The sequence below is a fragment of the Pseudomonas sp. SWRI154 genome (assembly GCF_014268645.1).
Taxonomy (GTDB): Bacteria; Pseudomonadota; Gammaproteobacteria; order Pseudomonadales; family Pseudomonadaceae; genus Aquipseudomonas; species Aquipseudomonas marvdashtae.
Genome location: NZ_JABWQW010000023.1, coordinates 57,672 through 100,763, shown reverse-complemented (window position 1 = coordinate 100,763; position 43,092 = coordinate 57,672). Strand labels below are relative to the sequence as shown.

45 protein-coding genes and 2 pseudogenes (1 of these 47 cut by a window edge) are annotated in these 43,092 nt (G+C 60.7%); 19 read left to right on the top strand and 28 right to left on the bottom strand.

Annotated features, from left to right (window positions below; genetic code table 11):
• Nucleotides 1-75: 75 nt before the first annotated feature.
• Both HU806_RS19595 and HU806_RS19590 read right to left on the bottom strand, forming a co-directional pair.
• Nucleotides 76-411, bottom strand: coding sequence for an AAA family ATPase (locus HU806_RS19595; RefSeq protein WP_186613464.1), 336 nt, complete (start codon nucleotides 409-411; stop codon nucleotides 76-78).
• A gap of 16 nt (nucleotides 412-427) precedes the next feature.
• Nucleotides 428-802 (bottom strand): annotated as a pseudogene (locus HU806_RS19590) (IS66 family transposase); the annotation flags it as partial.
• 385 nt (nucleotides 803-1,187) lie between these two features.
• On the opposite strand from HU806_RS19590, the pseudogene HU806_RS19585 reads away from it, so the two are divergent.
• Together HU806_RS19585 and HU806_RS19580 are read left to right on the top strand one after the other, a co-directional pair.
• Nucleotides 1,188-1,442 (top strand): annotated as a pseudogene (locus HU806_RS19585) (EI24 domain-containing protein); the annotation flags it as partial.
• A 40-nt stretch (nucleotides 1,443-1,482) separates the two neighbouring features.
• A complete protein-coding gene (locus HU806_RS19580) occupies nucleotides 1,483-2,682 on the top strand; it encodes a glycosyltransferase family 4 protein (protein WP_186613462.1) in 1,200 nt (399 codons plus the stop codon).
• A gap of 28 nt (nucleotides 2,683-2,710) precedes the next feature.
• Here HU806_RS19580 and HU806_RS19575 read toward each other — a convergent pair whose 3' ends face one another.
• The 3 genes from HU806_RS19575 to HU806_RS19565 form a co-directional block, all read right to left on the bottom strand.
• The gene (locus HU806_RS19575; RefSeq protein WP_186613460.1) at nucleotides 2,711-3,814 is read right to left on the bottom strand and encodes an NADH:flavin oxidoreductase; all 1,104 of its coding nucleotides are present in this window, start codon (nucleotides 3,812-3,814) and stop codon (nucleotides 2,711-2,713) included.
• 154 nt (nucleotides 3,815-3,968) lie between these two features.
• Nucleotides 3,969-4,451 carry a glutathione peroxidase gene (locus HU806_RS19570; RefSeq protein WP_186613458.1) on the bottom strand — a complete coding sequence of 161 codons (483 nt, stop codon included), beginning with the start codon at nucleotides 4,449-4,451 and terminating at the stop codon, nucleotides 3,969-3,971.
• A 110-nt stretch (nucleotides 4,452-4,561) separates the two neighbouring features.
• On the bottom strand, nucleotides 4,562-5,047 hold the full coding sequence (locus tag HU806_RS19565) for an FKBP-type peptidyl-prolyl cis-trans isomerase (RefSeq protein WP_186613456.1): 486 nt from the start codon (nucleotides 5,045-5,047) through the stop codon (nucleotides 4,562-4,564).
• On the opposite strand from HU806_RS19565, the gene HU806_RS19560 reads away from it, so the two are divergent.
• From HU806_RS19560 to yihG, 3 genes are all read left to right on the top strand, one after another.
• Nucleotides 5,016-5,354 carry a DUF3565 domain-containing protein gene (locus tag HU806_RS19560; protein WP_186613454.1) on the top strand — a complete coding sequence of 113 codons (339 nt, stop codon included), beginning with the start codon at nucleotides 5,016-5,018 and terminating at the stop codon, nucleotides 5,352-5,354. The two genes, HU806_RS19565 and HU806_RS19560, sit on opposite strands and share 32 nt — an antisense overlap.
• A gap of 82 nt (nucleotides 5,355-5,436) precedes the next feature.
• Nucleotides 5,437-7,536, top strand: a complete 2,100-nt coding sequence (pta, locus tag HU806_RS19555; RefSeq protein WP_186613452.1) for a phosphate acetyltransferase — start codon at nucleotides 5,437-5,439, stop codon at nucleotides 7,534-7,536.
• Nucleotides 7,537-8,445, top strand: a complete 909-nt coding sequence (gene yihG / locus HU806_RS19550; RefSeq protein WP_186613450.1) for a 1-acylglycerol-3-phosphate O-acyltransferase, YihG family — start codon at nucleotides 7,537-7,539, stop codon at nucleotides 8,443-8,445.
• A gap of 103 nt (nucleotides 8,446-8,548) precedes the next feature.
• On the opposite strand, the gene cysN is transcribed toward yihG, so the two are convergent.
• The 4 genes from cysN to HU806_RS19530 form a co-directional block, all read right to left on the bottom strand.
• On the bottom strand, nucleotides 8,549-10,447 hold the full coding sequence (cysN, locus tag HU806_RS19545; protein ID WP_186613448.1) for a sulfate adenylyltransferase subunit CysN: 1,899 nt from the start codon (nucleotides 10,445-10,447) through the stop codon (nucleotides 8,549-8,551).
• A 53-nt stretch (nucleotides 10,448-10,500) separates the two neighbouring features.
• Nucleotides 10,501-10,842 (bottom strand): four helix bundle protein, encoded by a 342-nt coding sequence (locus HU806_RS19540; protein WP_186613472.1) that lies wholly within the window; start codon nucleotides 10,840-10,842, stop codon nucleotides 10,501-10,503.
• 103 nt (nucleotides 10,843-10,945) lie between these two features.
• Nucleotides 10,946-11,863: a sulfate adenylyltransferase subunit CysD gene (cysD, locus tag HU806_RS19535; RefSeq protein WP_186613446.1), complete on the bottom strand. Its 918-nt coding sequence runs from the start codon at nucleotides 11,861-11,863 to the stop codon at nucleotides 10,946-10,948.
• A gap of 145 nt (nucleotides 11,864-12,008) precedes the next feature.
• Complete coding sequence (locus tag HU806_RS19530) at nucleotides 12,009-12,767, bottom strand: Nif3-like dinuclear metal center hexameric protein (protein ID WP_186613444.1); 759 nt, start codon at nucleotides 12,765-12,767, stop codon at nucleotides 12,009-12,011.
• 103 nt (nucleotides 12,768-12,870) lie between these two features.
• On the opposite strand from HU806_RS19530, the gene algW reads away from it, so the two are divergent.
• From algW to HU806_RS19515, 3 genes are all read left to right on the top strand, one after another.
• Entirely contained in the window at nucleotides 12,871-14,031 is a 1,161-nt protein-coding gene (algW, locus tag HU806_RS19525) for a Do family serine endopeptidase AlgW (protein WP_186613442.1), read from the top strand.
• A gap of 133 nt (nucleotides 14,032-14,164) precedes the next feature.
• Nucleotides 14,165-16,267 carry a TonB-dependent siderophore receptor gene (locus tag HU806_RS19520; protein ID WP_186613440.1) on the top strand — a complete coding sequence of 701 codons (2,103 nt, stop codon included), beginning with the start codon at nucleotides 14,165-14,167 and terminating at the stop codon, nucleotides 16,265-16,267.
• A gap of 12 nt (nucleotides 16,268-16,279) precedes the next feature.
• Nucleotides 16,280-16,999: a DUF4198 domain-containing protein gene (locus HU806_RS19515; RefSeq protein ID WP_186613438.1), complete on the top strand. Its 720-nt coding sequence runs from the start codon at nucleotides 16,280-16,282 to the stop codon at nucleotides 16,997-16,999.
• A 50-nt stretch (nucleotides 17,000-17,049) separates the two neighbouring features.
• On the opposite strand, the gene hisC is transcribed toward HU806_RS19515, so the two are convergent.
• From hisC to HU806_RS19465, 10 genes are all read right to left on the bottom strand, one after another.
• Nucleotides 17,050-18,102: a histidinol-phosphate transaminase gene (gene hisC, locus HU806_RS19510; RefSeq protein WP_186613436.1), complete on the bottom strand. Its 1,053-nt coding sequence runs from the start codon at nucleotides 18,100-18,102 to the stop codon at nucleotides 17,050-17,052.
• 1 nt (nucleotide 18,103) lies between these two features.
• Nucleotides 18,104-19,441 (bottom strand): histidinol dehydrogenase, encoded by a 1,338-nt coding sequence (gene hisD, locus HU806_RS19505; protein WP_186613434.1) that lies wholly within the window; start codon nucleotides 19,439-19,441, stop codon nucleotides 18,104-18,106.
• Between the two features lie 124 nt (nucleotides 19,442-19,565).
• Entirely contained in the window at nucleotides 19,566-20,201 is a 636-nt protein-coding gene (hisG, locus tag HU806_RS19500) for an ATP phosphoribosyltransferase (RefSeq protein WP_053178222.1), read from the bottom strand.
• Nucleotides 20,202-20,328: 127 nt separating this feature from the next.
• Nucleotides 20,329-21,594, bottom strand: coding sequence for a UDP-N-acetylglucosamine 1-carboxyvinyltransferase (murA, locus tag HU806_RS19495; protein WP_186613432.1), 1,266 nt, complete (start codon nucleotides 21,592-21,594; stop codon nucleotides 20,329-20,331).
• A gap of 22 nt (nucleotides 21,595-21,616) precedes the next feature.
• Entirely contained in the window at nucleotides 21,617-21,856 is a 240-nt protein-coding gene (locus HU806_RS19490) for a BolA family protein (RefSeq protein ID WP_090281791.1), read from the bottom strand.
• 113 nt (nucleotides 21,857-21,969) lie between these two features.
• On the bottom strand, nucleotides 21,970-22,275 hold the full coding sequence (locus tag HU806_RS19485) for an STAS domain-containing protein (RefSeq protein ID WP_186613470.1): 306 nt from the start codon (nucleotides 22,273-22,275) through the stop codon (nucleotides 21,970-21,972).
• Nucleotides 22,276-22,283: 8 nt separating this feature from the next.
• Nucleotides 22,284-22,937, bottom strand: a complete 654-nt coding sequence (locus HU806_RS19480) for an MlaC/ttg2D family ABC transporter substrate-binding protein (protein ID WP_186613431.1) — start codon at nucleotides 22,935-22,937, stop codon at nucleotides 22,284-22,286.
• A gap of 11 nt (nucleotides 22,938-22,948) precedes the next feature.
• Nucleotides 22,949-23,416: an outer membrane lipid asymmetry maintenance protein MlaD gene (gene mlaD, locus HU806_RS19475; RefSeq protein WP_186613429.1), complete on the bottom strand. Its 468-nt coding sequence runs from the start codon at nucleotides 23,414-23,416 to the stop codon at nucleotides 22,949-22,951.
• Entirely contained in the window at nucleotides 23,416-24,213 is a 798-nt protein-coding gene (mlaE, locus tag HU806_RS19470; protein ID WP_186613428.1) for a lipid asymmetry maintenance ABC transporter permease subunit MlaE, read from the bottom strand. Before mlaE ends, mlaD begins: the two co-directional genes overlap by 1 nt.
• Nucleotides 24,213-25,022 (bottom strand): ATP-binding cassette domain-containing protein, encoded by an 810-nt coding sequence (locus tag HU806_RS19465; protein ID WP_186613426.1) that lies wholly within the window; start codon nucleotides 25,020-25,022, stop codon nucleotides 24,213-24,215. The genes mlaE and HU806_RS19465 overlap by 1 nt, the downstream gene beginning before the upstream one ends.
• Before the next feature lie 273 nt (nucleotides 25,023-25,295).
• Between HU806_RS19465 and HU806_RS19460 the strand changes: the two genes are divergently transcribed.
• From HU806_RS19460 to HU806_RS19415, 10 genes are all read left to right on the top strand, one after another.
• Complete coding sequence (locus tag HU806_RS19460) at nucleotides 25,296-26,270, top strand: KpsF/GutQ family sugar-phosphate isomerase (RefSeq protein ID WP_186613424.1); 975 nt, start codon at nucleotides 25,296-25,298, stop codon at nucleotides 26,268-26,270.
• Nucleotides 26,270-26,794 carry a KdsC family phosphatase gene (locus HU806_RS19455; RefSeq protein ID WP_186613422.1) on the top strand — a complete coding sequence of 175 codons (525 nt, stop codon included), beginning with the start codon at nucleotides 26,270-26,272 and terminating at the stop codon, nucleotides 26,792-26,794. Before HU806_RS19460 ends, HU806_RS19455 begins: the two co-directional genes overlap by 1 nt.
• 7 nt (nucleotides 26,795-26,801) lie before the next feature.
• Complete coding sequence (lptC, locus tag HU806_RS19450; RefSeq protein WP_186613420.1) at nucleotides 26,802-27,371, top strand: LPS export ABC transporter periplasmic protein LptC; 570 nt, start codon at nucleotides 26,802-26,804, stop codon at nucleotides 27,369-27,371.
• Nucleotides 27,358-27,906, top strand: coding sequence for a lipopolysaccharide transport periplasmic protein LptA (gene lptA, locus HU806_RS19445; RefSeq protein ID WP_186613418.1), 549 nt, complete (start codon nucleotides 27,358-27,360; stop codon nucleotides 27,904-27,906). Before lptC ends, lptA begins: the two co-directional genes overlap by 14 nt.
• Nucleotides 27,906-28,631 (top strand): LPS export ABC transporter ATP-binding protein, encoded by a 726-nt coding sequence (gene lptB / locus HU806_RS19440; protein WP_047228667.1) that lies wholly within the window; start codon nucleotides 27,906-27,908, stop codon nucleotides 28,629-28,631. The genes lptA and lptB overlap by 1 nt, the downstream gene beginning before the upstream one ends.
• Nucleotides 28,632-28,827: 196 nt before the next feature.
• Complete coding sequence (locus HU806_RS19435; RefSeq protein WP_186613416.1) at nucleotides 28,828-30,321, top strand: RNA polymerase factor sigma-54; 1,494 nt, start codon at nucleotides 28,828-28,830, stop codon at nucleotides 30,319-30,321.
• Between the two features lie 76 nt (nucleotides 30,322-30,397).
• Nucleotides 30,398-30,706 carry a ribosome hibernation-promoting factor, HPF/YfiA family gene (gene hpf / locus HU806_RS19430; RefSeq protein ID WP_039592236.1) on the top strand — a complete coding sequence of 103 codons (309 nt, stop codon included), beginning with the start codon at nucleotides 30,398-30,400 and terminating at the stop codon, nucleotides 30,704-30,706.
• A 12-nt stretch (nucleotides 30,707-30,718) separates the two neighbouring features.
• A complete protein-coding gene (gene ptsN, locus HU806_RS19425) occupies nucleotides 30,719-31,183 on the top strand; it encodes a PTS IIA-like nitrogen regulatory protein PtsN (RefSeq protein ID WP_186613414.1) in 465 nt (154 codons plus the stop codon).
• A gap of 2 nt (nucleotides 31,184-31,185) precedes the next feature.
• Entirely contained in the window at nucleotides 31,186-32,043 is an 858-nt protein-coding gene (rapZ, locus tag HU806_RS19420) for an RNase adapter RapZ (RefSeq protein ID WP_186613412.1), read from the top strand.
• Between the two features lie 15 nt (nucleotides 32,044-32,058).
• Complete coding sequence (locus HU806_RS19415; RefSeq protein WP_186547266.1) at nucleotides 32,059-32,334, top strand: HPr family phosphocarrier protein; 276 nt, start codon at nucleotides 32,059-32,061, stop codon at nucleotides 32,332-32,334.
• Nucleotides 32,335-32,370: 36 nt separating this feature from the next.
• On the opposite strand, the gene HU806_RS19410 is transcribed toward HU806_RS19415, so the two are convergent.
• From HU806_RS19410 to pmbA, 6 genes are all read right to left on the bottom strand, one after another.
• Entirely contained in the window at nucleotides 32,371-33,261 is an 891-nt protein-coding gene (locus HU806_RS19410) for a ZIP family metal transporter (RefSeq protein ID WP_186613410.1), read from the bottom strand.
• A gap of 30 nt (nucleotides 33,262-33,291) precedes the next feature.
• A complete protein-coding gene (locus HU806_RS19405) occupies nucleotides 33,292-33,903 on the bottom strand; it encodes a superoxide dismutase (protein ID WP_186613408.1) in 612 nt (203 codons plus the stop codon).
• A gap of 2 nt (nucleotides 33,904-33,905) precedes the next feature.
• Nucleotides 33,906-34,346, bottom strand: coding sequence for a DUF2753 family protein (locus HU806_RS19400; RefSeq protein WP_186613406.1), 441 nt, complete (start codon nucleotides 34,344-34,346; stop codon nucleotides 33,906-33,908).
• A 27-nt stretch (nucleotides 34,347-34,373) separates the two neighbouring features.
• Nucleotides 34,374-35,750: a class II fumarate hydratase gene (locus tag HU806_RS19395; RefSeq protein ID WP_186613404.1), complete on the bottom strand. Its 1,377-nt coding sequence runs from the start codon at nucleotides 35,748-35,750 to the stop codon at nucleotides 34,374-34,376.
• The gene (locus tag HU806_RS19390; protein WP_186613402.1) at nucleotides 35,743-36,138 is read right to left on the bottom strand and encodes a FagA protein; all 396 of its coding nucleotides are present in this window, start codon (nucleotides 36,136-36,138) and stop codon (nucleotides 35,743-35,745) included. The genes HU806_RS19395 and HU806_RS19390 overlap by 8 nt, the downstream gene beginning before the upstream one ends.
• 274 nt (nucleotides 36,139-36,412) lie before the next feature.
• On the bottom strand, nucleotides 36,413-37,759 hold the full coding sequence (gene pmbA, locus HU806_RS19385; protein ID WP_186613400.1) for a metalloprotease PmbA: 1,347 nt from the start codon (nucleotides 37,757-37,759) through the stop codon (nucleotides 36,413-36,415).
• Between the two features lie 108 nt (nucleotides 37,760-37,867).
• Between pmbA and yjgA the strand changes: the two genes are divergently transcribed.
• Nucleotides 37,868-38,392 (top strand): ribosome biogenesis factor YjgA, encoded by a 525-nt coding sequence (yjgA, locus tag HU806_RS19380; protein ID WP_186613398.1) that lies wholly within the window; start codon nucleotides 37,868-37,870, stop codon nucleotides 38,390-38,392.
• Between the two features lie 156 nt (nucleotides 38,393-38,548).
• Here yjgA and tldD read toward each other — a convergent pair whose 3' ends face one another.
• The 3 genes in view from tldD to HU806_RS19365 are tightly spaced (at most 48 nt apart) and all read right to left on the bottom strand, a layout consistent with a single transcriptional unit that may run on beyond the window.
• Nucleotides 38,549-39,991 carry a metalloprotease TldD gene (gene tldD / locus HU806_RS19375; RefSeq protein ID WP_003197828.1) on the bottom strand — a complete coding sequence of 481 codons (1,443 nt, stop codon included), beginning with the start codon at nucleotides 39,989-39,991 and terminating at the stop codon, nucleotides 38,549-38,551.
• Nucleotides 39,992-39,996: 5 nt separating this feature from the next.
• Nucleotides 39,997-40,860: a carbon-nitrogen hydrolase family protein gene (locus HU806_RS19370; RefSeq protein ID WP_186613396.1), complete on the bottom strand. Its 864-nt coding sequence runs from the start codon at nucleotides 40,858-40,860 to the stop codon at nucleotides 39,997-39,999.
• A gap of 48 nt (nucleotides 40,861-40,908) precedes the next feature.
• Nucleotides 40,909-43,092, bottom strand: the 3' portion of a protein-coding gene (locus HU806_RS19365; RefSeq protein WP_186613394.1) for a YhdP family protein. 1,620 nt of this gene lie beyond the right edge of the window; the window shows 2,184 of its 3,804 coding nt (coding positions 1,621-3,804); the start codon falls outside the window, past its right edge; its stop codon occupies nucleotides 40,909-40,911.

Below are 43,092 nucleotides of genomic sequence, written 5' to 3'. Positions count from 1 at the left end.
CTTCGCCGAAGCTATAAACAGACTTTAACTACCGCCGGGGTGGGTCAGTTTTACTTCGGTAGGGTGGGTCAGTTTTCAACCGGTGTTGACATTTAGTCTCTCTAACCTGAGTTCAACAGGAAGATAAAGGAACACCACAAGATCAAATTCATTCTCAAGCGGTTGACCCCAGCCCATTACTGATCCGGCAACCACGGCGCGGCCATGAGAGCGCATTTCTTGTAGCAAGCGCTCTCCTCGCTGCGTTTTGTCTGCCAGATGCTGATATGGCGGGTTACTCGGCAGCCACAAAAAATCATCTGCTTCCAGGTGAGTTGTGCTCAGTTCCTTTGCTAAAGCATCCGCTAAGGTCGTGGTGCCGGTACCTGCCGCGCCTGTGATCAAGATGTAACGTGCCGTCTCTTTTGTCATTTCGCTTTCAGCCACTCTAAAACGAGTTTGCCATCTCCGATAAATTAACAGTGCCCCATTGATGCGGCAGCAGTCGAGCGATCTCACTCGCCCGCTGCGTTGGCAGGCGAGTAAGAACGTCCTTCAGGTACGCATACGGATCATGCCTATTCATGCGCGCAGACTGGATCAAGCTCATGATTGCTGCCGCCCGTTTGCCGCTGCGTAGCGATCCGGCGAACAACCAGTTCGAGCGTCCAAGCGCCCATGGCCTTATCTGATTTTCGACCGCGTTATTATCGATGGGCACAGCGCCGTCCTCGATATATCGAACCAGTGCGCCCCAGCGCTTGAGGCTGTAATCCAGAGCTTTGGCGATAGCCGAGCCTTCGGGCACAAGGTCGCGCTGGCCTGAGACACGGTGACGGGTGCGTTCACTGTCGGCGAATTGGTTATCCCCGCGAACAATGCACCAAAAACCACCCCCATCAGAGGCCCCCAAATCCACGCCTGCATCGTCGCGTTTTCGATCAAATCCAAGATTGTCTGCATCAAATGCTCTCTGAGAAATTTTAGCCAAAATACTGTTTAAAAAAACAGTGATGGCTAATAAAACCACGAGCCTGAAAGCAATGCAATTTTGAGGTCAGAAATTTTCACCCTCTTGGCATCCATCACCCTTTCCCCGTCAATCTAGAGGCCTTCAAAAAACCGCTAGGCCAATCTGTACCTTTCGGCAGGTCTCATATCACTGATACATTTTTCACTCACTCCCTTGGGAAAGGGCAGTGATCGGCGTGGCTTTCGGTCAATGTATGCTCACTCTTAAATACATCGACTACCCGGCGGACAACCACAAGCTGGGCTGGAACGAAATGCTCGCCTGGCTGCGGGAGAAACGCTGGCAGAGCCTGGGCTTTGGCGGCAGCGTGTACCTGGTGCTGCTGATCCCGGTGGTCAACGTCCTGATGATGCCGGCGGCGGTCGCCGGGGCGACGTTGTTCTGGGTGCGCGAGCAAGGTGCCGAGACGGCGTTGGCCCGGCAGGGCTGAATCCGTCACAAATCCGTCATCGTGGCGTCACAACGACGAAATGGCCTCGGTCGACACTGGGGCCATGACCACACTCCTGCATGTCACCCTCGTCACTGAAACCTTTGCGCCGGAAATCAATGGCGTCGCCAATACCCTGGGGCGCCTTTACGACGGCTTGCGAGCCCGTGGGCACCGCGTGGAGCTGATCCGCCCCCGCCAGGCCGGGGACCAAGGCCAGGCCAGCGACGATCAACTGCTGCTGTGCCGAGGCTGGCCGTTGCCGGGATATCCAGGTTTGCAGTGGGGACAGGCTTCGATGCACAAGCTGCTCAGACGCTGGAAACGTCATCGCCCGGACGTCTTGTATATTGCCACCGAAGGCCCCTTGGGCTTGTCGGCGTTGCGGGCAGCGCGGCGCCTGGGTATCTCGGTGGTCAGCGGCTTCCACACCAACTTCCAGCAATACACCCAGCAATATGGCCTCGGCTTGTTGAGTCGGCTGTTGACCCATTACCTTCGCTGGTTTCACAACCGCTCGAGCCTGACCCTGGTGCCCAGCGTCAGCCAGCGCCTGGAGCTGGAACGCCGGCATTTTGAGCGCGTGGCCTTGTTGTCCCGCGGCGTGGACAGCCAACTGTTTCATCCGGCCAAACGCTCGGCCGCCCTGCGCGCAGCCTGGGGCCTGGACGAAGGTGATATCGCAGTGATTCATGTCGGACGCCTGGCGCCGGAGAAAAACCTGGGGCTGCTCAAGCGCAGTTTCGGCACCCTGTGTAACGCTTTTCCGACACAGCGAATCAAACTGGTGATCATTGGTGACGGCCCGCAGCGGCCTGCCCTCGAACAGCAATTGCCCGGGGCGATTTTCTGTGGGGCCCAGCGTGGCGAAGCGTTGGCCGCCCATTACGCGTCCGGGGATGTATTCGTTTTTCCGAGCCTGACCGAAACCTTCGGTAACGTCGTGCTGGAGGCGCTGGCATCCGGCCTGGGCGTGGTGGCCTACGATCAGGCCGCGGCGGCGCAACACATCCGTCACGGTTATAACGGGGTGCTGGCGATGCCGGGGGATGAAGATGCATTTTGCGACGCGGCCCGCTGGCTGCTGGAAGAACGCGAAGCCTTGCGTTGCGTGAGGCTCAATGCGCGCCAGCATGCCAGTCGCCAGGGTTGGGCCTCGATCATCGAGCAGTTCGAGACGCTGTTGCGCGGCGTCTGTGTCGGCGAGCAGGGCCTGCCAGCTGCGCCGACGGTGCGCTAAGAATCGATGAGGTCGGTTCAGGCGCCACTCAAACCAGCGTCATCAACGCCTCGCGGCTGAACGGCAGGATCTCTTGCTCGCGCCCTTCCCGGACTTTTTGCGCCCAGTCCGGATCCACCAGCAATGCGCGTCCCACTGCCACGAGGTCGAACTCTTCATTGTTCAAACGCTCCAGCAGGTTTTCCAGGCTGGCCGGCTGGGCAACTTTATCGGTGTTGACCATGAACTGGAGGAACTCGCCATCCAGGCCGACGCTGCCGACGGTGATGGTCGGTTTGCCGGTGAGCTTGCGGGTCCAGCCGGCCAGGTTCAGCTCCGAGCCTTCGAACTCCGGCTCCCAGAACCGGCGTGTCGAGCAGTGGAAAATATCCACGCCTGCGTCAGCCAATGGCTTGAGGAATTCTCCCAGCGCTTCGGGCGTTAGTACCAGACGCGCTGCGTAATCCTGCTGTTTCCATTGGGAGAAGCGGAAAATGATCGGGAAGCCCTCGCCCACCGCCGCGCGCACCGCACGAATCAACTCGATCGCGAAGCGCGAACGGTTGGCCAGGCTGCCGCCATAGCCGTCAGTGCGCTGGTTGCTGCCTTCCCAGAAGAACTGGTCCACCAGATAGCCGTGGGCACCGTGGATCTCCACGCCGTCCATACCGATGCTCTGGGCGTCTTTTGCCGCTTGGGCAAAGGCGGCGATGACTTCATCGATGTCCGCCTGGGTCATGCCATGAATCACGACCTGGCCATCCTTGAGTTTTTCAGTTGGACCATAGCCCGGCACAGCGCCATCCGGCTCGGTACCGAGGCGGCGCACGTTACCCACATGCCACAACTGCGGAACGATCTTGCCGCCCTCGGCGTGCACCGCATCGACTACTTTTTTCCAGCCGGCCAGCGCGGCATCGCCGTAGAAGTGCGGTACGTTCGGATAGCCGTTGGACGCCTTGTGGCCGACCGTGGTGCCCTCGGTGATGATCAGGCCGACCCCGGCCGCCGCACGGCGACGGTAGTATTCGATTACCTTGGAGTTCGGCACGCCGCCCGGTGAAAACGAACGGGTCATCGGCGCCATCACCACCCGGGTCGGCAATTCGAGCGCGCCGAGATGGAAGGGTTTGAACAGGGCTTTTGCTGGCATGAGGCACTCCACGGAACGAGGTCACAGGTCGGATATGACGACGATAATATGGAGCATGCAAAGCGCTGGGTAGCACTATTGATTGGAGTGATTAAGGTTCAAAAGGGGACGGTGAGGTTGTGGGTTCAAGCTCCCTCGCCACAAAGGCTCCGTGCTAGGCCAATGCTTTTTCAATCGCCTGGATTATCAAATGATTATCCGGCGCGGTGCGCGGGGAAAAACGCGCCAGTACGCGGCCGTCCTTGCCGAGCAGGAATTTTTCGAAATTCCAGGTGATGTCCCCCGGGAATTCCGCGCCTTCGCCCGCCAGCAGGCGGTAAAGCTGATGACGGTCGTGGCCGTTCACTTCCAGCTTGCTGGACAATGGAAACGTCACGCCATAGTTGAGGCGGCAGAAGTCCTGGATTTCCTGTTCGGTCCCAGGCTCTTGCCCGGCGAACTGGTTGCAGGGTAGACCCAGCACGCTGAAGCCCTGGCCCCTGTACTGCTGATAGAGATTTTCCAACGCCGCGTATTGAGGCGTCAGGCCACATTTGGAGGCAACATTGACCACCAGCACGACTTGCCCTTTGAAGGGCGCCAGAGGAAGCTCCTGACCATCCAGCGCTGTCAGTTTAAGGTCGTGGAAAGCACTCATGACGAACTCCAGGTTTGCGGATCTTTCGAAACTGCCATGGCGATGCTAACAGCAAGCGACTAAAAAGGCGCCATAGGGCGCCTCTCCAGTCAATCTGAGCGTAGCGCAGATCAGTGGTGATGGCCGCCTTCGCCATGGACGTGACCATGGGCGATTTCTTCCTGGCTGGCGTCACGGATGTCGACGATCTTGACTTGGAAGTTCAAGCGCTGGCCGGCCAGTGGATGGTTGCCGTCAACGGTGACGTCGTCGCCTTCCAGGTCGCGGATGGTCACGATCTGCATCTGGCCGTCCGGCGCCGAAGCGTGGAACTGCATGCCCACTTCCAGCTCATCCACGCCTTCGAACATGCTGCGGCTGAGGGTGCTGACCAGTTCGGCGGAATATTCGCCATAGGCGTCTTCCGGCTCCACGGAGACATTCAACTCGTCACCGGTGGTTTTGCCTTCCAGGGCTTTTTCCAAGCCCTGGATGATGTTGCCTGCGCCATGCAGGTAGACCAGCGGAGCGCCGCCGGCAGAGCTGTCGATGACCTCACCAGCGTCGTTGGTCAGGGTATAGTCGATGGAGACAGCCTTATTGGCGGCGATCAGCATGGGGCGAGACCTTTTGCATAAGAATGAAGAACGGACAAGTCTAAACAAGGATTTGCCCGAAAGCGAACGGAACCCGGACAAACGGGCTAGCTCGAACAGACCAACGGTCACAGGTTTTCATCAGGATGAGAACGGGCACTGGGTGGCCGAGCTGTCTTGCGGCCATACCCAGCACCTGCGCCACCAGCCACCCTGGCAATCCCGGGCCTGGGTGCTGGATCCAGCGCAACGTATTGAAAAAATAGGCCAGCCCTTTGATTGCGGCTGGTGCGCTCAAAGCCCGGTTAGCGATAACCTTGGCGACTGAATTGTGGGTAGACGGCCAATCATAGGCCGCGCCCTAGCGTCTGGGAGACCGGACACTTGTCATGCACCCTTAGAGAATCCGCATGCAAACTTTTTTTATCGCGCCCACCGATTTTGGTGTGGGTCTGACCTCCATCAGCCTCGGGCTGGTGCGTACCCTCGAACGGGCCGGGCTGAAAGTCGGCTTTTTCAAACCCATCGCCCAGCCTCACCCCGGCGATACCGGGCCGGAACGCTCCACCGAACTGGTGGCCCGTACCCACGGCCTCAAGCCGCCACAACCCTTGGGCCTGGCCCATGTGGAGCGCATGCTGGGCGACGGCCAACTCGATGAACTGCTGGAAGAAATCATCACCCTCTACCAGCAAGCCGCCATCGGCAAGGACGTGCTGGTCGTCGAAGGCATGGTCCCGACCCGCAGCGCCAGCTACGCCGCCCGGGTCAACCTGCACTTGGCCAAGAGCCTGGACGCCGAGGTCATCCTCGTGTCAGCCCCGGAAAACGAAGTGCTGACCGAGCTGTCCGGCCGCGTCGAGTTGCAGGCGCAATTGTTCGGCGGGCCGAAAGACCCGAAGGTGCTTGGCGTAATCCTTAACAAAGTCCGCACCGACGAAAGCATGGAAGCGTTCTCCGCACGCCTCAAGGAACACTCGCCCTTGCTGCGCAGCGGCGACTTCCGTCTGCTCGGTTGCATCCCGTTTCGCCCCGAACTCAACGCCCCGCGCACCCGCGACGTGGCCGACCTGATGGGCGCACAGGTGCTCAACGCCGGCGATTACGAAACCCGACGCATGAGCAACATCATTATCTGCGCACGCACCATGCGCAACACCGTGGAATTGCTCAAGCCAGGCGTCTTGGTCGTCACGCCTGGCGACCGCGACGACATCATCCTCGCCGTGAGCCTGGCGGCGATCAACGGCGTGCCGCTGGCCGGCCTGCTGCTGACCAGCGACACCCTGCCCGACCCACGCATCATGGATTTATGCCGGGGTGCGCTGCAGGCCGGGCTGCCGGTGCTGTCGGTGAGCACCGGCTCCTACGACACCGCCAACTTGCTCAACAACCTGAACAAGGAAATCCCGATCGACGACCGCGAACGTGCGGAAATCATCACCGATTTCGTCGCCAGCCACCTGGACGCCAGATGGCTGCACCAGCGCTGCGGCACGCCTCGGGAAATGCGCCTGTCGCCGGCGGTGTTCCGCTATCAACTGATCCAACGCGCTCAGGCGGCGAACAAACGCATCGTGTTGCCTGAAGGCAGCGAACCGCTGACAGTCCAGGCAGCCGCCATTTGCCAGGCCCGGGGCATCGCCCGTTGCGTGCTGCTGGCCAAGCCGGCCGACGTCGAGGCGGTGGCGCGCGCCCAGGGCATCGAACTGCCGCCGGGGCTAGAGATCCTCGACCCGGACGTGATTCGCGAGCGTTACGTCGAGCCCATGGTGCAACTGCGCAAAAGCAAAAGCCTGAACGCGCCGATGGCCGAGCAACAGCTGGAAGACACCGTGGTGATCGGCACCATGATGCTCGCGCTGGACGAAGTGGACGGACTTGTCTCGGGTGTCATCCACTCCACCGCCAACACCATCCGCCCGGCGCTGCAACTGATCAAGACTGCACCGGGGTGCTCGCTGGTGTCCTCGGTATTTTTCATGCTGTTCCCGGAAGAAGTCCTGGTGTACGGCGACTGCGTGATGAACCCACACCCGAGCGCGACGGAACTGGCGGAAATTGCCCTGCAAAGCGCTGATTCCGCCGCGGCGTTCGGCATCACGCCACGGGTGGCGATGCTCAGCTATTCCAGCGGCGAGTCGGCCAGCGGCGAAGAAGTGGAGAAGGTCCGCGAGGCCACCCTGCTGGCCCACGAGGCGCAACATGGCCTGTTGATCGACGGCCCGCTGCAATACGACGCCGCCGCCAACGAAGCCGTGGCGCGGCAACTGGCGCCCAACAGCCAAGTTGCGGGTCGGGCGACGGTGTTTATCTTCCCGGACCTGAACACCGGCAATACCACCCACAAGGCCGTACAGCGCAGCGCCGACTGCGTCAGCCTCGGGCCGATGCTGCAAGGCTTGCGCAAACCGGTGAACGACTTGCCGCGCGGCGCCCAGGTCGACGACATCGTGTACACCATCGCCCTCACCGCGATCCAAGCCGCCAACCGACCCCTGGATATTTAAATGCTGGATTTCCTGCCTGCCCACCTGCGTGGCGTCATCGCCTCATTGCTGTTGGCGCTGAACACCATCGCCTGCTGCACACCGCTATTCATCGTAGCGATTTTCAAACTGTTGCTGCCCTTTCCCGCCGCCCAGCGCTTCACCGACTGGCTGATGAGCCACATCCACGAAGCCTGGATCAGCAACAACAAAGCCTGGATGAATCTGCTGCGCCGCACGCGCTGGCACCTCAGCGGCCTCGAGGGCCTCGACTACCAGCACTCATACCTGATCACCAGCAATCACCAGAGCTGGGTCGACATCATGGTGTTGCAGTACGTGCTGAACCGGCGCATCCGACCGTTGAAGTTTTTTCTCAAGCAAGAGTTGATCTGGGTACCGGTGATCGGCCTGGCCTGGTGGGCGTTGGGCTTTCCATTCATGAAGCGCTATTCCAAGGCGTACCTGGAAAAGCATCCGGAAAAGAAAGGCAAGGACCTGGAGACCACGCGCAAGACCTGCGCGAAATTTCGCAACAACCCGGTCGGCATATTCAATTTCGTCGAAGGCACGCGCTTCACCGAAGGCAAGCATGTCCAGCAGCAATCGCCGTTTCGCTACCTGCTCAAGCCCAAGGCCGGCGGCATCGCGTTTGTGCTCGACGCAATGGGCGAACAACTGGAATCGATCATCAACGTCACGATTCATTATCCCGGCGGGCGTCCCGGCTATTGGGACTTGCTCTGCGGCAAGGTCGATGAGGTGGTGGTGCATTTCCAGGAGCTGAAGATCCCAGCGCAATTCATCGGCAAGAACTACGACCAGGATGGCGCCTATCGCCTGGAATTCCAGGGCTGGATCAACCAGTTGTGGCAGGACAAGGATGCGCTGCTTGCGCAGATGCATCGCGAGTATCCTGACCGTCACTGATGCCCGTTGACGATTCTGTAGAAACAAAAAAAAGCCCGCCGATGATCACTCATCGGCGGGCTTTTACTTGAAGCTTGAAGCTTGCAACTTGAAGCTGCTCCCCTTATATCACCCCGTGCTTGCGCAGCAGCTCCAGCACCTGCTTGACGCTTTCCTCCAACGTCAGCGACTGGGTGTCGATCACCAGGTCGGCGTCCAGCGGCACGTCGTACGGGAAGGACTCGCCCGGGATGTTATCGCCGGCAGCGGCGTACAGCCCTTGCGGATCGCGTTGGGCGCACACCGCTGGCGACGCCTGGACGTAGACCGTCAGCAGACGCTCCCTGCCGATCAGGTCCTTGGCCTGCTCACGCCCTTCGGCACTCGGTGCAACGAACGCGGCGAGGGTCAGCAGGCCGGCTTCGTTGAACTGACGCGCGACGTGAGCCGCACGACGCCAGTTCTCGGTACGCCCGGTACGATCTTGCGGCAGGCCTTTGTTCAGGTCATGACGCAGGTTCTGGCCATCGAGCACGAACACCGCACGGCCCAGGTCGAACAGCTTGCGCTCCACGGCGTAGGCCAGCGTGCTTTTGCCCGCGCCGGACAAGCCGCTGAACAACACCGTGGCCGGTTGCTGGCCGAAGCGCTGGGCGCGCTCTTCCACCGACACATGGGCCAGTTTGCCGTGATGCGTGCTGCTGCCATGGGCCAGCGGCTGGGCGACGATCATGCCCGCGCCAACGGTGCCGTTGGTCAGGCGATCGATAATGATGAAGGCGCCGGTGGTGCGGTTGCTCTCGTAGCCGTCCAGGGCAATCGGAGCATCCAGGGCGATTTTCACCTTGCCGATTTCGTTGAGTTGCAGCGCGCTGGCCGGGCCTTCCTCAAGCGTGTTCACATCGACCTTGTTGACGATGCTGGCAATCGAGCCCGGCACATAACTGGTGGCGCGCTTGATGTCGTATTTCTTGCCGGGGAGCATTGGCTCCTCGGCCATCCACACGAGCATCGCTTCGAAGCTGTCGGTGACCGGCGGCACGTTATCGGCGTGCACCAGCAAGTCGCCACGGGAGATGTCAATCTCGTCTTCCATGGTCAGGGTAACGGCCTGACCTGGACCGGCGTGCTCCAGTTCGCCTTCGAAAGTGACGATGGATTTCACCCGGCTGCTCTTGCCCGACGGCAACACCACCACTTCGTCGCCCTTGTGCACGACGCCGCTGGCGAGGGTGCCGGCGAAACCGCGAAAGTTCAGGTTCGGACGGTTGACATACTGCACCGGGAAACGCAGGTCGGTGAAGTTACGGTCGCCCGCCACTTCCACGGTCTCGAGGATTTCCATCAGCGACTGGCCGGTGTACCACGGCGAGCGCTCGGACTTGTTCACCACGTTGTCGCCCTTGAGGGCCGACATCGGCACGAAGTGCATGCTGGTGGGCTTCAATTTCAAGCCTTCGGCGAACTTCAGGTAGTCGGCCTTGATCGACTCGAACACGCCTTGGTCGAAGTCCTTGAGGTCCATCTTGTTGATGGCGACAACGATGTGCTTGATGCCCAGCAACGAGGCGATGAAGCTGTGGCGACGGGTCTGGGTCTGCACGCCGTAGCGAGCATCCACCAGGATGATCGCCAGGTCACAGGTAGAGGCACCGGTGGCCATGTTGCGGGTGTACTGCTCATGGCCGGGAGTATCGGCGATGATGAATTTGCGCTTTGCGGTGGAGAAATAGCGGTAGGCGACATCGATGGTGATGCCTTGCTCACGCTCGGCCTGCAGGCCGTCGACCAGCAACGCCAGATCGATATCGTCACCGGTGGTGCCGACTTTCTTCGAATCGCGGGTGATGGCTTCAAGGTGATCTTCGTAGATCATCTTGGAGTCGTGCAGCAGGCGCCCGATCAGGGTGCTCTTGCCGTCATCGACGTTACCGCAGGTCAAGAAGCGCAGCAGTTCTTTACGCTCGTGCTGGCCCAGGTAGGCGAGGATGTCCTCGCTGATCAAATCAGATTGGTGGCTCATTGTGTTCAAGCTCCGAGCTGTAAGCTTCAAGCGGCAAGCTTGTCGGCGTACAGCTAGTCAGAAATTTTGTTGATCAAGCCGCGAAGCATTTTTGAGAGCTCGCGAGTTTCTGCAATCCAGTTATCTGCCAGCGGCTGGGCGATGTAAGCAATGTCGCTGCCTATGAGGATCTGTGTTCGTAACTCTCCACAAGAAGCCTTCGCGATCCAAAGAAAACGTACCTTTTCCTTGGCGCTGCAACGTTCCATGCCTTCTGCGATATTGGAAGGCACCGAAAGTGCGGAACGGGTAATTTGGTCTTTGAAGCCGAAATCCCCACAGCGCGCAAACTCTCTATAAATTCCCACCGCCAAACATTTGCTTCGTTGCCAAACAATCAGCTTCTCGAAATCCATTGCGATCATCCGATGACGGCTCGCAACAACCGGCTGCAAGCACCAAGCTGCAAAATTACGCATACCGCCTTTAACTTGCAGCTTGCCGCTTGTAACTCGAAGCTTAAAAGTACCCCTGACGTTTCTTATCTTCCATCGAGCCTGCGCCATCGTGGTCGATGACCCGGCCCTGGCGCTCGGAAGTTCGCGTCAGGAGCATTTCCTGAATGATGTCCGTGAGGCTTTCGGCCTCGGACTCCACCGCGCCCGTCAACGGGTAGCAGCCAAGGGTACGGAAACGCACTTTCTTCTTGACGATGCGGGCTTTGTCCTCATCGGACAGGTGCTCGAGGATGCGCTCGTCGTCGATCATGATCAGTGTGCCGTTCTTCTCGATCACGTCGCGCTCGGCGGCGAAATACAGCGGCACGATGGGGATGCCTTCAAGGTAGATGTACTGCCAGATGTCCAGTTCGGTCCAGTTCGACAGCGGGAACACGCGAATGGATTCGCCCTTGTTGACCTTGCCGTTGTAGACGTTCCACAGCTCCGGGCGCTGGTTCTTCGGGTCCCAGCGGTGCTTGCTGTCGCGGAACGAGTAGACGCGTTCCTTGGCGCGGGACTTCTCTTCATCGCGACGGGCGCCGCCGAAAGCCGCGTCAAAACCATGCTTGTCGAGCGCCTGTTTCAGGCCCTCGGTCTTCATGATGTCGGTGTGCTTGGCGCTGCCGTGGGTGAACGGATTGATATTCTGCGCCACGCCGTCCGGGTTGATATGGGTGATCAAGTCCAGGCCAAGCTCTTCAACCATGCGGTCGCGGAACTTGTACATTTCCTGGAACTTCCAGCGGGTGTCGACGTGCATCACCGGAAACGGCAGCTTGCCGGGGAAAAACGCCTTGCGTGCCAGGTGCAGCATCACGGCGGAGTCTTTACCGATGGAGTACAGCATCACCGGGTTGTCGAACTCGGCGGCCACCTCGCGGATGATGTGGATGCTTTCCGCCTCCAGCTGTTTCAGATGCGTCAGTTTGTCGACCATGGCTACTCACGAAAACATTCTTATGAACGGCCAGCGGGCCGTGTTCGAGCGGGGAATCCTAGCACAGCGACCTCTTCTAATCAGGGCGCCGGCTAGATCGAAACAGCATATGGATATGCCTGCGGGTTCGGGCGCCGAAGGCGTGTCAAATGGGGTTCGGGCAGTCGATAAAGATGTGTTCCAGTGCAAAACGTCGCGCCAGATAGTCGCCCAGTGCCTGGACGCCGTAGCGTTCGGTCGCATGGTGACCGGCGGCAATAAAGCTGATGCCGTTTTCCCGGGCGCTGTGAAACGTCTGCTCGGACGCCTCGCCACTGAGGTACAGATCAACCCCGGCCAGCACCGCCTGATCGATATAGCCCTGCCCCCCGCCAGTGCACCAGCCAACGCGGCGGATCATTTGCTCGCTTTCGATCAACAACGGCTCGCGGCCCATGACTTCTTGGACCTTGCGGGCGAAATCCCGCGCCGTCATCGGCTCGGACAAGGAGCCGACCAAGCCGACAATTCTAGGGTTCTCCGGGTCCAGCGGCCCTTCGACGGTGATATCCAACTGCCGGGCCAGTTGCACGTTATTGCCGACCTCGGGGTGCAAATCCAGTGGCAAGTGATAGGCCAGCAGGCTGATGTCGTGCTTGAGCAAGGTTTTCAGGCGCCGCTGTTTCATGCCGGTGATGCAAGGGTTTTCGCCTTTCCAGAAATAACCATGATGCACCAGCACCAGGTCGGCATCGGCCTCCACGGCGGCGTCGAGCAAGGCCTGGCTGGCGGTCACGCCACTGACGATGCGCATTACCTGGGGCGCGCCTTCGACTTGCAATCCATTGGGGCAGTAATCGGCAATTCGGCTGCTTGCCAGGTAACGGTCCGCTTCTTCAACCAGGGTGTTCAGGGCGACGGCCATCAAAAAGACTCCTAAATATCCCGTTCAGAGGCGCGCGGCCTCGTATAATGCGCGACATTATGGGCGGTCTCATCCCGCCTGCAACCATCCTAGGACGTGCTTAATGCTCAAGGCGCTGCGTTTTTCCGGCTGGCCGCTATTGGCCGGCGTGCTTGTCGCTCTATTGATTATCCAGCGCTACCCGGAATGGGTCGGGCTGCCAAGCCTTGACGTCAACCTGCAACAGGCACCGCAAACCAAGGCGCCGCAACAGGGGCCGGTGTCCTATGCCGACGCGGTCACCCTGGCCGCGCCGGCGGTGGTCAACCTCTACACCACCAAGGTCATCAACAAACCCAACCACCCGCTCTTCGAAGACCCGCAATTCCGGCGTTTTTTCGGCGACAACTCGCCCAAGCAGAAACGCATGGAGTCGAGCCTGGGTTCGGGTGTGATCATGAGTCCGGAAGGCTATATCCTGACCAACAACCACGTCACCAGCGGTGCCGACCAGATCGTCGTGGCGCTCAAGGATGGCCGTGAGACCTTGGCCCGGGTGATAGGCAGCGATCCGGAAACCGACCTCGCCGTGCTCAAGATCGATCTGAAAAACCTGCCGGCGATCACCATCGGCCGTTCCGACAGTATCCGCATCGGCGACGTGACCCTGGCCATCGGTAATCCGTTCGGCGTCGGTCAGACCGTGACCATGGGAATCATCAGCGCCACCGGGCGCAACCAGCTGGGCCTGAACAACTACGAAGACTTCATCCAGACCGACGCCGCGATCAACCCCGGCAACTCCGGCGGCGCATTGGTGGATGCCAACGGCAACCTCACCGGGATCAATACCGCGATTTTTTCCAAGTCCGGCGGCAGCCAGGGCATCGGCTTCGCCATCCCGGTGAAACTGGCGATGGAGGTGATGAAGTCGATCATTGAACACGGCCAGGTGATTCGTGGCTGGCTGGGTATCGAAGTGCAACCGCTGACCCAGGAACTGGCGGAGTCTTTCGGCTTGTCCGGGCGCCCCGGGATCGTTGTGGCAGGGATCTTCCGCGACGGCCCGGCGCAAAAGGCCGGCTTGCAGCTGGGCGATGTGATCCTGAGCATCGACGGCGAACCGGCGGGCGATGGCCGCCGCTCGATGAACCAAGTGGCGCGGATCAAGCCCACCGACAAGGTGACTGTCCAGGTGATGCGCAACGGCAAGGAGCTCAAGCTCACGGCTGAAATCGGCCTGCGTCCACCGCCGGCACCGGTGGTGCTCAAGGAAGAAGAATAACTATCCCCCCCGTGGCGAGGGAGCTTGCTCCCTCGCCACGAAAACAATCCGCGAATCAGGAAAGTCAGAAATAGCATAAATTCTCATTAGTGGTGTTATATTGTTTCAATTCTAAGAATTGGAACAACATAACATGTCATCCTTAAAACGGATTTCCCTCGCCAGCCTGGCTCTGGGTCTGCTGGGCGATCCGGTCTTTGCCGAAGAAACCCAGCCCCTGGAGCTGGACGCCATCAACGTCACATCCAATTACGAATCCCCCACTGGCCCCGTCTCGGGCTACCGCGCCACCCGTTCCGCCAGCGCGACCAAAACCGACACGGCCCTGCGCGACGTCCCTCAATCCATCAGCGTAATTCCCGCCAGCGTTCTCAAGGACTTGGGCAGCACCAGCGTCGAGCGAGCGCTGGAATATGCCGGCGGCATATCGAAACAGAACAGCTTCGGCGGGCTGACGCTGTACGAATACAGCGTGCGCGGCTTCACCACTTCAGAATTCTACAAGGACGGTTTCAGCGCCAACCGCGGCTATCCCAGCACGCCGGACGCTGCCAATATCGAGCGCATCGAGGTGCTCAAGGGACCCGCGGCCAGCCTCTATGGGCGAGGCGATCCCGGTGGCACGGTGAACATTGTCACCAAGAAACCCCAGCCCGAAGCCTTCACCACGTTGCAGACCAGCGCTGGCAGTTGGGATCGCTACCGCACCGCGTTGGACGTCAACACGCCACTCGACGCTGAAGGCAACCTCCTGTCGCGGGTCAACCTGGCGGTGGAGGACAACCACAGCTTCCGCGATCACGTCGACAGCAAGCGCGTCTTCGTGGCGCCCTCGATCAGTTGGCAACTGAGCCCCGACACCCGACTGCTGCTGGAAAGCGAAATCGTGCGCCACAGCTCGACTTTCGACCGTGGCATCGTCGCGCCAAACAATCGCTGGAGCGGCGTCTCCCGTTCGACCTTCCTGGGCGAACCCAACGACGGCGACATCGATAACCACAACAACATGCTTCAGGCCGCCCTTGAGCATCAGCTCAACGATGACTGGCAACTGCGCCTCGCCAGCCACTACAAGCAGGGCGAACTCTGGGGATTCGCCTCCGAAGCGCGCCCACTGAACGCCGACGGCCACACCGTGAACCGCCGCTACCGCGAGCGCGACAACAACTGGCACGACAGCATTACCCAGCTGGAACTGCGTGGCCGATTCGACCTCGGGCCTTGGCAGCATGAGCTGCTGATCGGCACGGAATACGAGGACTACCGCAAGAACGAGCGCGTGACCACCATCGCTGGCGCTTACCCCATCGACATCTACAACCCGATCTACGGGCAGCCAAAACCCAACGGCGTGCGCTCCGGCACGGACTTCTTCGAGCATGTCAAAAGCCGGGCCCTGAACCTTCAGGACCAGATCATCTTCACCGACAAACTGCGCGGCCTGCTGGGTGTGCGCTATGAGCATTTCGAACAAAGCGTCGCCAACCACGTCAACGACGTGACCAGCCGCCAGCGCCACGACGCCCTGACCCAGCGCGCCGGGTTGCTGTATCAACTGACCCCTGAAGTCGGGCTGTTCGCCAACGCCTCTACCTCGTTCAAGCCCAACAACGGCCTGGACGCCAACGACAAGACCTTCGACCCCGAGGAAGGTGTCGGCTATGAAATCGGGGTCAAGAGCGAGCTGTTCGATGACCGGTTGAGCACCACCCTGGCGGCGTTCCATATCGAGAAGGAAAACGTCCTGACCCAGGTTGCCGGAACCGATTTCAGTCGCGCCGTGGGCGAGGCCCGCAGCCAGGGCATTGATCTTCAGGTCACCGGCCAGGTGACTGACGCGGTGCGGGTGATCGGCGCCTTCGCCTACATCGACGCCGAAGTGACCAAAGGGGACGACGGCATTCCCTCGGGCAGCCGCATCCTCGGTGTCGCCAAGCGCAGCGGCAGCCTGCTGGGTGTCTATGAATTCCAGGACGGCCATCTGCGAGGCTCGGACGTCGGCGCCGCGTTCACCTATGTCGGCGATCGCTCGGGCGAAGCTGGCAAGGACTTCGAGTTACCGGCTTATCACACCGTGGATCTGCTGGCTCATTACAAAGCCAGCGACAACGTCACCGTGGGCCTGAACTTGAACAACGTCTTTGACGAAAAATACTACGAACGCTCCTACAGCAATTACTGGGTCACCCCCGGTGATCCGCGCAACTTCACTGTCAGCCTCACCCTCGATCTGTAAAAGGAAGTCAGCATGAAATACCCCAAGACCTTCGCCCTGTTCGGCCTGCTCCTGGCCACCGATGCCTCGGCCCATGGCCTGTGGACCGAACAACGACGCGGCAACATTGAAGTGATCTACGGCCACGGCGCCGAAGACAACGCCTTCAAGGCGAAGAAAATCAGCGGCGCCTGGGCCTACGACCTGGGCGGCAAGATGATCCCCGTCACGGTGGAGCGTCTGCCGGACCATGCGCGCCTGCAACCGCTCAAGCCACCGGCCGTGCTGGCGGTCGCCCTGGATAACGGCATGTGGTCGCAGACGGCTGACAAAAAGTGGATCAACGAAGGCCGCAGCAAAGTGCCCGGCGCGATTGAGTCGACGCAGACATTCAAATACAGCCTGGCGATCTATGAGCCGGGGGCGAAACTGCCGAAGCTGGATCCGATCAAGTTCGTGATCGTGCCGGAAGTCGACCCGTTGACCGTCGGCCCCGGCCAGTCACTGCCGGTGCGGGTGCTGCTCGATGGAAAACCGGCGGCTGGGGTGAAACTGGTGGGGGACTACCGCAGCGCGCCGAATACCGTATCGACGCAAACCGATGCCGAAGGCCGAGCCAAGGTACTGGTGCGCAATGAAGCCTTGAACGTGATCGCCGCGAGCATGGAGATCCCACTCAAGGACAACAAGGACGTGGCGACGCGCGGCGTGTTCACCTCGCTGACATTCCTCGGCGAACCGCACCACGAATAGGACACCAAGAGCTGTGGGAGCACATACGCTCCCACAGCGACCGCAGGTCTTTAGAGTTCGCCCAAGGCTTCGATCAGGGCCTGGTTCTGCTCCGGCGTGCCGATGCTGATCCGCAGGAATTGCGCAATGCGCTCTTGCTTGAAGTGCCGCACAATCACGCCTTGCTCGCGCAATTTCGCCGCCAGCCCCGCCGCGTCGTGCCGGGGATGACGGGCGAAGATGAAGTTCGCCGACGACGGTAGCACTTCAAAACCCTTGGCTGCCAATTGCGCCACCACCCATTCACGGTGCTCGATGACCAATCGACAGGTCTGGTCGAAGTACTCACGGTCGTCGAACGCTGCCGCACCGCCGACATTTGCCAGGCGATCCAGGGGATAGGAGTTGAAGCTGTTCTTGATTCGCTCCAGCGCTTCGATCAGCTCCGGATGGCCCACCGCCAGCCCCACCCGCAGCCCCGCCAGCGAACGAGACTTGGAAAGCGTCTGGGTGACCAACAGGTTCGGATAACGATCCACCAGGCTAATGGCCGTCTCGCCGCCAAAGTCGATGTAGGCCTCGTCGACCACCACCACCGAATCCGGGTTGGCCTTGAGGATCTGCTCGATCGCTTCCAGCGCCAGCAGGCAGCCGGTCGGCGCGTTGGGGTTGGGGAAAATGATGCCGCCATTGGGTTTGCTGTAGTCCGCCGGGTCGATCTGGAATTGTTCGTCCAGCGGCACCGCCTCGAACTTGATGCCGTAGAGCCCGCAATACACCGGATAAAAACTGTAGCTGATGTCCGGGAACAGCAGCGGCCGCTCGTGTTGCAGCAGGCCGTGGAAAATGTGCGCCAACACCTCGTCCGAGCCATTGCCCAGGAATACCTGGTTGGTCTGCACGCCGTAATAGCGGGCCACGGCATTCTTCAAGAGATCGCTGTTAGGGTCAGGGTACAGGCGCAGGTTGTCGTTCAACTCGGTCTGCATCGCCGCCAGGGCCTTGGGCGATGGGCCGTACGGATTCTCGTTGGTGTTGAGCTTGACCAGGCGGGTCAACTTTGGCTGTTCACCCGGCACGTAGGGCACCAGGTTCTTGACGAACGGGCTCCAGAATTTACTCATTTCAGTTCCCCTGCCGTTCAATGGATGGCTCGTCAAGAATGCGGTACTCGGCGCTACGGGCATGGGCGCTCAGGGATTCGCCGCGGGCCAGCACGGAAGCGGTCTTGCCCAGCTCGGACGCGCCCTGCTCCGAGCAAAAAATGATCGATGAGCGCTTCTGGAAGTCGTAAACCCCCAGCGGCGACGAGAAGCGTGCGGTGCCAGAGGTCGGCAGCACGTGGTTGGGACCGGCGCAATAATCGCCCAGCGCCTCGGACGTGTGGCGGCCCATGAAGATCGCACCGGCATGGCGGATCTTCGGCAGCCAGGCTTGCGGGTCGGCGACCGACAATTCCAGGTGCTCCGGCGCGATGCGGTTGGCGACTTCGATGGCCTGCTCCATGTCCTCGACCTTGATCAGCGCTCCACGCCCATTGATCGAGGTGTTGATGATCTCGGCACGGTCCATGGTCGGCAGCAGCTTGTCGATGCTGGCAGCGACCTTGTCGAGGAACTCGGCGTCCGGGCTGACCAGGATCGCCTGGGCGTCTTCGTCATGCTCCGCCTGGGAAAACAGGTCCATGGCAATCCAGTCCGGATCGGTCTGGCCGTCGCACACCACGAGGATTTCCGAAGGGCCGGCGATCATGTCGATACCCACTTGGCCAAACACGTGGCGCTTGGCGGTGGCGACATAGATATTGCCCGGCCCGACCACTTTGTCGACCCGCGGCACGCTTTCGGTGCCATAGGCCAAGGCAGCCACGGCCTGGGCACCGCCGATGGTGAACACCCGGTCGACGCCGGCAATGCAGGCGGCAGCCAACACCAGTTCATTGATTTCACCGCGCGGGGTCGGTACTACCATGACCACTTCGGTGACTCCGGCAACCTTGGCCGGGATGGCGTTCATCAATACCGAGGACGGATAGGAGGCTTTGCCGCCCGGGACGTAAAGCCCCGCGCGGTCCAGCGGAGTGACCTTCTGGCCGAGCACCGTGCCGTCGGCTTCGGTGTAGCTCCAGGAGTCCTGTTTCTGCCTTTCGTGATAGCTGCGCACTCGGGACGCGGCTTTTTCCAGGGCCTCGCGCTGAGGCACGGTAATCCGAGTCAGTGCCAGCTCCAGACGCTCGCGCGGCAGGATCAGGTCGGCCATCGAGGCGACTTGCAAGCCGTCGAACTTCTGCGTGAATTCCACCAACGCGGCATCGCCACGCTCGCGAACGGCCTTGATGATGTCCAGCACCCGCACATTGACCGAGTCGTCAGACACACTCTCCCAGCTCAGCAGATGATCCAGATGATGTGCGAAATCCGGGTCGGCAGCGTTGAGTCGGCGAATCGAAGTGGGAGCGGTCATAGCGAGGGCCTCATTAATGGCAAATGCTCAGGCGCCCTAAGCTACCAGTCCATTCGCGTGGGCACCTGAGAAAATTGGCTATGACGCGGATAGACGGGCGCGACGCTAAGGTCGCGCAGGTGAATCAGCCGCGGTGTCGCGATTCCACTGCCTTGCGCAGGGTATCGATCAAAGCCTGGATACGGGCGTGCTGCATTTTCATCGAAGCCTTGTTGACGATCAGCCGGGAGGTGACGTCCGCGATGAAATCCTGGGGCTCCAGGCCATTGGCCCGCAAGGTATTGCCGGTGTCGACGACGTCGATGATCTTGTCCGCCAGGCCGATCAGCGGCGCCAGCTCCATCGAACCGTACAACTTGATGATATCGACCTGACGGCCCTGCTCGGCGTAGTAACGCTTGGCAATGTTGACGAACTTGGTCGCCACCCGCAGGCGCCCCTTGGGCTCAGGTGCGCCGACTTTACCGGCGGTCATCAGCTTGCAGCGAGCGATCTGCAGGTCCAGCGGCTCGTACAAGCCCTGGCCACCGTATTCCATCAGCACGTCTTTACCGGCCACCCCGAGATCAGCGGCGCCATGTTCAACGTAGGTTGGCACATCGGTGGCGCGTACGATCAGCAAGCGCACATCGGCCTGGGTCGTGGGGATGATCAGCTTGCGGCTCTTGTCCGGATTCTCGGTCGGCACGATGCCCGCTTCAGCCAGAAGCGGCAGGGTGTCGTCGAGGATACGGCCCTTGGACAGTGCGATGGTCAACATGGGAAGCGTCAGTCCTTATCAAGGTACTCATGCCTGGTCGCAATGGGCGCCGGACATACATCGAGGGTGAAACCACCCTCGACTTGAACTAATCAGCGGACACTTCCTTGTGCCCATGCAGCGGGAACTAGCCCGGTACGCGACGGATCTTGGCGCCGAGCATCTGCAGTTTTTCTTCGATGCACTCGTAGCCACGGTCGATGTGGTAGATGCGGTCGATGAGGGTATCGCCTTCGGCCACCAGGGCCGAGATCACCAGGCTGGCCGAGGCCCGCAGGTCGGTGGCCATCACAGGCGCGCCCTTCAGCTTCTCGGTCCCGGTGACGATGGCGGTGTTGCCTTCGACTTGGATCTTGGCGCCCATGCGGTGCAACTCATAGACGTGCATGAAGCGGTTTTCGAAGATCGTCTCGATCACCGCACCGGTGCCTTCGGCAATGGCGTTGAGGGAGATGAACTGCGCCTGCATGTCGGTCGGGAACGCCGGATATGGAGCGGTTCGCACGTTGACGGCTTTAGGCCGCTTGCCGTGCATGTTCACTTCGATCCAGTCTTCGCCACAAGTGACTTCGGCGCCCGCTTCCTTGAGTTTTTCGAGGACGGCTTCGAGGATGGTTGGATCAGTGTCCTTGACCTTGACGCGGCCACCGGTGACGGCGGCGGCTACCAGGTAGGTGCCGGTTTCGATCCGGTCCGGCATCACTTTATAGGTGGCCGAGTGCAGGCGCTCGACGCCATCGATGGTGATGGTGTCGGTGCCGGCGCCGGTGATCTTGGCACCCATGGCGATCAGGAAGTTCGCCAGGTCGACGACTTCAGGCTCGCGGGCAGCGTTTTGCAGCACGCTGCGGCCCTTGGCAAGGGCGGCGGCCATCATGATGTTTTCGGTACCGGTCACGCTGACGGTGTCGAAGAAGAAGTTCGCCCCGCGCAGGCCGCCTTCAGGGGCCTTGGCCTTGATGTAGCCGCCCTCGACGTCGATGATCGCGCCCATGGCTTCCAGGCCACGGATGTGCAGGTCCACCGGACGCGAGCCAATGGCGCAACCGCCAGGCAACGCGACTTCGGCTTCACCGAAACGAGCGACCATCGGGCCCAGTACCAGGATCGACGCACGCATGGTCTTCACCAGCTCGTACGGGGCGATCAGGGTCTTGATGGTACGTGGGTCGATTTCGACGCTGAGCTTCTCGTCGATCACCGGCTCGATGCCCATGCGGCCGAACAGCTCGATCATCGTGGTGATGTCGTGCAAGTGCGGCAGGTTGGCCACGGTTACCGGACCATCGCACAGCAGGGTCGCGGCCAGGATCGGCAGCGCGGAGTTCTTTGCCCCGGAAATACGGATTTCGCCATCAAGGCGAACGCCGCCGGTAATAATCAATTTATCCATAAGAATCTCGACGCCCTTGGGCTCAGGTGCGCTCGGCCCAGGCCGCGCGGCTGAAAAATTTCATAGTGACCGCGTGGATGCTGCCATCGGCGATCCATGGGTTCAAATGGGCATAGATGCTCTGCTGACGCTTCACCGGGCTCAACGCCGCCAGTTCATCGCTGATCACATTCAGTTGGAAATTGCAGCCTTCGCCTTCAACTTCCACCTGCGTATCAGGCAGCTTTCCTTCAAGGAAGCTCTTCACTTCTACAGCCTGCATGCTCAACCTCAATCGGCGCCCTGTGCGCACGGGTCGCACATCATACAAAAAAGGCCCTCGCCTGCGAACCCCGCGAAGCAGGACTCTGACAAGGGGCTTACCAGCGATATGGGTCAGGAATGCACCAACAGCTCAGTCAATTCACTGACCTGGGCTATTTCGCGCATGTCCTCGGGCATTCCCCGGATGCTCCAGGTCTTGCCGGCAGCCTTGGCGTCACGCATGAAGCACAGCAGCAGTGACAAGCCGACGCTGCTGGACTTCTGCACGCCCGAGCAGTCGATTACCAGTTCAGCGGTGCTCGCGGACTTGATCAGCGCCTGGCCCTGCTTGCGCAAGCCCGGGCCGGTGCGGTAATCCAGCACACCGCTGAGCAGCAGCTCGCCGGACTCGCCCAGGCGCACGGCTGACTCACTCACCGACTCGTTCATTGTTGCTGCTTCTCTTGGGCATCTTCGGCAACTTCTTTTGCCTTGGCGACCTCACCGGCCCAACCATTGATGGTCTTCTCCAGGTCATTACCATTGCGCTGCATCGCATCGGCGAACTGATCGCGGAACAGCTTGCCGATGTTGATGCCATTAATGATCACGTTACGTACCTTCCACTCGCCATTGATCTTCTCGAGTGTGTACGACACGGGGTAGACGGCACCGTTGTTGCCCTTGACCGTCATGCCGACGCTGGTGCGTTCGCCTGACTCATCCTTGGCCGGGTCGACGGTGATGCCCTGATTGTTGTACTCAAGCAAGGCGTTGCCATAGAACTGGAACAGGCTGCGCTTGAAGTTTTCCTGGAAGCGGGTCATCTGCGCGGGCGTAGCCTTGCGCGAGTACTTGACGGTCATGATGCTCTTGGAAATGCCGTCAGCGTCCACAACTGGCCCGACAATCCGGTTCAAGGACTCATAGAACGCGCTCGGGTCCTGCTTGTACTTTTCCTTGTTGGCCGAAAGATCCGCCAACAGCTGGTCAGTCGTCGTCTTGATGATGTCGTGCGCCGAAGGCGCCGCCACGGCATTGCCCATCAGCGGCAGTGCCGCCAACAGGACCAGCAGGCTGCGTCGCAGGATAGAGATCATTCAAAAGCTCCTCATTTGGCGTCTTTGCTAACGGTATTGAGCAGGAATTTACCGATCAGGTCCTCGAGCACCAGCGACGACTGCGTATCGTGGATTGTCCCGCCGTCCTTGAGCAGGGAGTCTTCCCCGCCCACGCTGATACCGATGTATTTCTCACCCAGCAGCCCAGCCGTGAGGATAGATGCAGTGGAATCGGTCGGCAGATTATCCACGCGTTTTTCCAACTGCAGCGTTACCCGGCCAGTGAAACTGTCGCGGTCCAGATCGATTGCCGTGACCTTGCCGATGGTCACACCGGCCATGGTCACCTTGGCTCTGACCGTCAAACCGGCGATATTGTCAAAATAAGCATAAAGTTTATACGTATCGGTGCTCGCGGTCGGCGCCAGTCCACTGACCCGCAGGGCCAGCAGCAGCAAAGCCAGGATGCCAGCCAGCAAGAAAAGGCCGACACCGATTTCCAGGGTGCGGTTTTGCATCAGAAATCTCCAAACATCAAGGCGGTCAGAATAAAGTCAAGGCCCAGGACGGCCAACGAGGCGTAGACCACGGTCTTGGTTGTGGCACGGCTGATCCCCTCTGACGTGGGCTCACAGTCATAACCTTGAAACACGGCAATCCAGGTCACCACGAAAGCGAATACGGCACTCTTGATCACACCGTTGAGCACATCGTCGAGAAAATCGACGCTGTTCTGCATGTTGGCCCAATAGGAGCCTTCATAGACCCCCAGCCAATCGACGGCCACCCATGAGCCGCCCCAGATCCCCACGACGCTGAAGATCATCGCCAGCACCGGCAGGGAAATGAAGCCGGCCCACAGGCGCGGGGCAATAATGTATTTGAGCGGGTCGACGCCAATCATTTCCAGGCTGGACAACTGCTCGGTGGACTTCATGTTACCGATTTCGGCAGTCAGCGCCGAACCGGCTCGCCCGGCGAACAGCAACGCCGTCACCACCGGCCCGAGCTCACGCAGCAATGTCAGCGCGACCATCTGCCCGACCGCCTGCTCCGACCCGTAGCTGGACAATATGCTGAAGCCCTGGAGTGCCAGCACCATGCCGATGAAGATCCCGGAGACCACGATGATCACCAGGGACATCACTCCCACCGAATGCAGCTGCTTGACCAACAGGCCAAAACCACCACCGGTCGCATTACGCCCCAGCAAGGCGTGCATGAGGAACAGCGAGGAACGCCCCAGCACCGCCACTACGTCGATACCTGAGCGGCCGAACAGGCGGACTCTTTCTATTAATGATTTCTTGCGCATCAGCGCTTCCCCAGCAGATCGGTACGGTAATCCGTGGCCGGAAAATGGAACGCCACCGGCCCGTCCGGATCACCTTTCATGAATTGGCGAATGCGCGGGTTGTCCGAATCCAGCAACTCCTGGGGCGTACCCTGCCCCAGCACCTGGCCATCGCCTACAACATAGATGTAGTCGGCGATGCTCGCGGTTTCGGCAAGGTCATGGGAGACCACGATGCTGGTGATGCCCAACGCATCGTTGAGCAGGCGGATCAGGCGCACGAGCACGCCCATGGCAATGGGGTCCTGCCCAACGAAGGGTTCGTCGTACATCAGGATTTTCGGATCGAGGGCGATCGCCCGCGCCAGGGCCACCCGCCGCTTCATGCCGCCAGACAGCTCGTCCGGCATCAGCTCCAGGGCACCCCTCAGCCCGACGGCCTGCAGTTTGAGCAGGACGATGTCGCGAATCATCTCTTCCGGCAGCTCCGTATGGACCCGCAGGGGAAACGCCACGTTCTCGAATACATCAAGGTCAGTGAACAGGGCACCACTCTGGAACAGCACCCCCATATGCTTGCGCGCATCGAACAGGTCGCCGCGCGATAACTGTGGAAGGTTCTGGCCGTTGACCCAGACTTCGCCGGCGCTGGGGCGCAGTTGTGCGCCCATCAGCCGCAGCAGCGTGGTCTTTCCGCAGCCGGAAGGGCCCATGATGCCGGTCACCTTGCCGCGCGGGATACGAATATCGATGTCATTGAAAATGCTGCGCGTCCCTCGCTTGAAGGACAATCCCTTCAGCTCGACCGCGTAGGCGTTGTCGGCACTCATCTAAACTCCTTGCGATGCAGCCTCATATTCGGATGCCCCGGCCAGCCGACAAACGCCGGTACCACCGGGCACACGAACCGGCGGCGAACTATATCACTGCAACCGCCAGGCGCCCAAGGCCAACCCCTTGCCCGTTAAGCCAGGCCAGAGATAAAACGCCACATTTTATGTCCGACCTTACAACCGTTCGAATAAAGCATGACGAACTAACGTGAGGGAATCGTTCATTGTCGCTATAATCGCCGCCTTTTCATCGGGCTATACGATTCTGACATGAGCCAATCCAGCGACCTGATTCAATCGGCACAACGTACCATCCGCCTCGAGCTCGAAGCCGTGCAAGGCTTGCTGCCTCATATCGACGCTGATTTCGTACGCGCCTGCGAGATGATTCTGGCCAGCAAGGGGCGCGTGGTCGTGGTCGGCATGGGCAAGTCCGGGCATATCGGCAACAAGATCGCTGCCACCCTGGCCAGCACCGGCACCACGGCATTTTTCGTCCACCCGGCCGAAGCCAGTCACGGCGACATGGGCATGATCACCCGCGACGACGTCATCCTGGCCCTGTCCAACTCCGGCTCGACCAATGAAATCCTCACGTTGCTGCCATTGATCAAGCGCCTGGGCATCCAGATGATCAGCATCACAGGCAATCCGGACTCTCCCCTGGCCAAGGCCGCCGAAGTGAACCTCAACGTTCATGTCGAGCACGAAGCCTGCCCGCTGAACCTGGCCCCGACCTCATCCACTACCGCCGCCCTGGTCATGGGCGATGCCCTGGCCGTGGCGCTGCTGGAAGCCAGGGGCTTCACCGCCGAGGACTTCGCCTTTTCCCACCCTGGTGGCGCTTTGGGCCGTCGCCTGTTGCTGAAAGTCGAAAACGTGATGCACGCCGGCGAGGAGTTGCCGCAAGTACAACGCGGAACACAGCTCAAGGACGCGCTCATGGAGATGACCCGCAAGGGGCTGGGCATGACGGTGATCCTCGAAGCCGACGGCAAGCTCGCCGGGATCTTCACGGACGGCGACCTGCGCCGCACCCTCGATCGCGCCATCGATATCCGCAATGCGACCATCGACGAAGTCATGACCCTTCACGGCAAGACCGCTCGCGCCGACATGCTCGCCGCCGAAGCCCTGAAAATCATGGAAGACCACAGGATCAACGCACTGGTGGTGGTAGACGACGAGGACCGCCCGGTTGGCGCCTTCAATCTGTCCGACCTGCTGCGTGCTGGAGTAATGTAATGACGACCGACCTGCTGCTACGAGGCAAGAATATCAAGCTCGCCGTGTTCGACGTTGACGGCGTGCTCACCGATGGCCGTCTGTACTTCCTTGAAGACGGCAGCGAATTCAAGACTTTCAATACGCTCGACGGCCAAGGCATCAAGATGCTGATGGCGACTGGCGTGCAGACCGCTATCATCAGTGGTCGCAAGACCCCGGTGGTCGAGCGGCGAGCGAAGAACCTCGGTATCCCGCATCTTTATCAGGGCCGTGAAGACAAACTGGTGGTACTGGACGAACTCCTTGGCCAACTCAATCTAAGCTATGAACAGGTTGCCTACCTTGGTGACGACCTGCCGGACCTGCCGGTGATCCGCCGGGTCGGCCTGGGCATGGCCGTGGCCAACGCGGCCGCCTTCGTACGCGAGCACGCCCATGGGGTTACCACGGCGAGGGGCGGTGAAGGCGCGGCCCGTGAATTCTGTGAACTGATCCTGCGTGCCCAGGGCCACCTCGAAGCGGCCCACGCCGCATACCTGTGAGCCATTTATGCTAAGCAAGAAGATTCGCACCATCCTGGTGTTCGGCTGTATCGCAGCGATTTTCGCGGCGGTCGGCTACTGGAACATCAGCCCGGAACGCTTCCTTGACCAGCCGGCGGCCAAGGTCGAGGAAAATATCGACTGGTACGCAACCAATACGCATACGCTGCAATACCTGCCCGACGGCAAGCTGCAGTACGAAATGACCTCCGACAAGGTCGATCACGTAAAGGCCAGCGATATCACGCTGGTCACCAAACCGGACCTGAACATGTTCCGGGGCACTGAATTTCCGTGGCACGTCCAGAGCGAGCGCGCCGAGGTCAATCCCGGTGGCACCGAAGTCGAGCTGATCGACTCGGTACGCATTGCCCGAACCGATGAAAAGAACCGTACGACCATCATTACCAGCAGCCGCATGACGGTCTTTCCGCAGCGAGAATATGCGCAGACCGAGCAACCCGTTAGAATCGACGGCGCCGGCGGCGTGTCGACTGGCGTAGGAATGAAGGCGTATTTGAAGGAAAGCAGGATACACCTGCTATCGAAAGTAAGAGGACAGTATGAAGCTCGCTAAAACCCTCCCTATTTTGCTCAGTCTGGGCGCAGCACTGGGAAGCGCGAGCGCCTGGGCCCTCCCCAACGACCGCGACCAGCCTATCCGCATCCAGGCCGACGACGCGCAACTGGACGACAAGAACGGTGTCGCCACCTATAAAGGTGACGTGATCATCACCCAGGGCTCGATGAAGGTGACCGGCAATACCGTGACCATCACCCGCACCCAGTCCGGCGATATCGACGTGGTGACCTCGGTGGGTAACCTGGCCTACTTCGAACAGCTGCAAACCGCAGGCGACACCAAGCCGGTGCAAGGCTACGGGGTAACCATCCAGTACCACGCATCCCAGGATCGCGTCGTGCTGATCGACCGCGCCAAGGTCGTCGACAAGGACAACAACGTGACCCAAGGCGAGAAAATCGTCTATGACACCAACAAGAAACTGGCCAGCGCCGGTCGCGCCACTGGCAGCAAGGTCACCGAATCGCGTCCGCGCATCGACATGGTGATCCAGCCGAAAAAGAAAACCGACGAGCAGAAGGCCCAGTAATGGCAACTCTTAAAGCCCAGCACTTGGCCAAGAGCTACAAGAGCCGCCAGGTCGTGCGCGATGTCAGCCTGTCCATCGACAGCGGCCAGATCGTTGGCTTGCTCGGCCCCAACGGCGCGGGCAAGACGACCTGCTTCTACATGATCGTGGGCCTGGTGCAAGCCGACCAGGGCCGCGTTCTGATCGATGACCTGGACGTCAGCCACCAGCCGATGCATGGCCGGGCAAAAGCCGGTATCGGCTACCTGCCCCAGGAAGCGTCGATCTTTCGCAAGCTGTCGGTGGCCGACAATATCATGGCAATCCTCGAGACCCGCAAGGAACTCGACAAGGCCGGCCGTCGCCAGGAATTGGAAAGCCTGCTGCAAGAATTCCACATCAGTCACATTCGCGACAACCTGGGCATGAGCCTGTCCGGTGGCGAGCGCCGCCGTGTGGAAATCGCCCGCGCCCTGGCCACCGCGCCGAAATTCATCCTGCTCGACGAACCGTTCGCTGGCGTGGACCCGATTTCCGTGGGCGATATCAAGCAGATCATCCACCACCTCAAGGCCAAGGGGATCGGCGTATTGATCACCGACCACAACGTGCGCGAGACCCTGGATATCTGCGAAACCGCCTATATCGTCAATGACGGCCAGTTGATTGCCGAAGGCGACTCCGCCACCATCCTGGCCAATGAACTGGTCAAGGAAGTGTATCTGGGCCATGAATTCCGCCTTTAAGCACAATGTGCCTGGCGAATGCCCGAGCGACACCGGCGCTTCAATGCCGACGTTGCGGGGACGCGTTCAATTAATTGAGAGCGCCCCCTAGGCAAACACTTCAGTTTCAGGCATATAATTTGCTTAAGTTTGGCGCTCCGGCGCCCTGTAGTGGATGGCGCATGTGCGCCGGCGAATAAGGTGTTAAGCCCCTGCCATGAAACCATCGCTAGTCTTGAGAATGGGCCAGCAGCTGACGATGACACCGCAGCTGCAACAGGCCATCCGCCTGCTCCAATTGTCGACCCTGGACCTGCAACAGGAAATCCAGGAGGCGCTGGAGTCCAATCCGATGCTCGAACGCCAGGAAGAAGGCGAAGACTTCGACAATACCGATCCGCTGGCCGATAACGTCGAGCAGAAAACTCCCGCCGAAATCCCGGAACCGTCCTATCAGGAAGCCGCCCCGACGGTGGACAACCTCGAGGACGGTGAGTGGAACGAGCGTATTCCCAACGAGCTGCCCGTGGACACGGCCTGGGACGACGTCTACCAGACCAGCGCCAGCAGCCTGCCGAGCGGCGATGACGACGAGTGGGACTTCACCACCCGCACCTCCGCCGGCGAGAGCCTGCAAAGTCATCTGCTGTGGCAACTGAACCTGGCGCCGATGTCCGATACCGATCGCCTGATCGCCGTGACGTTGATCGATTGCATCAACAACCAGGGCTACCTGGACGAGACCCTCGAAGAGATCCTGGAAGCCTTCGACCCCGAGCTCGACATCGAGCTGGACGAGATCGAAGCCGTCCTCCATCGCATCCAGCAGTTCGAACCCGCCGGCATCGGTGCTCGCAACCTGGGTGAGTGCCTGTTGCTGCAACTGCGCCAGCTGCCCGCCAGGACGCCGTGGCTGGCCGAAGCCAAACGGTTGGTGACGGATTTCATCGACCTGCTGGGCGGGCGCGACTATAGCCAACTGATGCGTCGCATGAAGCTCAAGGAAGATGAGCTGCGCCAGGTCATCGAGCTGGTACAAAGCCTCAATCCGCGCCCCGGCTCGCAGATTGAGTCCACCGAACCCGAATACGTGGTACCTGACGTGATCGTGCGCAAGCACAACGACCGCTGGCTGGTGGAACTGAACCAGGAATCAGTACCCAAGCTGCGAGTCAACGCTCAATACGCCGGTTTCGTGAAGCGCGCCGACACCAGCGCCGACAACACCTTCATGCGCAACCAGTTGCAGGAAGCGCGCTGGTTCATCAAGAGCCTGCAAAGTCGCAACGAAACCCTGATGAAAGTTGCCACCCAGATCGTCGAGCATCAGCGCGGCTTCCTGGAGTACGGCGATGAAGCGATGAAGCCGTTGGTCCTGCACGACATCGCCGAGGCGGTGGGCATGCATGAGTCGACGATTTCCCGGGTGACTACCCAGAAATTCATGCATACCCCACGGGGCATCTATGAACTGAAATACTTTTTCTCCAGCCACGTCAGCACCTCCGAAGGCGGCGAATGCTCGTCCACGGCCATCCGCGCGATCATCAAAAAATTGGTCGCGGCGGAAAATCAGAAAAAGCCGTTGAGTGACAGCAAGATCGCTGGTTTACTGGAGGCACAAGGCATTCAGGTGGCCCGCCGTACCGTCGCCAAATACCGTGAATCCCTCGGGATCGCGCCTTCGAGCGAACGCAAGCGGTTGATGTAACAGGCCACGCCACAGCGTTCCAGTGGCAGGTATTTCTGCCTGCCGCTTTATGCACTGGCAACGAAGGAGAAGCTGTATGCAAGTCAACATCAGTGGACACCAACTGGAAGTGACCGAACCCCTGCGCACCTACATCGGCGAGAAACTCGACCGATTGGAAAGGCATTTCGACAAGATTACCAACGTGCAAGTCACGATGAACGTCGAGAAGCTGCTGCAGAAAATCGAAGCCACGCTGCATATTCCCGGCGGAGAAGTGGTTGCCAACGCAGAGCATTCAGACATGTATGCCGCGATTGACCTGCTGACCGACAAGCTGGATCGCCAACTCAAAAAGCATAAGGAAAAGACCCAGAGCCTCCTCCAGGGCGCAACCGGTCGTTAACCCCCCCAATCCATGATCCGACTAGAAACCATCCTGACCCCCGGCCGTTCCCAAGTGAACGCGCCGGGCGGCAGTAAAAAGAAAGCCCTCGAACAAATTGCCAACCTGATCCACCGCGAGGTACCGGATCTGGAAATGCAAGATGTCTTCGAGGCATTGGTCGCCCGTGAAAAACTCGGCTCCACCGGTTTTGGCAACGGCATCGCCATTCCTCACTGTCGCCTCAAAGGCTGCACCGCGCCAATCAGCGCGTTGTTGCACTTGGAAGCGCCTATCGATTTCGACGCCATCGACGGCGCCCCGGTCGACCTGCTGTTCGTATTGCTGGTCCCGGAAGCGGCGACCGATGCGCACCTGGAGCTGCTGCGCCAGATTGCCAGCATGCTGGACCGCAAGGAAGTACGCGAAAAACTGCGCAGCGCCCCGAGCAACGAAGCCTTGTATCAGGTAGTCCTGGACGAGCAGAACGGCCATTAAACATGCGCATGATCATCGTCAGCGGCCGCTCCGGCTCCGGTAAAAGCACCGCCCTCAACGTGCTTGAGGACAGCGGCTACTATTGCATCGACAATTTGCCAGCAGGCCTTCTTCCAGAATTGGCCGAGCGTGCGCTGATCCATACCGAGCTGGCGCAACCGCTGGTCGCCGTGTCCATCGACGCCCGCAACCTGCCCAGCCATTTGTCGCGATTTCCCGAATTGCTCGAAGAAGTGCGCAACCGGCATATCCAATGCGACGTGCTGTATCTGGACGCCGATGAGGAGACGCTGCTCAAACGCTTCTCTGAAACCCGTCGGCGCCATCCGCTGAGCAACGCCAGCCGCTCCCTCGCGGAAGCCATCCATGACGAAAGCCAGCTGCTCGGCCCCATCGCCGACTTGGCGGACCTGAAGGTCAACACTACCAACCTGAATCTGTATCAGCTGCGTGACACCATCAAGTTGCGCCTGCTGAACCAGCCGGAACCGGGCACGGCTTTCCTCGTGGAGTCGTTCGGCTTCAAGCGTGGCATGCCGGTAGACGCCGACCTGGTGTTCGATGTCCGGTGCCTGCCCAATCCCTACTGGAAGCCGGAACTGCGCGAACAGTCCGGGCTCGACCAGCCGGTAATCGATTACCTGGCGGCCCAGCCGGATGTCGAGGAAATGTACCAGGACATTTCTGGCTACCTGCTGAAATGGCTGCCCCGTTTTGCCGCCAGCAACCGCGCCTACGTCACGATCGCGATCGGCTGTACGGGCGGGCATCACCGCTCCGTCTACCTGACCGAGCGCCTGGGTCAGCTCTTGCAACAATCCCTGAAGAACGTCCAGGTTCGCCACCGCGACCTCAGCTAAAGGATTCACATCGCGATGCCTGCTCGGGAAATTGAAATCATCAACAAGCTGGGCCTGCATGCCCGTGCCTCGGCCAAATTCGTGGGTGTGGCGGGCAAGTTTCCTGATACCACGATCCGGGTCGGGCGGACGCCTGAATCGACGGTCGACGGCAAGAGCATCATGGCGATGATGATGCTTGCAGCAGGCAAAGGCACCAAGATCCACCTGAGCACCGAAGGTGAACAGGCTCAGGAAGCGATGGATGCACTGGTGGAACTCATCAATAACTACTTTGATGAAGGCGAATAGCTGCCCCTTGCCCAAACACGACCTTTACGGGGAGCGTCACGCCAACGCCGTGTCCATCACCATCATCAAACAAAACCCAACCAGCAGCCCCAGGCTCGCCAGCTTCTCGTGACCATTACGGCGCGATTCGGGGATGACTTCATGGGTTACAACCAGCAACATCGCGCCTGCGGCCAACGCTAATCCCAGGGGCAGCAGCGCCTCGGCCAGGCTCACCAGCCAGGCGCACAGCAGCGCGAACACTGGCTCGACCAGCCCTGACGCGGCGCCGATCAAAAATGCCCTGGCACGGGACATCCCGGCGGCTGCCAGTACCAGCGCGATGACCAGCCCTTCCGGCACGTCCTGCAAGGCGATGCCCATCGCCAGGCTGTCGGCATCCGGCATGCCGCCGCCCGCCGAGACACCGACGGCCATGCCTTCGGGAATGTTATGGGCGATGATTGCGAATACGAACAGCCAGATCCGCGGCGCAATGATCGGATGGCCCGGCGTTACCAACAGCTTTTCGGGGCTGGCAGATACCTTGCGGTCCACCAGATACAACCCGAACGCCCCGAGCAAAATGCCGAAACTGATGAAACCGCTGGCTGCCCACGGTGTGAATCCCAGTTGCTCGGCCGCGGCAATGCCGGGCACGATCAACGAAAACGCTGTGGCGGCGAGCATCACCCCGGCGCCGAAACCCAGCAGCGAATCGCTCACAGCTTGGGGCATGCGCCGGATCATCAGCACCGGCACCGCGCCCAACGCGGTGCCCAGAGCGCAAAGCCCGCCGCCCTGCAATGCACGCAGCAGTTTGGGTTCCAGGTCCAGCCATGCCAATCCCTGGACCGCCAATAATGCCATTCCGGCCAACACCAACAGCGATCCCAAGGCGTAGCGGAACATCCGCCCGCCGCCTACCGCCAGCGCTTCAGTGTCCATAGTCAGCCTTGGATTGTTTTCATGAAGGACTCAAGCAAGCGCAGCCTCGTAACGTCGTGCGACTTCCGGCCAATTGATCACGTTATAGAAGGCGTTGATGTATTCGGGACGACGGTTCTGGTACAGCAGGTAATAAGCATGTTCCCAGACATCCAGGCCAAGGATGGGCGTATTCCCGCTCATCAATGGGCTGTCCTGGTTGCCACTGCTTTCCACCACCAAGGTCTTTTGCGGGGTCACGCTCAACCAGGCCCAACCGCTGCCGAAACGGGTCAGCGCAGCCTTGGTAAAAGCCTCCTTGAAGCGCTCGATGCCGCCCAGTTGTGCCTCGATCGCCTTCGCGAGCGCCCCGTTCGGCTGACCGCCACCGCGGGGCGTCATCACGTCCCAGAACAACGAGTGGTTCGCATGGCCACCGCCCTGATTGATCACTGCGGCGCGCAGGTCCTGTGGTAGCTGCTCAACGCTGGCCACCAGTCTCTCGATAGGCCAATCGGCGTACTCGGTGCCGTCCACCGCCGCGTTGAGGTTATTGATGTAGGTCTGGTGGTGCTTGGTGTAGTGGATCTCCATGGTTTGCGCATCGATGTGCGGTTCCAGGGCATCGTAGGCGTAAGGCAAAGCGGGCAAGGTAAAAGCCATGTTCAATGAACTCCGTGATGAAGAGTGGCGTTGCGCTGACGAGGCGCGGCGGCATTGCAGTGCAGCAGGCGCTGGGTCCGTGGGTATTCGCCGTGCTCGCTGATGAAATTCAGCAGTTCGACATAAGTCTTGTGGCTTTGGCGCATCGCCGCTTCACGCAACGCCGGCGCCATGCGTTCGTCTTGCATGGTCTGCAGCAGGCGCTGGTGGATGGCGCATAGGTACTCGGCGCTCTCCTCCGGCTGGTTCAAGCGCAGGTGCAGATCCGCCAAGTTGTGGTGGGAGACGACGCAGGCGGCCACGGCTTCGTCGGCGTCCGCCCAGCGCTCGAACAACACTTGGGCCAGCGCCAGGGCTTGCAGGTAGGCTTCGCGAGCGTCTACCAGCTCGCCCAGCATGAAACAGCGATTGGCCCGTCCGATCGTACGTTTCCAGTGTTCCATGGTGAGTTCTCCACACAGGTGTCGGGGTTACACGCCGCCGGCGGTGAGCTTCTCCGGGTCCAGCAGGACTTCCAGTTCGCTGCGAGTCAGATCGGTGTGTTCCAGCGCGACATCGATGACCGGACGACCTTGCTGATACGCCTGCTTGGCGATTTCAGCGGCCTTCTGGTAACCGATGATCGGGTTCAGTGCCGTGACCAGGATCGGATTGCGCGACAGCGCCTCCTTGAGCCTGGCTTCGTTGACCTTGAACGTGGCGATAGCCTTGTCCGCCAGCAAGCGGCTGGCAGTGGACATCAGGGCCATGCTGCTTAGCAGATTCTGGGCAATGATCGGCAGCATCACATTGAGTTCGAAATTGCCTGATTGGCCGGCGAGGGTGATCACCGTGTCGTTGCCGATCACCTGGGCCGCGACCATTGCGGTGGCTTCGGGGATGACCGGATTGACCTTGCCAGGCATGATCGAGGAGCCCGGCTGCAAGCCCTCGAGTTCGATTTCCCCCAAGCCTGCCAGCGGCCCGGAGTTCATCCAGCGCAGGTCATTGGCGATTTTCATCAACGACACCGCCGTAGTCTTCAATTGTCCGGAAACCGCCACGGCGGTGTCTTGGGAACCGATCAACCCGAACAGGTTCTCGCCCGGAGTGAATTGCACTTGGGTCAGTTGCGTCAGTTGCTGGCTGAACAGCTCGGCAAAGCGCGGGTGGGCATTGACCCCGGTACCGACCGCCGTACCACCTTGGGCCAGCGATTGCAGGCTCGGCTGCAAATCTCGCAGATGGCCGACATTGGCCTTGAGCTGCTGCGCCCAACCGTCGAGCACTTGGCTCAGGCGCACCGGCATCGCGTCCATGAGGTGGGTGCGGCCGGTCTTGATGAACGGATGGACCTGCCGGGCCTTGCGCTCGATCACCTGCACCAGATGCTCCAACGCCGGCAGCAACTGCTCGTGCAATGCCAGGGAGGCACTGACGTGAATACTGGTGGGAATGATGTCGTTGCTGCTCTGGCCGCAGTTCACATGGTCATTCGGATTGACCGTCTCCCCCAGCAGACGGCTGGCCAGGGTGGCAATCACTTCGTTGGCGTTCATGTTGGAGCTGGTGCCGGACCCGGTCTGGAAAATATCTACCGGAAAATGCGTCATGAAATCACCTTCGAGCAGGCCTTGGGCCGCATCGACGATGGCCTTGCCCTGGGCCGCACTGATTTGCTCCAACTCCACATTAGCCCGGGCGGCGGCAGCTTTCGCCAGGATCAGGGCGCGAATGAATTGCGCCGGCATGCGTTGGCCACTGATGGGGAAATTGTCCACGGCGCGCTGGGTCTGTGCGCCGTAGAGCGCAGCCGCCGGGACTTGGAGCTCGCCCATGCTGTCATGTTCGATACGGGTATTACTCATCGGGAAATCCTTGCTCCAGTTCAATAAGGGAAATCGACGGCGCCAGCGCGCACGTCGCCAGTGCCCAGGCATGACTCTGCCAGCGCTGGAGGCGACAGCGACAAAGCGACTGCCGCTCCAGGTCGCGCAAAGGGCGCCAGGCTTGATCGAGACAGAGGTTGCGCCAATGCCAGGGCAGTGCGACATCCGAGGCGGTGTCGAGCAATAGCCGGAAGGCGGTTTCAGAAATCATCCACGAGGAAGTGGCCGTGCAACACGCCAGATAGCGCCCTTCGGCCAGGTAATGATCGATCAGCCGCGGCTCGTCCGGGCTCATCGCGCAACGGATCTGGCGGCTCATCCAGCGCCAGCTTTCAAGGTAGGGCTGTTCGTGCAGGGCGGAACTCATGACCGGGGCTCACTCGGCGAATGAGATTCATTATTAGATGATAATAAGAAGCAACACAACCGCAACACGATACAAATTCATCGTGGCGAGGGAGCTTGCTCCCGCCCGGTTGCGCAGCGACCGCAAAATCCTGGGGCCGCTGCGCGCTGGAGCGCCAGCCCGGCCCAGCGGGAGCAAGCTCCCTCGCCACAAAAGCTCTCTGCCGCGGGTTTCTGTGGGCACAAAAAAGGCGCGTCACCACTACGGATGACGCGCCTTTTTTTACCGATGAGCGTTAGCTACCCGCCACCATCATCCGCTCGATCAGCACCGATCCGGTGCGGATGTTGCTGCGCAACTCCAGGTCATTCCCCACGGCAACGATCTGCTTGAACATGTCGCGCATATTGCCCGCGATGGTCACTTCCTGGACCGGGAACTGGATCTCGCCATTCTCGACCCAGAACCCCGCCGCGCCACGGGAGTAATCGCCGGTGACCATGTTCAGGCCATGGCCCATCAGTTCAGTCACCAGCAGGCCGCGGCCCATGCGTCGCAGCAAGGCCGCCTGGTCTTCTTCGCCGTGGGTCACGAACAGGTTGTGCACGCCTCCGGCATTGGCGGTACTCGGCATGCCGAGCTTGCGACCCGAGTAGGTGCCGAGGATATAGGAGACCAGCTCGCCGTTTTCCACGAACGGCTTGGCGTAGGTGGCCAGGCCGTCACCGTCGAACGCCGAGCTGCCCATGGCTTGCATCAGGTGCGGGCGCTCGTCGATGGTCATCCATTGCGGAAACAGTTTCTGGCCCAGCGAGCCTTCGAGGAACGACGATTTACGGTACAAGTTGCCGCCGGATACCGCCGACAGGAAACTGCCGAACAGCCCACCGGCCAGTTCGGCAGAGAACAGCACCGGCACTTCACAAGTTGGTACGGGCCGCGCGCCCAGGCGACTGGCTGCACGTTGCGCGGCTTTCTGGCCGATGCTCACCGGGTCCGCCAGCAAGGTTCCCTGGCGGCTCACGTCATACCAGTAGTCACGCTGCATCTGGCCGTCGGCTTCGGCGATCATCACGCAGCTGAGGCTGTGCCGGGTCGATGCATAACCGCCGATAAAACCGTGGCTGTTGCCGTAGACCCGGCAGCCTTGGTGGGTATTGAGCGTCGTGCCATCGGCATTCTTGATCCGACTGTCGGCATCGAATGCTGCCGCTTCGCAACGCAGCGCCTGTTCAATGGCCTGCTCCGGCGTGATGTCCCAGGCGTGGAACAGGTCAAAATCTTTCAGTTCCTTGCACATCAGCGCGGCATCGGCCAGGCCCGAGGCTTCGTCTTCAGAGGTATGCCTGGCAATTGCCAGCGCAGCGGCGACGGTTTCGCGAATGGCCTCCGGACCGCTGGCCGAGGTGCTGGCCGACCCCTTGCGCTGCCCCACATACAGGGTAATGCCGAAACCCTGGTCGCGATTGAACTCAACGGTCTCCACCTCACGCTGGCGCACCGACGTCGACAGCCCCTGCTCCAGGGATACCGCCACTTCGCACGCGCTCGCGCCCTGTCGCTTGGCCTCGGCGATGATCTGCTCGACTTGTTCTTGCAGTGCCGGCAATGCTTGCGGGCCGACGCTCTGGACTGCACTCATGGTGTTCTCCACTCAAATTCTGTTTTCGGTGGTCGCCATCGAGCGACCGGGCCGGACAAGCGGCCCCCGACTGGTTATCATGGCGGCGTTTCTTTGCGGACTGCCACCATGGTTGATTCTTACGACGACTCCCTCTACGAGGGTGAAAAAAGCAAATCCCAGGTCAAACGCGAGCTGCATGCTCTGGTTGACCTCGGCGAGCGCCTGACAACACTCAAGCCTGACTTGCTGGCCAAACTGCCACTGACCGACGCCTTGCGCCGGGCCCTGGCCGATGCGCCCAAGCACACCGCGAATATCGCGCGTAAACGGCACCTGCAATTCATCGGCAAACTGATGCGCGATCAGGACACTGACGCCATCCTGGTTCTGCTCGATCAACTCGATGCCTCCACCCGGCAGTACAACGAACGCTTTCACGGCCTGGAACGCTGGCGCGATCGCTTGATCGCGGGCGACGACGGCGTGTTGGAAAAATTCGTCATCGACTATCCAGAGGCTGACCGCCAACAATTGCGCTCCCTGATCCGTCAGGCCCAGCACGAATTGGCGCAGAACAAGCCGCCGGCCTCGAGCCGCAAAATCTTCAAATACATCCGTGAGCTGGACGAGACTCAACGCGGCCTGCGTTGATCGCAGACAGCTTGCCGCCCCTGCCAGGGGCGGCAGTTATCGTGGCGAGGGAGCTTGCTCCCGCTGGGCTACGCAGTAGCCCCAATGCGGTTGCTACGCAACCGAGCGGGAGCAAGCTCCCTCGCCACAATGACTCACGCAAACCCCTGGATGTTTTCATGCGCCCGTGCCACCCACGGTAATCGCATCGATCTTGAGGGTCGGCTGGCCGACGCCCACCGGCACCGATTGCCCATCCTTGCCACACGTCCCCACACCGCTGTCCAGCGCCAGGTCGTTGCCGACCATCGACACCTTGCTCATCGCCTCCGGCCCGTTGCCGATCAGGGTCGCGCCCTTGACCGGTGCGGTGATCTTGCCGTCTTCGATCAGGTAGGCCTCGCTGGTGGAAAACACGAACTTGCCACTGGTGATGTCCACTTGGCCACCGCCGAGATTGGCGCAGTAAATGCCCTTCTTCACCGACGCGATGATTTCGGCCGGATCGCTCTGGCCGCCCAACATGTAAGTATTGGTCATGCGCGGCATCGGCAGGTGCGCGTAGGATTCGCGGCGACCGTTGCCAGTGCGGGCCACGCCCATCAGGCGAGCGTTGAGCTTGTCTTGCATGTAGCCCTTGAGCACGCCGTTTTCGATCAACGTGGTGCACTCGGTCGGCGTACCTTCGTCGTCGACGCTCAGGGAGCCACGACGTCCGGCGAGGGTGCCATCGTCGACGATGGTGCAAAGTTTCGAGGCGACCATTTCGCCCATGCGTCCGCTGTAGGCCGAGCTGCCCTTGCGGTTGAAATCGCCTTCGAGGCCGTGGCCGACGGCTTCGTGCAACAGCACGCCCGACCAGCCCGACCCGAGCACCACCGGCAAGGTGCCAGCCGGGGCCGGGATGGCCTCCAGGTTGACCAGGGCCTGGCGCAGCGCTTCGCGGGCGTAGCCCATGGCGCGGTCTTCGCTGAGGAAATAACGGTAGTCGGTACGTCCGCCACCGCCGTGGCCGCCGCGCTCACGGCGGCCGTTCTGCTCGACGATCACGCTGACGTTGAAACGCACCAGCGGCCGTACGTCGGCGGCCAGGCCGCCATCAGTGGACGCTACCAGGATCCGTTCCCAGACCCCGGCCATGCTCACCGATACCTGCTGGATACGCGGGTCGAGCGCGCGGGTGGCGACGTCGATGCGCTTGAGCAATTCGACTTTTTCGGCGCGACTCATGACTTCCAAGGGATTATCCGGCGCATACAGTTGGGCCACGTCCTGGCTGCTGAACGCCTGGACCGTGCCGTTCTGTCCGGCGCGGGAGATCGAACGGGCAGCACGGGCCGCAGCGCCGAGGGCTTCGAGGGTGATGGCATTGCTGTAGGCAAACCCGGTTTTTTCGCCGGACTGGGCACGCACGCCCACGCCTTGGTCGAGGTTGAAACTGCCTTCCTTGACGATGCCGTCTTCCAGCGACCACGACTCGGAAATCTGCCCCTGGAAATACAGGTCGGCCGCATCGATGCCCGGGCCGGCCAGGTCGCCCAGCACGCCCTGCAAGCTTTCGAGGGTCACGCCACCGGGGGCTAGAAGATGTTCACTGACTGAGGACAACAACCCGCTCATAAGTTTTACGCCTTGAATTCGTCGTCTTGGACAGGCCGCCGTCGGGCGCCCTGCGAAAAAAAGCGCCGATGGCTCGCCACCGGCATGCGCGCCCGGATGGACGCTTGTTCATTGCTGTCGCGCTCGGCCAACAGCACGGCCTCACCCTGATCCTGTTGTGCCAGCACGCGGCCCCACGGGTCGACAATCGCGGCATGGCCAAAGGTTTCCCGTGGCCCCGGATGCATCCCGCCTTGGGCGGCCGCCAGCATGTAGCACTGGGTCTCTATGGCTCGGGCGCGAATCAGCACGTCCCAATGGGCGGCGCCGGTCACCGCGGTAAAGGCCGAAGGCGCGGTGATCAATTCGGCCCCGGCCGCCCGCAACTCGCTGTAGAGCTCCGGGAAACGCAGGTCGTAGCAAACCGTCAAGCCAACCCGGCCCACCGGTGTATCGGCGACCACCACGTTGCCGCCGTAAGCGTAGTCATCGGATTCGCGGTAGCGCCCGCGATTGTCCGCCACGTCCACATCAAACAGGTGCAGCTTGTCATAGCGCGCCACGACCTGGCCTTGGTCATCCACCAACAAAGAGCACGCGTGGGCCTTGGCCTCAGGCTGGTCTACCGGCGGCAACGGCAACGTCCCGGCCACGATCCATAACCTGAGGTCGCGGGCGACCTGTTTCAACCAGGGCAGGATCGGTCCCTGACCAAAGGCTTCGGCACGCGCGATGTCGGCGACGTCCCGCCGCCCCATGGCGGCGAAGTTTTCAGGCAGCACCGCGAGCCTTGCGCCACCGGCGGCAGCCTGCTCCAGCAACACGCGGGCACGGGCCAGGTTAGCGAGTACATCACTTTGGCTGACCATTTGAATCACGGCGACTGGCATGACTCCTCCCGCTATTTCGCTTGTCCGGTGTGGTAGGGCATCGATCGATCAGAACGGTTTGTCGAAGGTGATCTTCGGCTCTTTCCACGGCCCCTTGACGTCATATCTTACGCTGGCAAAACGCGCCACGCGGTCGCCGATCAGTTTGTCGATCAGAAACAACGCCCCGCCCACTGCCGGTGCGCCAACAATCAGCGCGGCAATCGGCAGGTTGTTGGTCACGGGCAAGGTCACCAGCAGCTTGGCGTCGACCCGGTCGGCGACCATATCCAGCGTTCCGTTGAGCTCAAGATTGCTCGAAGGGCCCGTCAGGGTGATGGGCTCGCGCGTCACGTAGACACCGTTGCTCGCCACCAGCACCCCCTTGACCCGGTCGTAGCTCAAGCCCTTGCCAAACAGATCGGAAAAATCCAGGCGCAAGCGCCGGCCAATCGAGTTGAAATTCAGCAGGCCGAACACCCGCAAAGCCTGGGCACTGCCCTCAACCTCAACGAATTGCCCCTTGTTGAGCGACGCATCGAGGCTGCCGGAAAAGCGTTTAGTGGCGGCCCACGCGGGCGAGCCGGGCCAGCGGCCATCGACATCCAGGCGGAACTCCTGACTGGTCACGCTCGGCGCGTATCCCCACCCTTTCAGCACATCGGCCAGATTCTTGCCTTTGATACGGCCCTTGTACCAACTGCTGGTGGAACCGGGCGGTCCTTCCCAGGAGCCATTGCCATTCAAGACCATGCCCTTGAGACCCATATCCAGATCATTCAGCGCGATTCCCTTGCCTGTGGGACGCACTTTCAACGACCAGGCGCCGATCAGGTCCGGCCCTTGGAACAGTTGGTCGATAGCGATATCCATGGCCGGAATTTGGCTGGGATCAACCGACGCAAGCGGGTCCGGGGCGTTTTCGTCGGTCTGAACCGTTGGGTCCGCGGCCGGCAGGCGAACATAGTCCAGCTTGATGCCGATCGGAGCGGCTTTCGCATCTGGCAAATTGACGCTGCCCTTGGCCTGCTGGCTATCCAGCCGCATGGCCCAAGCGTCCGGCTTGCGGTCCAGTTGCACCGACGCCTGGTCCAGCGTCGTGCCCATGGCAGTAAGCTTGCCGACTTTCAGGTCGGCGCTGCTGAGGACTTGCCGGGCGCTACCGCCCGGATCCTGACCGGCGTATTTGCCAACCAGTTCCTGCCAAGGACTCACGTCCAGTTCAGACAGTGTGCCGCGCAATCGCAGCCCCTTGGCGCCAGGCAGGATCGCATCGCCCATGCCCAACAACAATTCGCCGCGACCGTCAGCGAATTTCCCACTCGGTGCCGCATAAGTAAAACTGGCCAAGTCGCCGTAATTGACCCAATACCGCCGCTCCGGTCCTTGCAAAGTCATGCGAAACACTGTGTCGCGACCAACATCCGCTGCCATGCCGAAAGGTGCCGGCAGGTCTACGGCCACGCCCTTGAGGCTGGAACTGACCGACAACTGGCTGTCGGCACCGTCCAGGATCACTTGCAACTGGTAGGGCACGACACCGGATACCGGCAACGGCTGGGTGACATTCAACCAATGGGTGAGTTTCTTGATTTCTACCTGCCCGGACGCGGCGACCCGGGTGTTGAGCGCACCGGCACGGCCCTCGGCGAAAATCTGCGCGGTCACGGGGCGGTCGAACGCCCGGGCCGCGATGTTCTTGCCACTCAGCCCCTTGCTGCTGTCGAAACGGAAATCGCCTTTGAGCTGGGTCAATTCCAGCGCTGGTTCGCTGAGCTTGAGCCGGGCCTTGTCGGTGGAAAAGTCCACCAGGATCTTCGGTTCCTCGCCCTTGACCAGCGGGATATCGAGCTTCACGTTGCCTTGCAGGTCGCCCTCGCCTTCCCAGCCAGCAAACGTCTCGGCGGTGCCGATCGGCGCGGTCTGGAGGATTTTCAGCCCATCACCCAACCCGCCGGCGAAACCGCCGTCCAACAGCAGGTGAGAACTCTGCCCGCTGGGTACGTGAGGGATGTTCACCGCGATGTCCTTGACCTGCGTGTTCAGCAGTTGCCCTCCGCTGGCGAAGATGCGTACGCCGCTGTCTTCGACGAACACATCACCGCTGACCTTGCTGACCGAAGGCCAGCCCGGCTGGAACGCCAGCTCGGCGTCATGCACCTTGAAAAACAGGCTGATGCTGCGGTCCGCGTCCCCGGCACTTTTATTCAGCGAGCCTTGGTACTGGAAAAAACCCTCGTCCACCGCACCCTT

What these genes read in the sequence shown, in the direction of transcription:
- HU806_RS19595 (WP_186613464.1), bottom strand. Translation starts at nt 411, where the DNA reads ATGACAAAAGAGACGGCACGTTACATCTTGATCACAGGCGCGGCAGGT.
- HU806_RS19580 (WP_186613462.1), top strand. Translation starts at nt 1,483, where the DNA reads ATGGCCTCGGTCGACACTGGGGCCATGACCACACTCCTGCATGTCACC.
- HU806_RS19575 (WP_186613460.1), bottom strand. Translation starts at nt 3,814, where the DNA reads ATGCCAGCAAAAGCCCTGTTCAAACCCTTCCATCTCGGCGCGCTCGAA.
- HU806_RS19570 (WP_186613458.1), bottom strand. Translation starts at nt 4,451, where the DNA reads ATGAGTGCTTTCCACGACCTTAAACTGACAGCGCTGGATGGTCAGGAG.
- HU806_RS19560 (WP_186613454.1), top strand. Translation starts at nt 5,016, where the DNA reads ATGGAGACAGCCTTATTGGCGGCGATCAGCATGGGGCGAGACCTTTTG.
- HU806_RS19565 (WP_186613456.1), bottom strand. Translation starts at nt 5,047, where the DNA reads ATGCTGATCGCCGCCAATAAGGCTGTCTCCATCGACTATACCCTGACC.
- pta (WP_186613452.1), top strand. Translation starts at nt 5,437, where the DNA reads ATGCAAACTTTTTTTATCGCGCCCACCGATTTTGGTGTGGGTCTGACC.
- yihG (WP_186613450.1), top strand. Translation starts at nt 7,537, where the DNA reads ATGCTGGATTTCCTGCCTGCCCACCTGCGTGGCGTCATCGCCTCATTG.
- cysN (WP_186613448.1), bottom strand. Translation starts at nt 10,447, where the DNA reads ATGAGCCACCAATCTGATTTGATCAGCGAGGACATCCTCGCCTACCTG.
- HU806_RS19540 (WP_186613472.1), bottom strand. Translation starts at nt 10,842, where the DNA reads ATGGATTTCGAGAAGCTGATTGTTTGGCAACGAAGCAAATGTTTGGCG.
- cysD (WP_186613446.1), bottom strand. Translation starts at nt 11,863, where the DNA reads ATGGTCGACAAACTGACGCATCTGAAACAGCTGGAGGCGGAAAGCATC.
- HU806_RS19530 (WP_186613444.1), bottom strand. Translation starts at nt 12,767, where the DNA reads ATGGCCGTCGCCCTGAACACCCTGGTTGAAGAAGCGGACCGTTACCTG.
- algW (WP_186613442.1), top strand. Translation starts at nt 12,871, where the DNA reads ATGCTCAAGGCGCTGCGTTTTTCCGGCTGGCCGCTATTGGCCGGCGTG.
- HU806_RS19520 (WP_186613440.1), top strand. Translation starts at nt 14,165, where the DNA reads ATGTCATCCTTAAAACGGATTTCCCTCGCCAGCCTGGCTCTGGGTCTG.
- HU806_RS19515 (WP_186613438.1), top strand. Translation starts at nt 16,280, where the DNA reads ATGAAATACCCCAAGACCTTCGCCCTGTTCGGCCTGCTCCTGGCCACC.
- hisC (WP_186613436.1), bottom strand. Translation starts at nt 18,102, where the DNA reads ATGAGTAAATTCTGGAGCCCGTTCGTCAAGAACCTGGTGCCCTACGTG.
- hisD (WP_186613434.1), bottom strand. Translation starts at nt 19,441, where the DNA reads ATGACCGCTCCCACTTCGATTCGCCGACTCAACGCTGCCGACCCGGAT.
- hisG (WP_053178222.1), bottom strand. Translation starts at nt 20,201, where the DNA reads ATGTTGACCATCGCACTGTCCAAGGGCCGTATCCTCGACGACACCCTG.
- murA (WP_186613432.1), bottom strand. Translation starts at nt 21,594, where the DNA reads ATGGATAAATTGATTATTACCGGCGGCGTTCGCCTTGATGGCGAAATC.
- HU806_RS19490 (WP_090281791.1), bottom strand. Translation starts at nt 21,856, where the DNA reads ATGCAGGCTGTAGAAGTGAAGAGCTTCCTTGAAGGAAAGCTGCCTGAT.
- HU806_RS19480 (WP_186613431.1), bottom strand. Translation starts at nt 22,937, where the DNA reads ATGATCTCTATCCTGCGACGCAGCCTGCTGGTCCTGTTGGCGGCACTG.
- mlaD (WP_186613429.1), bottom strand. Translation starts at nt 23,416, where the DNA reads ATGCAAAACCGCACCCTGGAAATCGGTGTCGGCCTTTTCTTGCTGGCT.
- mlaE (WP_186613428.1), bottom strand. Translation starts at nt 24,213, where the DNA reads ATGCGCAAGAAATCATTAATAGAAAGAGTCCGCCTGTTCGGCCGCTCA.
- HU806_RS19465 (WP_186613426.1), bottom strand. Translation starts at nt 25,022, where the DNA reads ATGAGTGCCGACAACGCCTACGCGGTCGAGCTGAAGGGATTGTCCTTC.
- HU806_RS19460 (WP_186613424.1), top strand. Translation starts at nt 25,296, where the DNA reads ATGAGCCAATCCAGCGACCTGATTCAATCGGCACAACGTACCATCCGC.
- HU806_RS19455 (WP_186613422.1), top strand. Translation starts at nt 26,270, where the DNA reads ATGACGACCGACCTGCTGCTACGAGGCAAGAATATCAAGCTCGCCGTG.
- lptC (WP_186613420.1), top strand. Translation starts at nt 26,802, where the DNA reads ATGCTAAGCAAGAAGATTCGCACCATCCTGGTGTTCGGCTGTATCGCA.
- lptA (WP_186613418.1), top strand. Translation starts at nt 27,358, where the DNA reads ATGAAGCTCGCTAAAACCCTCCCTATTTTGCTCAGTCTGGGCGCAGCA.
- lptB (WP_047228667.1), top strand. Translation starts at nt 27,906, where the DNA reads ATGGCAACTCTTAAAGCCCAGCACTTGGCCAAGAGCTACAAGAGCCGC.
- HU806_RS19435 (WP_186613416.1), top strand. Translation starts at nt 28,828, where the DNA reads ATGAAACCATCGCTAGTCTTGAGAATGGGCCAGCAGCTGACGATGACA.
- hpf (WP_039592236.1), top strand. Translation starts at nt 30,398, where the DNA reads ATGCAAGTCAACATCAGTGGACACCAACTGGAAGTGACCGAACCCCTG.
- ptsN (WP_186613414.1), top strand. Translation starts at nt 30,719, where the DNA reads ATGATCCGACTAGAAACCATCCTGACCCCCGGCCGTTCCCAAGTGAAC.
- rapZ (WP_186613412.1), top strand. Translation starts at nt 31,186, where the DNA reads ATGCGCATGATCATCGTCAGCGGCCGCTCCGGCTCCGGTAAAAGCACC.
- HU806_RS19415 (WP_186547266.1), top strand. Translation starts at nt 32,059, where the DNA reads ATGCCTGCTCGGGAAATTGAAATCATCAACAAGCTGGGCCTGCATGCC.
- HU806_RS19410 (WP_186613410.1), bottom strand. Translation starts at nt 33,261, where the DNA reads ATGGACACTGAAGCGCTGGCGGTAGGCGGCGGGCGGATGTTCCGCTAC.
- HU806_RS19405 (WP_186613408.1), bottom strand. Translation starts at nt 33,903, where the DNA reads ATGGCTTTTACCTTGCCCGCTTTGCCTTACGCCTACGATGCCCTGGAA.
- HU806_RS19400 (WP_186613406.1), bottom strand. Translation starts at nt 34,346, where the DNA reads ATGGAACACTGGAAACGTACGATCGGACGGGCCAATCGCTGTTTCATG.
- HU806_RS19395 (WP_186613404.1), bottom strand. Translation starts at nt 35,750, where the DNA reads ATGAGTAATACCCGTATCGAACATGACAGCATGGGCGAGCTCCAAGTC.
- HU806_RS19390 (WP_186613402.1), bottom strand. Translation starts at nt 36,138, where the DNA reads ATGAGTTCCGCCCTGCACGAACAGCCCTACCTTGAAAGCTGGCGCTGG.
- pmbA (WP_186613400.1), bottom strand. Translation starts at nt 37,759, where the DNA reads ATGAGTGCAGTCCAGAGCGTCGGCCCGCAAGCATTGCCGGCACTGCAA.
- yjgA (WP_186613398.1), top strand. Translation starts at nt 37,868, where the DNA reads ATGGTTGATTCTTACGACGACTCCCTCTACGAGGGTGAAAAAAGCAAA.
- tldD (WP_003197828.1), bottom strand. Translation starts at nt 39,991, where the DNA reads ATGAGCGGGTTGTTGTCCTCAGTCAGTGAACATCTTCTAGCCCCCGGT.
- HU806_RS19370 (WP_186613396.1), bottom strand. Translation starts at nt 40,860, where the DNA reads ATGCCAGTCGCCGTGATTCAAATGGTCAGCCAAAGTGATGTACTCGCT.